Here is a 42,943-nt window from a genome sequence, read left to right as displayed (position 1 = left end):
CAGCGCCGATGGTACTGCACTCGTGGGGGTGTGGGAGAGTAGGACGCCGCCGAACTTTTGTTGGGGTTGTGGCCCGCACCGTGTGGTGCGGGCCATGACTCGTTTGTGGGGTTTGTTGGGTGTGTGGGGGGCCTTGTGGCCCCCCTTTTTTTGTTGGTGTGGGGCTTGTCCTCTAGGGCGGGTGGGGGCTGTCCCGAGAACGTGGGGCCAGGGTGCTGGCGGGAGCGTTCTCTGAGGGTCGGCCTCGGGCGCTGAAGGGCTGTGTGGTTGCCGGCCTGGGTGTGGAGAGCCAGTCGAGCCTGATCCGAGGCCGTGGAGTTTCGAGGCGCGGAGACGGCGAGGCCGGGTGAGACATCCGGTCGCGTGTGTTCCGGGACCCCGCGGTCGAAGCGGGTTGAACAGCCAGGTGAATGCCGGCTCGGAGAGGTCCCAGGGCTGCGAGAGCGCGAGCCCGGCGCACGCTGTCGGCGCGGAGGACGAGGCTCCCCGGTGCGGTGGCGCCCGGCGTGCGGGCCGGCCCGGACGCCACCGCGGGCGGACTGACGTGCCGGTGTGGTCCCGGCCCTGGGGGTACACCGGTCCACCTCGTGCTCACGCCAGCCAGGCGCGTGTCCGTACGAACTCCGGCCCCTGCTTCCGGTGTCCGTGCGGCGCGCCGTCCACCCGGCGGCTGTCGTCGGGGAGCTTGACGCTCGGGTGGACGTCATTCATGTTGCCCGGGGATGACGGGGCCGCGCATCGTGCGATCGTCCAAGTCCCGATGGTCGCCGGTCGTAGCCCGGAGGGGTGAGAAACGCGCCGGTCGACCGATTCGTGCTGTTCAGCCCGGGTCTCGATACCCGGATGGGCGCGAGACGACCGGCGCGGGCCGTTCGGCTCGCGACCTGATGGACCAGACCACTGCCTCCGGTCGGCAGGTGGTTCGGCGGCCGGAGGAAAGCGCTTACGGGGAAGCTGACGATACCTGTCCTGACTCCGCCGTGACTGCTGGTTTTCTGCCTCGGTCAACGATTCGGGAAGTGGCCGTGCCGGCCTTCCCCTGCGGCGAACCGGGCGGCGCCCGGGCCCGCGTCCGCGGCGAGGGAACGCAGCCCGTGCCGGAACTCCGCGGCCATGGCCCGGTCCTCCGGCTCCCCCTCCTGGTCGAGCAGGGAGAGCCGGTCGTGACGCAGGCAGGTCTGGGGGAACGCGGCGAGCCGCCGGGCGAGCTGGTGCGCCTCCGCCCTCGCCCGGCCGGTCGGGACGACGCGGTTCACCAGGCCGATCCGCAGCGCCTCCTCGGCGTCGACCGGTCGGCCGGTCAGCACCAGGTCCATGGCGTGGCTCAGGCCGACCAGCCGGGGGAGGCGGACGGTCCCGCCGTCGATCAGCGGCACGCCCCAGCGGCGGCAGAAGACGCCGAGCACGGCGTCGGCCTCGGCGATCCGCAGGTCGCACCACAACGCCAGTTCGAGCCCGCCGGCCACCGCGTGGCCGCTGATCGCGGCGATCACCGGTTTGCCGAGCCGGAGCCGGGTGGGTCCCATCGGGCCGTCGCCGTCGGGTGCCACGCGGTTCCCGCGCTCGGTGCCGACCGCCTTCAGGTCCGCGCCGGAGCAGAACGTCCCGCCCTCGCCCCACAACACCGCCACGGCGGCCTCGGGATCGGCGTCGAACTCCCGGAACGCCTCGGCGAGGGCGTGGGCGGTCGGCCCGTCGACGGCGTTGCGGACTTCGGGCCGCGCGAGCACCACGGTCGTGACGGGGCCGTCGCGCTCCACCCGGACGGCGGGCCGGGCAGCGGGGTCGCCCACGAGCCTCACCCCACCTTCGGCGTCGCGCGTTCCAGGATGGCCGCGGTGTTCACCGTGGCGGACAGGGCGCCGAAGGCGAGGCCGCCCTCGTCGCCCAGCCGCGACGCGCAGAACGCGTCCGCCACGGCGGGGTGCCCGTGCCGCACCAGGAGACTTCCCTGGAGTGCCAGGGCCATCCGCTCGACCAGGCGGCGCGCGCCCGCCGCCACGGTGTCGCCGTCCGTCGCGGGCAGGGTGGCGAGCTCCCGCCGCAGCCGCCCCACAGCGGCGTCCAGGCGGGGGTCACCGCCGGCCGCGGCGTCCAGCTCGGCCAGGAACGCCCCCACGGACCCGGGCTCCCGCGCCATGGCGCGCAGGACGTCGAGCGCGGCCACGTTGCCCGAGCCCTCCCAGATCGACACCAGCGGCGCCTCCCGGTACAGCCGGGGGAGGCCGGAGTCCTCGACGTACCCGTTGCCGCCCAGGCACTCCAGCGCCTCGGCCGCGTGCGGGGCCGCGCGCTTGCACACCCAGTACTTGCTCACGGCCAGCGCCAGTCGGCGGAACGCGGCCTCGTGCTCGTCGCCGGCCACCGCGCGGTCCGTGGCCCCGGCCAGGCGCAGCGCCGTGGTGGTGGCGGCCTCCGACTCGACGGCCAGGTCGGCCAGGACGCTGCGCATCAGGGGCGCGTCGGCCAGTCGTCGGCCGAACGCCGACCGGTGGGCGGCGTGGTGCGCGGCGTGGGCGACGCCGAGGCGCATGCCCGCCGCCGCCCCGAGCACGCAGTCGAGCCGGGTGGTGTTGACCATCTCGATGATGGTCCGCACGCCCCGCCCCTCCTCGCCGACCAGCCAGCCGGCAGCCTCCTCGTACTCGACCTCGGCGGAGGCGTTCGAGCGGTTGCCCAGTTTGTCCTTGAGCCGCTGGAAGCGCAGCCGGTTGCGGGAGCCGTCCGGCAGCACCCGGGGCAGCAGGAAGCAGGACAGGCCGCCGGGGGCCTGGGCGAGCGTGAGGAACAGGTCCGACATCGGCGCCGAGGTGAACCACTTGTGGCCGGTGAGCCGGTAGCCACCGTCGCCGGCGGGGACGGCGCGGGTGGTGTTGGCGCGCACGTCCGAGCCGCCCTGCTTCTCGGTCATGGACATGCCGGCGACGAGTCCGCGCTTCGCCTCCGGCGGTCGGGTCCCCGGTTCGTAGTGCGGGGCGGCGAGCAGCGGCTCGAAGCGCTCGGCGAGGTCGGGTGCGCGCCGCAGGGCGGGCACCGAGGCGTAGGTCATCGAGATCGGGCACCCGTGGCCGGCCTCGACCTGGCTCCAGACGAGGAAGGCCGCCGCGCGGGCGGTGTGCGCGCCGGGCTCGGCGGACCGCCAGGGGGCGGCGTGCAGGCCGTGCCGGACCGCGACGCCCATCAGCTCGTGCCACGCGGGGTGGAACTCCACCTCGTCCACCCGGTGGCCGTATCGGTCGTGCGTGTGCAGCACCGGGGTGTGGGTGTTGGCCAGGCGGCCCCACTCCTGGGCCTGTTCGCCGCCGGCGAGGCGCCCCAGCTCGCGCAGGCGGCCCTCGGACCACCCGGCGCCCTCCCTGCGCAGCGCCTCCAGCAACGCCGGGTCGTCGGCGACGTCGTGGTCCACCAGGGGCGGAACCTGGTTGACGACCTCGTGCGTGGCGCGCATGGCTCCTCCAACGGCTCGTCGGCGGTGGCAACCACCGTACGGAGGTGATCAACCCCGACGGTTGGTCAACACCGACGGGCGTTCCGCCGTGCCGCCGTTCCGCCGTGCCGCGCGGACCCGCCGGTCAGGCGTCGCCGTAGACGGGGATCGCCGCGCCGCTGATCGGCGTGGCGTCCGGTCCGCACAGGAAGGCCACGACCCGGGCGATCGCCTCCGGGGCGACGGCCTTCGCGACCGCCGAGCGCGGCATCCACTCCCGGTTCGCCGGGGTGTCGATGACGGACGGGAGCACGCAGTTGACCCGGACCCGTTGGGGGCGCAGCTCGTGGGCGAGCACCTGGGTGACGCGCAGGACGGCGGCCTTGGCCGCGGCGTAGGCCACGGGGGCGGCGCCCTCGACCGCGGCCCGCGCGGCGACGGTGACGATCGAGCCTCCCCCGACCGCCACCATCCGGGGCGCTGCGGCCTGGAGGCACCAGAGGCCGGTGACCAGGTTCGTGTCCATCATGGTCGTGACGTCGCCGAGGTGGAGGTCGGGCAGTCGGGCGGAGGCGAACCCGCCGGCCACCGCCACCAGCGCGGCGGTCGGCCCCAGGGCGTCGATCCGCTCCCACGCGCCGTGCACGGCGTCGCGGTCGGTCAGGTCGAGGCTGACGCCCAACACCACGTCGTCGGAGTGCGCCAGCTCGTCGAAGCGGTGGCCGGCGCGGTCGAGCCCGACCACCCGGTGGCCGCGCCCGGTGAACTCTCTCGCCACCGCCCGGCCCAGGGCGCCCGCCGCCCCGGTCACCACGACGACCCCGTCCCCGGCGTCCGCCGCGCTCCTCGTGCCCTCCGTGCCCGATGCGGACATGGCGCTCGATGCGGACATGGCACCTCCACTCCCGCGCGTTCGCCCGATCGTCGCAGGCCGGCGAGCCGCGGGGCGGTCGTCGCCACCCGGCCGGGTGGGCTGGCCACCTCCGGATGTCACCCGCCGGGGCAGTGCCGGGCAGGGCGGGTGTGACCCGCGGTTTCCCGGGTGACCGCCCACGTGGGTCCTTCTTCCCAGTGAGGCGGCGGCCGTTCTCCGCGCGGGGTGCGAGGGCCTTTCGTGACGCATTGCGTCCACTGTCATTCCTTCGGGTGGTTATTCCCGCACGGTCAGGTTTCGGGTCCTGCTTCGGAACCGGGGGGCCGTCTATAAACGGGGCGTCAGATCGATCACGTCGGCGATCTCGTGGAGATCACGGGAGAGCGCCGTCGGCGGGTGACGGCGTGCACAGCGCCCCGTCAGGCCCAGCGCGCGCGGGAGGGTGGCCGGCTGCTTGACAGCCGGTCCGCGGCCCTGGCGCGGCCGGCGGGAACAGCGGAGGGCCGCATGGAGAGGATCCGACATCAGGCGGGCGACGGGCCGGCGGCGATCCCGGTCGACGCCCTGCCGGCGTTGGACGGCGAGTTGGTGGTGGACACGGCCAGCCGCGCCGCCCTGGCCGACGACTTCGGGCACACCGCGCACCGGCTCCCGCTGGCCGTGCTCCGACCGGCTTCGGTGGCCGACGTGGCGGCGATGCTGCGGTTCGCCGCCGCGCACGGCCTCCGCGCCACGCCCCGGGGTCAAGGGCACGCGACGGGCGGTCAGGCGCAGGTCAGCGACGGTGTGGTCATCGACATGCGCACGCTCGACACGGTGCACAAGGTGTTGCCGGACCGGGTCGTGGTGGACGCCGGCGCCCGCTGGAGCGATGTGCTCGTGGCGACCGTGCCGTCCGGCCTGACCCCGCCGGTGCTCACCGACTGCGTCGAGCTGACCGTGGGCGGAACGCTCGCCGTCGGCGGCGTCGGCGGCACCTCGCACCTGCACGGCCTCCAGACCGACAACGTGCTGGAGCTGGAGGTCGTGACGGGCGACGGGCGGGTGCGGACCTGTTCCCCGAACTACGACCGACCCCTGTTCGAGGCCGCGTTGGCCGGGCTCGGCCAGTGCGTGGTGATCGTGCGCGCGACCCTGCGCCTGGTCTCCGCGCAGTCCTCGGTGCGGCGCCACCGCCTCCACTACGGCGACCCGCGCCGGCTCCTCGCCGCCCAACGCCGCCTCGTGACCCACCACCGGTTCGACCACGTGACGGGCCACGCGCGCCCCGACGAGCACGGCGGGTGGGCGTACGTGCTGGAGGTCGGCCGCTTCCACACGCCCCCGGCGACGGCCGAGGACGAGACGGCGCTCGCCGACATCGCGCCGTGGGACGGCGAGGTCGAGACCAAGGACCTGCCCTACCTGGACTTCGTGTCGGGGACGGGCCGCGACGGCGACGAGCCGCCGGCGGCGGGGGAGTGGACTCGGGCGCACCCCTGGCTGGGCGCGTTCCTGCCCGACCTCTCGGCCGGGGAGGCCGTCGCCGACGTCATGGCGACGCTGACGGGGGAGGAGGTGGGTGAGGGCGGCCGCGTGGTGGTGCACCCGACCACGACGGACCGGTTCAACACACCCCTGTTCCGGGTTCCGGGCGGGCCGGTCGTCGTCCACGTCGCCCTGCTCCGCGCGGCCCCGCCCGACGACCCGGCCGCGATGGCCCGGATCACCTCGGCCAGCCGCGCCTTCTCCGAGCGGGTGCGGGCGGCGGGCGGCGCGGTCCACCCCACCGGGACGCCCCCGCTCACCAGGGACGACTGGCAGGCGCACTTCGGGCCGGTGTGGCCGCGGTTCGCCGCCGCCAAGGGGCGCTACGACCCGCACCACGTGCTCACCCCGGGACAGCGGATCTTCCTGTCCTGACCGACCTCCGGCCGCACTCCGCCACCCGTCGCCGAGAGCGCTCGCTCTGAGAGCGACGTCACCAGGCCCGAGGAGTAGACCTCAAGGAAGGTCGACGTCCTACGTTCGGTCCCGACGCGCTGCCGATCACGGGGAAGCAGCGCCCAGGCTTCCTGGCCGCACCGGGACTCCCGTCGCGTGCCCGGCACGCCGCGGGGAAAGGACGTGACGATGAGAGCAGCGGTCTTCTCGACCCCGGGGCCGCCGGAGGTGCTCCAGGTGGCCGAGGTCGACGACCCGCAGGCCGGGCCGGGCGAGGTCCGGGTCCGGGTGCGCGCCGCCGGCGTGCAGCCGGTCGACGCGGGGGTGCGCACCGGCTTCGTGCTGCCCGGGACGGTTCCGAGCTACCCGCAGGCGCCGGGCAACGAGTTCGCCGGCGTGGTCGACCAGGTCGGCGAGGGCGTCACCGCGTTCTCCGTGGGTGACGAGGTGCTCGGGTACCGGTTGCTGTCCTGCTACGCCGAACTGGTCGTGGCGCCCGCCGACCAGATCGTCGCCAAGCCCGCGGACATGCCGTGGGAGGTGGCCGGCGGGCTCTCCGGCCCCGGTCAGACCGCCTACACCGCGCTGCGCGCGATCGGCGTCGGCCAGGGGGACACCGTGGTGGTCCACGGCGCCGCCGGCGGGGTCGGCACCATCGCGGTGCAGCTCGCCAGGGCCTGGGGCGCCACCGTGATCGGCACGGCGAGCGAGCGCAACCACGACTACCTCCGGGCGCTCGGCGCGATCCCGGTGAGCTACGGGGACGGCCTGGTGGACCGGGTGCGGGCGGTCGCGCCGAACGGCGTGGACGCCGCGTTGGACGGCGCCGGCGCGGAGGCCGCGCGGGCCTCGGTCGAGCTGGTGGCCGACCGGAGCCGGATCGGCACGATCGTCGCCTTCGACGTCGCCGAGGAGCTGGGGGTGCGGGCGATCCGCAGCCAGCGCAGCGCCGCCCGGCTCGCCGAGCTGGTCGAGCTGTACGAGAACGGGCAGCTGCGCGTCCACGTGCGCCGGACGTACCCGCTGGACCAGGCGGCGGACGCGCACCGCGAGATCGAGAAGGGGCACGGCCGGGGCAAGGTCGTGCTGGTGGTCGGCCGATGAGCGAGGGGGGAACGCGCATGCTGGTGGAGGTCTGGTCGGACATCCTGTGCCCGTGGTGCTACCTGGGGAAGCGCCGGCTTGAGACGGCGCTGGCCCGGTTCGAGCACCGCGACGCGGTCGAGGTGGTGTGGCGGAGCTTCGAGCTCCGGGCCGACGAGCCGACGGTGCCGGGCCGGTCGCTGCTGGACGTGATGGCCGGCTACGGCATGGACCGGGACGCGACGCTGGCGAAGTTCGCGCACATCGGGCAGCTCGGGGCGGCCGAGGGGTTGACGATCAGGCTGAGGACCGCCTGGCCGGTGAACACCTTCGACGCGCACCGGCTGACGCACTGGGCGGCGACCCACGGGCTGCGGAGTGAGCTGAAGGAACGCCTGTTCCGCGCCTACCACGAGGAGAACCGGGTCCTCTCCGAGCACGACACGCTGGCCGAGCTCGCGGGCGAGGTGGGACTCGACGTCGACCAGGCGCGGGAGGTCCTCGCCGGCGCCGCGTACGGCGAGGACGTGCGCGCGGACGAGCGGCGGGCCCAGGAGGTCGGGGTGAGCGCCGTGCCGACCTTCCTCGTCGACGGCCGGCGGGTCAGGTCCGGCGCGTTGACGTCCGACGCCCTGCTGAGCCTGCTGAAGGCGTCCTGGGCGGAGCGGGAGACGCAGCCCGCCTGATCCTCGACTGGCGGGTGGGGGACGGGCGCATCTCGTCCCCCACCCGGTCGTCACCGGCGCGCGCGGGCGCGTTCGGCGCGCCACTGGTCGAGCACCAGGTCGGCGAGGTCGGAGCAGAGCGGCGTCCAGCCGAGCGCCCTGAGCCGGGTCGTGTCGGCCCGCAGCTCCGGGACCTCGGCCGGGTGCGGCGGGTGGTGGACGGCGTGCACGGCGCGCCCGCTGGTCTCGCCCACCCTCGTGACGATCTCGCTCACGCTCGCCGGGGTGGCACCCACGTTGAACACCTGGTGGACGCCGGGCTCGCACGCGTCCAGCGCGCACGCGACGGCCTGGGCGACGTCGGCGACGTGCACGAAGTCGCGCACCGCGGAGCCGTCGCCGAACACGTCGAGGTGGGGGATGCGACCGGCCGCGACGGCGCAGGCGCGGGTGATGACCCGGGTGTCGTCCGGGTCGCCGTGCTCCCCGCACGCCCCCGCCACGTTGAAGATTCGCAGCGTCGCCGCGCCCAGTCGGCCCGTCGCGGCCTGCCAGCCGACCACCTGCTCCGCGGCCAGCTTGGACGCCGCGTAGGGGTTGCGGGGGTCGGGCGTGGCGTCCTCGTCGACCGGCTGTCGGCGGGGCGCTCCGTACACGGTGGCGGTGGACGCGAGGACCAGCCGCGCGCGGGGCCGCCGGTCGAGTGCCTTCAGCAGGGCGACCGTGCCGCCCACGTTGACCTCGAAGTACCGCGCCGGCTGGTCCACCGCCTCCCGCACCCGGCACAGCCCGGCCAGGTGGACGACGGCCTCCACGCCCGTCAACGCGTCCGCCACCGCGACGGGGTCCAGCACGTCGCCGTGCCGCCACTCCACGTCGGGAACCGGGGGTGGCGGGGTGGTGTGGGCCAGACCCACCACCTGGTGCCCCGTGTGCGCCAGGTGTCGGACGACCGCGCGGCCGAGGTAACCGGTGGCCCCGGTGACGAGAACGCGCATACCGGTCATCCCAGCAGAACCGCCCACGCCGTGCCCAGCTGGACGCCGTGCTCGGTCAGGCGCTGTTCTCAATCAGAAGCGGTGCCCGGTCAGGAACCCCGCCCGGCTAGACGCCGAGGTCGAGCGCGAGCTGGGCGCGGTGTGCCGGAACCCCTGGCGCCGCGGCGCCCCGGCACCGCTGGTGCTCGCAGGTCACCTGCTCGCTCGTCGGGTGCAGGTCCCCGCCGACTCCCGGCCCGCCCCAGCCCTGGCCGCAGGCCGGCCCGGGCAGCGACAGCCCGCCGAGCCACGGGTAGGCCCGCACGGCGTGGACCACGCGGCTGCGTCGGATCCGCAGGTTGTGCCCGGCGAACCGGGACGCGGAGTCCCTGGCGATCCGGCCCAGGGCGGCCAGCGTCGGGTCGGGCTCCGCCAGCGCGTCACGTTCGGTCACTCCCGCATCGTGCCTGACCGGTCCGACGCCGCGGGCGGCGCGGCCGCGCGTCGCCGCTCACAGCGGGGACACCGCCGCGCCCTCCGGACCCGTGCCGACCGGGATGGTGGCGACGACCGTGTTGGTGGCCTGGTCGATGAGCGAGATCGTGTTGTCCAGCGCGTTGGTGACGAAGACGAAGCTGCCGTCCGGCGCGGCGGCCACGCCCTCGGGCTGGTTGCCGACCGGGATGGTCGCGATCACCTGGTTCGTGGACGGCTCGATCACCGAGACCGTGTTCCCGCCGGCGTTGGCCACGTAGACCAGCCCGTTCGGGGCGAAGGCCACCCCCATCGGCGCGGCGCCCACCGGGATGGTGGCGATGGGCTGGAGCGTCGGGATGTCGATCACGGTCACCGTGTTCGCGCCGGTGTTCGCGACGTACGCGCGGTTGCCGTCGGGCGAGATGGCGATACCCGAGGGGAACCGGCCGACCGGGATCGTCGCGATGGGCTGGAGCGTGGCCGTGTCGATCACGGTCACCGTGTTCGACCCGTTGTTGGTGACGAAGACCTTGGAGAAGTCGGGGGTGACCGCGGGGGTGTGCGGGAACCGCCCCACCGGGATCGTCGCGATGACCTGGTTGGTCTTGGGGTCGATGACGGACACCGTGCCGTCCCCGAAGTTGGGCACGAACACGCGATTGGGGGTGGCGACGACCCCGAAGGGGTGGGAGCCGACGGGGATGGTCGCCACGACCTGGTTGGTCACCAGGTCGATCACCGAGACCGTGTTGGTCAACTCGTTCGTGACGTAGACGAACCGGCCACCGGGCAGGAAGGCCACCCCCACCGGGACGCCGGGGATCGGGATCGTCTGGATGACCCGGTTGAGCCGGGTGTCGAACACGGTCACGTCGCCCGACCCGCTGTTGGCCACGATGAGCGGGACCCGGGGAGGGAAGAGGTCCTCGGCGTTGTCAGCCGAGGTGGTGTCAGCCGAGGTGGTGTCAGCCGGCCGCACCGTGGCCGACTGCCGCACCTCGGCCGGCTGCGCCGTCCCCGGTCCGGCCAGCGAGAACAGCACCGCGAGGAGCAACGACAGCCCGACCCACCGGCGGCGTCGGGGGTGGGCGGAGGTGGTGACACGACGGGTCGTCCTCGTACGCGCCTTCATGAGGCGACTCCTTCTCTTGTCCTGCCGATCCGCGGGAGCAGGTCGGGCTTCCAGGGCGGCGCGGTGACGCCCGGCGTCGAACGGCATCGCCGCGGACCGTCAGATCGGCTGTTCGGCGCTGGTGGAAGGCGGTGCCGACCGTGCCCCTCGCCTGCGTTCCGCACGCGGGTTCGCGACCTCTCCCCGTGGGCGCGGGCGCGCGGCGCCCCGGCACCGTCGGCCAGCGGTGCGGCGGGACCCCGGCCGGTGCCGCGACCCGTCGCCGCTCCCCGACGGGGAACGCCGTCCGGGCCACGCCGGCTCGCCGGAACGCGCGTCGCGGACCGGAGGGGCTGCGCAGTCCCCGCCGCCCGACTCGTCCACGGCGCACGGCACGTCCGTCACGGCCTTCCTGCCGCCTCCCCGGCGTTGGTGCGATCGGGAAGGAGCGGCTCGGAACCCACCATGCGCAACGTCAGCCACACCCGCATCTCGACTCCCCCTGCCGAGCAACGCCCGGCAGGGGGAGCAGGACACCGGAACCACGAAGGTCAATTGCCAACGAGAAAGTGAAGGCACCCCGGGAGCGCGGCCGGGGTCTGCCCCCGCGCAGCAGGTGGAACCCGCCGCGCACGCCTGGAGAGCCAGGTCGGGGCGTGGGACACGGCACTGGGCGCGCGCGGCGTCACCCCTGTCCAGACGCCAGGCCGTGCTCCACGGCGGAAGAACCCGGACGGCGCTCCAGCTCTGCCGGGACGAGTGATGACGAGCGGCCGGCGGAGCCGCGACACGGCTCGTCGCACGGAGGTCGCACGACATGCGGAAGGGGTGTGGACGGTAGCCCGTCCACACCCCTTCTGACCTGTGCCCCCGGCAGGACTCGAACCTGCGACACCCGATTTCACGTTGTTACAGGTTGATCTGGGCAGGTGCCGATGGAGCCGGGTGAACTTGCTTGACGGGCGAAGGGCCCTGGCCGCCCCTTGTCCAAGCCCGGACCTGCGTGCCCCTCGACCACACCGTGTCGGAGGTCGAGTCGGTCGAGAGCCCGGCGTTGGCTAAAGCAGCAGCGCAGCGATCGGTGCCCCCTGTGCGGCAACCCGGCCGGAGGTAATCAGCCGACCGGGGCATCAAGGTGCGGCTGAGCGACAAACGAGGCCAGGCGGCTCTACGGCGTGGTGGCCAACGCCGTGTAACTGGCGTGAGGTGAGCGCGAAGGGTGAGAAGACCCGGAAGCAGCAGGAGCTCCCCCCGGGGTCTCTTGCCCTGTGGGAACTCGGTTACGGCGCTTCGTCGACGGGCGGGTCTTCGCGGCCCCAGCCTTGATGTTTGTCCTGGTAGATCACTCTGATGCCCGCGGAGTGGACGTAGGCCAGCAAGTCGGGTCGGGGCCGGGACGGCACCAGGATTGCGTGGGTTTTCGCGTCGGCGAAGCGGCCGTAATCCAGCAACTGCCCGACCGCCATCCGCAACTGTTCGCGAGTGACGGTGCTCTTGGCCTCGATCAACTCGCGGGTGGTTTCCACCCACAGGTCCGAGTAGAGCGGCTGGGACTCCCCGGGGGGAACAACACGGAGGCGGCTGACCGTGTGCCCTTCACGGAGCAGGTGTTGCTTGTAACGGGTGACCAGGGCGGATTCCCGTCGTTCCAGTTCGTAGGGCTCACGGTCGGGGCTGACGAAGGAGCGTTCGGTGTGGTGTTCCTCGACCGGCACCGTCTCCACTCGCGGCTGGGAGGTGGGGCTGAACGGCAGGTTCGGCAACGCGACCGGGACGCGGGTGAGGGGGCGGAGTTTGAACACCACCACCTGGCGCAGGGTGGTGGGGTCGCCGGTCTCGTGGGCGTCGGTGAAGTAGTGCTCGACCAGTTCGAACTCGCCGAGGTAGGTCACGGTGGGACCGTTGGCGAGGAAGCCTTCGAGGGTTCGGCCATCGACGGCGTGGTTGAGGATGGCTTTGTTGCCTTGGGTGAGTTGCTGGTCGCCGCGTTGACCTTCCCCGACGTAGTGGAAGAGGCCGTTGGTGTCCCAGCCGTCGTAGTAGCCGTGTTGTTGGCCGATGGCGGGGTTGGTGAAGAAGAGGACGACGTTGGTGCGGCTGGAGGGACCGATGCCGCCTTGTTGGCGGCCTCCGTAGCGGGCGTGGACCTCGCGGCGGGGGAGCCGTTCTCCGGGAGTCAGTCCGGGTAGCACTGGTTTACCCCTCTCTTTTAGCCCTCTTGTTGAGCCTAAATGGTGATCTTGGAAGGGGCTAGAGGTTTAGGCACCATGCCGGGACGCGGATGACAGGCGTAGAGGGGATCCCGCCTCCGCAGGGAACGCACCACGAGGTTCCCGGCGTCGGCGGGACGAGGAGAGACGGTTTGTGCCGACGCCCCGACCACGCATGGTTCGCCACGGAGGTCGGGGCATCGTCAGGGAGTCGGCCTTGTGCTGACGAGCAGGTGACAACACGGCGCCGATCGCAAGGGGTTGTCTGCAAGGATCGTCGCTGCTCGCAACCCCAGTCGGGTACGTTGTCCGCGGGTTCTCAGCTTCCGTAGCCCTCCGGCTGCTGGTATCGGGGGACCTGACGGGGAAGGGGCCACAGGACGCTCGTCACGCCGGCTTGCTTGAGCAGTCGGGTGACCCAGTCCCGGTCAGCCCCCACCACTTCCGCGATGGCGACCACCAGCGGCGGGTGGAGCAGACCGGCGGTCAACGTGTTTCGAACCGGCTCCACGGGGAAGCCCACCTCTTCGGCGAGCCTCGCGTGATTGGTGGAGGGATCGTGCTGGTACCAGCAGATCCACAGGTAGAGAGCCAGCGTGCGCCGTACTGGTGAGGCCGTGACACGGAGGCGGAGCACGTGCTGGCCCGTCTGCGCCAACAGGCCACTGAGGCTCTTGGTGTCGGCCTCCTCGCCGAGGACTCGCCCGACCACGGTCTGGACAGGGTCCATCAGCTGTATCGCCGTGCTGGTCTGGCGGACTTCTCGGTTGGCGATAGCCAGGGACATGGCGATGAACCGCACCAGGTCGTCGTTCCGCTTCTGGAGGCGTACCTGGCGACGGTTCTCACATGTCACCATCCGCGTCAGGACTTCCTTGTCGAGCCTGGCCTGCTGCTCGTCGTGCTGGGCGGCCTGGAGTTCCTCTTGAGCGAGTCCGAGGTCGCGGGTGAGGACGCGGTTGGCCCGGATCGCGGTGCCCAGGTTTCCTTGGTAGAGGGCGTTGTCGGCTTGGCTGCGCGCGAGGTCGGCTTCGAGCTTGGCGCAGCGAACGACCAACTCGGCGGTGATCTCCAGGCGGTCGTCGTCCAGCACCGGCAGGGTCGGCGTGGGCAGGACGTCACCCCGGAAGTCCACTGGGGAATCGCCGTGAGCAGCGGCCCACAGGCTGGCCAGGGCCGCTAGTTCCCCCTCGATGTCCTCTTCGCAGCAGCAGCGGACGATGACTTCCACGTAGTGCCATTCGGGGCCGCGGGGGTGGCGCCGGCTGCCCAGCCGGGCCGAGAGGCGCTTGACGGCCTGGGTGACGTGGCGTGCCCGATCGACTGGCCGGGCCGACCTGATGTCGGCGGGCATGCCGAGCTGGCGGTGCAGGCCCAGCGTGATGGCGTGATCAACCAGCGCCCGGAGTGTCCCGGCGTGACCAAACCGGGCGTGTAGGTGCTGCTGGAGGCGCGTGACCAGGACGATCGTGGCGTCGCTGCAGCCGGTCTCACGCATCCGCTGCACGGTGCGCAGGCGTCGACCTCCTCTGTTGGGCCTGTCCATGTCGGCCTGGTTGTCGGCATCCACGTGCAATGCCGGTGTCCCTTCGCATCCGGCGCCGACAGTCGGGGTTGTCGGCGAACGTTGGGCGGGCCGTGGCCAGATAAGCGCGGCCACGGCTGACTGGATGGGCGCTCACGTGGGGCGTTGATCCCCGGAGCGGGGTGTGGAGTGCAGCCGTCGTCGAGACGGATGGATCAGCGCGCCGCTCGCAGGTATCTCAGCCTGTTGGGCCGGATGGCCCCGTGCGAGGAGCGTGCATCCCTCTCGTTCTCGACCGGAAGGAACTCGTTCATGTCCCTTTGGGCCTGGGTATGGACCGCCGTGCTGTCGGTCTTGGTCCTCATCGCCGTGCTCGGCGCCGACTTGCGTGTCCACCGGTGGACTGGTGCCTGCGGGAGGGAACGGCTGCTTCGTACGCGGCGCCGTCGGGGCGGTCGACACCGCCGGCCTCGCGGCGTCCGCCCACCCATGCCACCCCCGGACGTGGACGCGTAGGACCGCGTCCCCCGGAATTCGTGAGCATGCAGGTTGACACGGCATGGCACGTGGAGTTGATCAGCATAACAAATTCCAATCTTCACTTGTCTGGGTAGGCGCCAGCTGCGGACTCGGGTCTCACATCACTGCCGCGTCGGCGCGCACCGTGAGCGGAGGACCGCCCCCTCCCCTCGTCACGGGGAGGGGGAGCGACCACTCACGCTGGTCGGTTGTGCAGCTGGGATCAACCGTTCGGTAATCGCTGATCGGTGTGGCCCCAACGTCGAACGGTTATACCGGATAGTCGGCGGGGTCAGCCCCTTGGGTGCTAGCAGGTGGGGTCGATTACCCGGCGCGGTTACTCGCAGTGTGTGGAAATCGCCGGAAGGGGCGCTCTGAAGTATGGGCAGATGCGCTCGCGGGAGAAACGAAGGTGCCTGGCGTGAGGTGCTGACCAGGTGCTTCGCCTGGGTGACCCCTGGGGCCGTGTTCGCGATTCATTACACCGGTTGGGTGATGGTTGGTGTCAGCGTCGCTCAGGAGAGCTTCGAGGTCCTCCTGAGATGTCAGGAAGTGAAGCTGATATCCGATGGGTAGGCGACGCTTGCGAAAAATCACCTGTTTCAGTGAAAAACGGGGGGTGAGGGGAATTTCCCGTAGCGTCCCGCAACGCTGTTACGTAGAGTGCGCAGAGGGTGAGTTCGAGTGGTGCGCACGGACGTAAAGCCAACCGTACGGGTGAATCTGGAGGTTGGGTGAACACCGCAGCGTGACGTGACGACTGAGGCTCGCGTAGCGGCGTGAGCTGGTCAGCCAGCGTGCCGGAAGCTGCTGCTCAAAGCTGACGCGTCTTCGGGGCGCTGTCCTCTCGGCCCAGCCCCCGCTGTCCGCCGTGCGCTTCCGGCAGAACGCATCGGTCTTGTGGCTGAGTGACGCTCAGCCAGTCCTGCGGCCAGCGCGGAAGAAGTGCCTCCTGCACGTGCAGGGGCTGAGGACCGGCTACGGATGCAGAAGGACATCGAAGCCCACCCCCGCGTGCGCGGGGACAACCATCCGCACCCAAAGCTCACTGCAACCGATCGACCGGCACATCCCCGCGAGGGCGGGGACCGGAGGAAGACTATCCGCGGGATCTGAAGCCGCTGCGCACCCCCGCGTGCGTGGGGACCATCCCGTGCTGGATCAAGGGATCGGACAGGGGGTCGCGCCAGGACGATCCATCGTCATCGTGGTCCCAGTTGTCGTGATGGCCACCTCGGTACCGCCGCGGTACCGAGTCCGTCCTGGCGGTGGGCCACGAAGTGGGAGGAGAGCAAGGGGGGCTCCACCAGCATGTGACGAGCAAGCGGGATCGTGACATCGCGGCCGAGATGAACCGTTAGGCGCTGGCAGACAGCTGCGAAGAAGCCCGTGAGGCGGGGCGCGGCGAGTCTCGTCGCACGGAGGTCGCACGACATGCGGAAGGGGTGTGGACGGTAGCCCGTCCACACCCCTTCTGGCCTGTGCCCCCGGCAGGACTCGAACCTGCGACACCCGATTTAGGAGATCGGTGCTCTATCCCCTGAGCTACGAGGGCGGGTGGTCACCGAGGGACAGCGTAGCGGGCCGCCGGAGGGGAGGGGGCATCCGGGGCGTGTCGTCCGTCGCTACTCCGGTCGAGGGACACTCGCGGTGTGCCGAGACCTGTGGTGAGCGCCGACAGCTGCGCTGTGCTGTCCGCCGGGCTCGACGAGCCGATGGCGGGCACCGCCCCGACGGCGTCGGCGTGGCTGTGCCTGGAGCAGCCCGGCCCGTGGGGGGACAAGGCGCTCGTGCGGAGCCACCTCGACCCGGCGGTGGGCGCGGAGCTGCAGCGCCGGGGGGACGAGGTGGGCGTGCGGGTCGTGCTGGTCCGCCGGCCCGGGCAGCACGCCGACAGCGGTCCGCCCGCGCCGCGCCGGGTGTTCCTGGCCCACACGCGGCCCGGGGCGAGCTGGCTGGCGCGGGCGGACGTGTCGGACCCGAAGGAGCTGCTGGACCTGGACTTCGCGGCGTTGGCCGCGGGGGAGCGGCCGCAGCTCGGCGAGCTCCACACCGGCCCGGTGCTGCTCGTCTGCACGAACGGCCGCCGCGACCGGTGCTGCGCGCTGCTGGGTCGTCCCCTGGTCGGCGACCTGGCCGAGCGCCACCCGGGGCAGGTGTGGGAGAGCACCCACACGGGCGGGCACCGGCTCGCGCCGGCCGCGGTGGCGCTGCCCACGGGCTACGCCTACGGCCGGTTGGACGTCGAGTCCGCCGAGGACGTGCTGCACGCCACCGCCGGGGGCGAGGTGGCGGCCGTGGGGTGCCGGGGCCGTTCGACGTGGTCGAAGTTCGGTCAGGCCGCCGAGCTGGCGGTGCGCGGCCGGACCGGCGAGCGCGACGCCGACGCGCTCGTGGTCGAGCGGGAGTGGGCCGACGGCCAGGAGCACGTCGTCCGGGTCGCGCACCGGGACGGCCGAGGGTGGGAGGCGCGGCTCGTGGAGCGCGTCCAGGAGCCGGCCAGGCCGACGAGCTGTGGCAAGGCGCCCGTCACGCCCGTGGCGGTCGAGGTGGCGTCCCTCGTCCCCGCGTGATCCCGACACCTACCCCGACACCGACGCTGGCGCCCCGCTCCGGGCGCCGCCGGCGTCGGCCCCCTGGCTGAGCCCGGGTGCCCCGTCCGTCGGAGCCGTCGACGGATTGGTGACACAGAGCCAGAGGCGTCGCCCTGAGCGGTGAGACAGTGATCACCATGTTCGGTGTGAAACAGGACTGAAACAACTGTGCGCGGAGTTATACCCGGCGGTTATGGCCGTTCGGGGGAAGAGCACTACACCATGGAGTGAAATCGTGGTGAGATGTGGCGAGCTGCGTAGTCCTGCACCCACAAGGGCTCTACTGAGCACGCCACGCCGCCGGGGAGGCGTTCGTGATCAAAGTTCTGCTGGCCGACGACGAGGACCTCGTCCGCTCCGGCCTGAGAATGATCTTGCGCAGCGCCGGTGACATCGAGGTCGTCGCCGAGTGCGACGACGGATCGATGGTGGTCGACCTGGTCCGTCGGCACCGCCCGCACGTGGTGCTGCTCGACATCCGCATGCGGGAGGCGGACGGGTTGGCCGCGTTGCGCCGGTTGCGCGAGCTGGCCGACCCACCGCAGGTCGCCATGTTGACCACCTTCGACGTCGACGAGTACGTCAGCGAGGCGCTCCGGCTGGGCGCGAGCGGCTTCCTGCTGAAGGACACCGAGCCGGCCCAGCTCGTCCGCGCGGTGCGCGACCTGGCCAGGGGCGGAGCGGTGCTGGACCCGGGCGTCGCCTCCCGCGTGCTGGCCGCGCTCGCCGACGAGGAGCGGGTGGCCGAGCCGGCGCGGCGGCTGCTGTCCGGCCTGTCCTCCCGCGAGCGCGAGGTGCTCGCGCTGATCGGGCAGGGCATGTCCAACGCCGAGATCGGCGCGGCGCTGCACCTGTCCGAGGCGACGGTCAAGGGCTACGTCTCCGCGGTGCTCGGCAAGATCGGCGCGGTGAACCGGGTGCAGGCGGCCCTGGTCGCGTACCGAGGGGGGCTGATCGCCTAGCGACGCGGGAGGAGCCTCGGGCCGCGCGAAGACGGGAAGGCGGGCCGAGATCAGCCGAGGCCGGCGTGCTCGGTGGCGGGCGAGGCGTCCGCGGTGGTGTCGGGGGAGTCGCCCAGCGGCGGGTGCACCTCGACCCGGTTCCGGCCGTGGCGCTTGGCCCGGTACAACGCGATGTCGGCGGCGGCGAAGAGCTGGTCCAGCTTGGCCGGGCCGGCCGCCACGCCGATGCTCACGGTGGGCCGCCGGGTGTTGCCCAGCATCATCGTCCAGTCGTGGTCGTCGACGGCCGCCCTGATCCGCTCCGCCACCACGGGCCCCGCGTCCTGCCGGTCCTCGCTGGCGTCGACCAGCAGCACCACGAACTCGTCGCCGGCCCACCGGGCGACCAGGTCGTCGGACCGGCACTCGCGGCGCAGCAACTGGGCGATCTCGCGCAGGGCGGCGTCGCCGGCCGCGTGCCCCGCGTCGTCGTTGACGCCCTTGAACCAGTCCACGTCGACCAGCACCAACCACGGCAGCCGGCCCCTCGCCGCGGTGCGCTCCAGCAGGTGCGGCGCCGCCCGCTCCAACCCGAGCCGGTTGGCCAGCCCGGTGAGCGGGTCCCTGGCCGCGGCCTCCTGCGCCGCCACGGCCAGCCGCTGCGCCTGCACGGCCACCCGGCGCTGCTCCAACGCCTGGGCCAGGCCCTCCTGCAGGGTCTCCACCGCCTTGCGGCCGGCGCTGACCGTGCGCCGCAGCGCCGTCGCCTCGCCCACGTGGTCGCCGAGCTCGTCGCAGATGTCGGCCAGGTCCTGCGAGAAGCGGCGCAGCAGCGCCGCGTCGTTGATCCGCTCCGCCTCGGCCACCGCGCGGCTGCCCAACGTGCGGGCCTCGGGCAGCGCGCCCTGGGCCCGGCGCACCGTGGCCAGCACCCAGTTGCCCACCGCCAGGCCCCAGCGGTCCTCGGCCCGCCGGGCCAGCGCCATGGCCTCCCTGGCGACGCGCTCGGCGTGGTCCAGCTCCCCGACGCCGGCCAGCGAACGTCCGTAGGCGCCCAGCAGCGCGCGGTGCACGTAGCCCTCGTCGACCAGGCCGAGCCCCTCCTCCAGCAGCGACCGGGCGTCGGCGAACAGCCGGCGCGCCGCGGTGGGCGCGGCGTCCAGGGCGCGGAAGTTCAGCGTGCCGCCCAGCCGTTGCAGGCAGTGCGCGAGGGTGTGCGGGTGGCCGGCGTCCCGCGCCACCCGCACCGACAGCCGCATCATGTCCTGCGCGGCGCGCCGGTGGCCGATGCTCTCCAGCAGGTAGCCGAGCATCCCGATGGTCTGCGCCGCGGCGGTGCCCTCGGGCCGCGCGGTGTCGAACTCGGTCCAGCCCTCGGCGGCCAGCTCCAGCGCGAGCGGGATCCGGCCGAGCCGCCAGGCCACCACGGCGCGGTGCACCAGCACGGTGGCGCGGCGCCAGCGCTCGCCCCCGCCGCTGGGAACCCGGGCGACCACCTCGTCGAACAGCATGTTCGCCTCGGGCACGCGGCCGGAGTCCAGCAACAGGCGCACCTCGCGGTCCTCCCGCGGGATGTGGCCCGTCATCAGAGGCTCGTCGTGCTCCACTGCGTCCTCGAGATCCCCTAGCCCGACGCGTGCCCCCGGGTGGCCCTCGTCGCCGGGCGCGCGGCTTGGCGACAGGCTACCGGGACGGTCGCTGCCCGTACCGCTCATAGTGCACAACGTCATCGAGGGGCATTCGCTTCCGCCACCCGTGCCGCTCCAGGTCGGGGGTCTGGTGGAGCTGCCGGACCGGGCCCAGACACAGCCAGGCGACCGGCCGCACCCGGGACGGGATGGTCAGCAGCCGGCGCAGGAAGTCCTCGCGGTAGAAGCTGACCCAGCCCACGCCCAGTCCCTCCGCGGTGGCCGCCAGCCACAGGTTCTGGATGGCCAGGCACACCGAGTACAGGCCGGCGTCGGCGATGGCGTGCCGGCCGAGCACGGCGGGGGAGCCCCGGTCGGGGTCGTAGGTGACCACCACGCCGAGGCTGGACTCCAGGATGCCCTCGATCTTGATCCGGGCGAACGTCCCGGCCTGGGTCGCGTCGAGCTGGGCGGCGAACACCGACCGCTCGGCCTGCACGTGCTCGCGGAAGGCCCGGCGGGTGGCCTCGTCCCTGACCACCAGGAAGTCCCACGGCTGCGACAGCCCCACGCTCGGGGCGGCGTGCGCCGCGGTGAGGATCCGGCGCAGCACCTCGGTGGGCACCTCGCCGCCGGTGAACTCCGCGCGCACGTCGCGTCGGCGGTGCAGCACCTCGTAGAAGGCGCTGAAGGCGCTGAAGGCGCTGGCGGCGTCGCTGTCGCCGGGTCCGAACGCGCTGGGAACGCCGTTCGCGTCCAGCTCGGCGGGTGTCGGCGGGACGCTCTGGTGGTGGGGTTGGGCCGGCATCACCCGTTCGATCCTGCCGCAGGCCGCGCGGCGGGCGGCAGACCCCCGGGGCCGACCCCGTCAACAGGGCGTCAAACCTGCCCGAACGGTCGTCAAGACCGCGGTATGACCCGCGGTTCGGGCGCCGCCCGACGGGACGCTGTCCCCCATGGTCCGCGAGAGAACGGCGCTGCCGAGGCTGGCCGGGGGCTACGGGTCCGCGCTGGGCTTCGGCGTCGGCGTGCTGACGACGACGGCCGCCGTCGCCGCGGGCGCGGCCGGCGCGCCCCTGCTCGGGCTGACGGCGCTGGCGGTCGCGGTGTTCGCGGTCTCCGCCGTGACCACCCTGCCCGGCGCGGTGCTCACCGCCGCCCAGTGCTGGGGGCTGCACGCGGGGTTCGTGCTCGGTCGGGCCGGCGCGATCGCGGTCGACGGCCCGGCGGCGCGGGCGGCCGCGGTGTTGCTCGCGGCCGCCCTGCTGGGCACCGGGCTCGGTCGGTTGTGGAACGGGCTCGCGCCAGCGCGGCCGGCACCGCCGGCGCCGGGCTCCCGGTTTCCCGAGCGGCTCCCGGCCCCGAGGACGGCGTCACCCCCGGGGCCGGTCGCCGCTGCCGCGGCTCCCCTCGTTCCGGACGCGGTCGTCCCGGTCAGCGGTGAACCCGGGACGGGTACGGCAACAACGCCATCTCCCGCGCGTTCCTGATCGCGGTGGCGACGGCGCGCTGCTGCTGGGGCGTGAGCCCGGTGACGCGCCGCGAGCGGATCTTGCCTCGGTCGGAGACGAACGTGCGGAGCAGCCCGACGTCCTTCCAGTCCAGTTCGGTCACGCCCTCGCGCTGGAGCGGGTTCGGCTTCCGCCGCGGCGTGCGTGGTGGCCTCATGTCCCTCCTCACCAGCTCGACTTCGTGACGCCGGGCAGCTCGCCGCGGTGCGCCATCTCCCGGAGGCGCAGCCGGGAGAGCCCGAAGGCGCGGTAGTAGCCGCGCGGGCGGCCGTCGACGGCGTCGCGGTTGCGCAGCCGGGTGGGGCTCGCGTCGCGCGGCAGTCGGCCCAGCGCCCGTTGGGCGGCCTCCCGCTCGTCGGCGCTCGACCGCGGCGACCGGACGATCTCCTTCAGCTCGGCCCTGCGCTCCGCGTGCCGGGCGACCACCGCGCGGCGCTGGCGGTCCTTCGCGATCTTCGACTTCTTCGCCACGGCTCAGCGCTCCTCTCGGAACTCGACGTGCCGCCGCGCCACCGGGTCGTACTTGCGCAGGCGGAGCCGGTCGGGGTCGTTGCGCCGGTTCTTGCGGGTCACGTACGTGTAGCCGGTGCCGGCGGTGGACCGGAGCTTGATCACCGGACGGATCTCGGAGCGGGCCATCAGATGCGCTCCCCCCGCCGGCGCAGGTCGGCGACGACGGCCTCGACGCCCCGCCGGTCGACGGTCCTGACGCCCTTGACGGACACCCGCAGCACCACCCAGCGGTTCTCGCTGGGCAGCCAGTAGCGACGTCGCTGGATGTTCGGCAGCCACCGGCGCGTGGTGCGCGTGTGGGAGTGCGACACCCGCTTGCCGAAGCCCGGCCGGCGGCCGGTGACCTGGCAGCGCTGGGACACGGTCCCTCCTCTACTGAAACTGACGATCATTTTCACAAATGTCGGTGAGGAGGGTAGCGTGCGTCCGGCAGAAGATGGAAATCGTTCTCAACAAGGGGGTGTCGTGTCGGACGAGCGCACACCGGTCGTGCTGCTGGCCGGGCTGGCCGGGGCGGTCCTGGACGAGGTGGCGGGCGCCTTCCTCCGGCTGCCGGGCACGGCCGTCGTCCACCACGACCTGCGGGAGGTCGCCCAGGGCGTCGTCCGGCGGCGCGTCCGGTGGGGAGCGCCCACGCCGGCGGCCTCCGGTCCGCGCGCGGACCACGGCGCGGCCGGGCCAGCCGCCCGAGCGGGCCTTCCGGTCGACCAGTGGCACGTGCTGGAGCTGGCGCACGGCTGCGTGTCCTGCACGCTGCGCGAGGACCTGTTGCCGCTGACCCACCGCCTGAGCCGGACTCCCGGCGTCGACCGGATCGTGCTGCACCTCGACCCGGCGCTGGAGCCGGAGGCCCTGTGCTGGGCGTTGCGACACGTGGTCGTCGACGGCGAGACGGTGCTGGAGCGCGCCCGCGTCGAGGCCGTGGTCACCGTCGTGGACGTCGGGACCTGGCTGGCCGACGCCACCGGCGACGAGACCCTGGCCGAGCGCGGCCTGCTCGCGAGCGCCGACGACGACCGCACCGTCGCCCAGGTGTGCGTGGGCCAGGTCGAGTTCGCCGACGTCCTCGTGCTGGCCGGCGCCGCGCCCGACGCGTGGGCCGCGGAGCGCGTCGCCGCCGTGCTGGACCGGCTCGCGCCCGGCGCGCCCCGCGTCCCGCTCGCGCGGCTCGACCTGGCCGCGCTGCTGGCGCGCGTCCCCCGCGACGCGCGGCGCGGTGAGCTCGCCGACGCCCACGCCCCGCTGCTCAGGGGACAGCCCCCGCTGGACCCGGACTGCGGCGTGTCCACCGTGGTGTTCACCGAACGCCGTCCGTTCCACCCCCAGCGCCTGCACGAGGCCGTGGACGTGCTCCTCGACGGGGTCGTGCGGGCCAGGGGGCGGGTGTGGGTGGCCAGCCAGCCCGACGTGGCGCTGTGGCTGGAGTCGGCCGGTGGGGGCCTGCGGGTCGGGCACGCCGGGCCGTGGCTCGCCGCGCTGGAGGCCGCCGGCGGACCCGACCCCTGGGCGGGCGTCGACCCGCAGCGGCGGGCGATGGCCGCGTTGCGCTGGGACCCCTACTACGGCGACCGCGACCAGGAGGTCGTCGTCATCGCCCACCACGCCGACCCCGGCGAGATCGACGCCGTGCTGCGGCACGCGCTGCTCACCGACGCCGAGCTGGCCGAGGGCGAGGAGGCGTGGCGGAGCTGGCCCGACCCGTTCGGCGAGTGGCACAGCGATCCCTGCGAGGACGTCGACCGGGACAGCGATGGCGACGGCGACCGGGAAGGCGTCGGCGTCGACCCGGGCCGGGACACGGCCCCCTGGAACACGGCCCCCACGAACACGGCCGCCAAGAAGGCGGACCCCAGGAAGACGGACCCCAGGAAGACGGAGGAGAAGTGAAGGCAGGAATCCACCCCGACTACCACCCGGTGGTCTTCCAGGACGCGTCGACGGGCACGGCCTTCCTCACCCGCTCGACCGCCGTGTCGAACAGGACGGTGGAGTGGAGCGACGGCAACACCTACCCGTTGGTCGTCGTCGACATCACCAGCGAGTCGCACCCGTTCTGGACGGGCGCGAAGCGGGTCATGGACACCGCCGGCCGGGTGGAGAGGTTCCACCGCCGCTACGGGAAGCGCGGTGACCGCTGATGGCCGTGCCCAAGCGGCGGACCTCGCGCAGCAACACCCGCCACCGCCGGTCGCGGTGGAAGGCGGCCGCGCCGGACCTGGTGCCGGTCGTCGTCTCCGGTCGGCGGGTGGTGGTGCCCCGACGACTGGCGCGCGCCGTGGAGCGGGGGCTGGTCCCGCCGGCTCCGGCCTGAGGCCTGAGTGCGCCGGAAGGGGAAGGCCTCCGGCGCCTTCCCGCCCCTTCCCCGGAGGGCGCCGGCGGAGCGCGGCCGGTGACGCCGACCCTGCACGGGCGTCACAGTCGCGTCCCGGGCTCCCCGCGCTCCGCTCGCGCGGGGAGCCCCGGCGGTCGTCCACGACAGGCCGCACCTGGCGGGGGACGTGCGGCGACGTCCCCCGCGAGGGCCTGTCCCGGCCTCCCGTCCGCTGTTACAGTCCGGCAGCGAGTCGAGACGGGAGTGTCACATGATCAAGTATGTCGCCCTGTACCGGAAGCCCGCCGACGCCGCCGGGTTCGACGAGCGGTACTTCGGCGAGCACGTGCCCCTGGTCACCGCGACCCCCGGCCTGGTCCGGTGCGAGGTGGCCAAGGTCGCCAGGGTGTTCGTGCCCGGCTTCCTCGGCGACACCGAGCCCTACCTGATGGCCGAGCTGTACTTCGAGAGCAAGGACGCGATGAAGGCCGCGTTCGCCACCGACGAGTGGAAGTCCTCCGGGGCGAACCTCGCCGAGATCGGCGGCATGGAGCTGGTGGCCATGTTCTCCGCCGAGGTCGTGGAGGACAACGCGTGACGGCGGCACCGGTCCCGCTCGGCGGGGTGGCCGCATGACCGCTCCCGCCACCGCCGCGGTGATCGGCGGCGGCACGATGGGCGCCGGCATCGCCCACGTCCTCCTGGCCGCCGGCGCGCGGGTCACCCTCGCCGAGGCCGGCCAGGAGCGGGCGGCCGCGGCGCGCGAGGCCGTCGCCGCGTCCCTGGGCAGGGCCGCCGGCCGCGGCCGGCTCGACGCCACTCCGGAGGACCTGCTCGCCCGACTGTCCACTGTGGACGGCGCTGCGGCGCTGCCGGCCGCGGCCGAGCTGGTCGTCGAGGCGGTCCCGGAGACCGTCGACCTCAAGCGCGCCGTGCTCGCCGACGCCGCGTCGGCCTGCCCGGACGCCGTGCTGGCCTCCAACACCTCCTCGCTGTCCATCGCCGAGATCGCCGCCGGCCCCGCGGCCGACCGGGTGCTGGGCATGCACTTCTTCAACCCCGTCCCGGCGCAGGAGCTCGTCGAGCTGGTCGTGCACGACACGCTCGACCCCGCCGTCGTGGAGCGGACGCGGGGCTGGGCCGAGGCGCTGGGCAAGACCGTGATCGTGGTGCGGGACAGCCCCGGCTTCGCGACCTCTCGGCTCGGCGTCGCCGTGGGTCTGGAGGCCATCCGCATGCTGGAGGAGGGGGTGGCCTCGGCCGAGGACATCGACACCGGGATGCGGCTGGGCTACCGGTGGCCGATGGGTCCGCTGCGGCTGACCGACCTGGTCGGCCTGGACGTCCGGCTGGCCATCGCCGAGCACCTGGCCCGCGAGCTGGGTCCGCGGTTCACCCCGCCGGCGCTGCTGCGCGACAAGGTGGCCAGGGGGGAGCTGGGCCGCAAGAGCGGGCGCGGCTTCTTCGACTGGGCTGGTTGAACTGGGCCGATTGAGCTGGGCTGGTTGAACTGGGTCGACTGAACTGGGTCGACTGAACTGGGCCGGCTGAGGCCGGAGCGCCCGCCGGCCGGCGTTCCGCCGAGCCGGCCGAGCCGCCTTGCGCCGTCCGGCGGTGCCCGCAGACTGGGGTGGGTGGGAACGCGGCCGTGACCGGGTGCCGCCCGGTCACGGCCGCCTCGACCGGGCACGGGGAAACGCCCGTGAGCCAACGCGCCAACGGGTTGGGGAGCCATGGCGGGACCGGACGCGACGCCGACCTCGTGGGAGTCCGCCGAGGTCGTGGCCGACTACGTGGTGCTCTACGACCTGGTTCGCTGGGTGCTCGGCTACCCGTTCGCGTTCCGCGCCGCCGGGCTGGGCCGGCCGGACGTGCGCACGGTGCTGGACTTCGGCTGCGGCCCCGGCCTCGTCGCGGACCGGATGGCGCGGCGGTTCGGCGTGCGGGTGCACGCCGTCGACGCCTCCCCTGAGATGGTCGACCTCGCGGCGGCGACCGGGAACCCCCTGGTCGAGGCGCGCCGGGTCGTGGCCAACCGGATGCCGTTCCTGGCCGACGGGTCGGTCGACGCGGCGATCTCCTGTTTCGTGTTCGTCTGCGTCCCGGCGCGTGCGGACCTGCGCGCGATCCTCGGCGAGATCCACCGGGTCCTGCGGCCAGGGGGCCGGTTCACCCTGCTCACGCCGAACCCCGACGAGACCGGCCTCGTCCGGCACAGCGCTCGGTTCGGCGAGCCCCACACCCACTACGCCTCGGGCGACCCGGTGCCGGTCTCGCTCCGCAAGCACGACGGGTGGATGGACATCGTGGACACGCACTGGTCCACGGCGACCTTCCGCGAGCTGTTCGAGGAGGCCGGGTTCCGGATCGTCGCCGAGGAGCGGCCGCTGGCGGCCGACGCGCGGGACGTGGTCGACGCGGAACTGGTCGAGAACGCGCCGTGGGTCGACGAGCACCGCGTCGGCCCGTTCCTCCTGTTGACCGGTGCGCGGTGACGCCCGTTCCACCTGTCGAGAACGCTCGTTCTAGCCGCTAAGCTGCGCGTTCGTGTTGCTGCTGGTGCTGGAGCTGGCGGGTACCGCCGTGTTCGCCGCCTCCGGCGCGCTGGCGGCGGTCCGCGCGCGGCTGGACGTCTTCGGGGTCGTCGTCCTCGGCATGACCACCGCCCTGGGCGGCGGGGTCATCCGGGACGTCCTGCTCGACGTCAGTCCCCCCACCACCCTGCGGGACTGGCGGTACCTCCTGGTGCCGGCGATCACCTCGCTCGCCGTGTTCTGGTACCACCCCCAGGTCGCCCGCCTGCGCCGCGCCGTGCTGCTCGCCGACGCCGCCGGACTGGGCCTGTTCACCACCGCCGGCACGACCACCGCGCTGGCGCTGGGCGCCCCCGTCTACACCGCGTGCCTGATCGGCATGACCACCGGCATCGGCGGCGGCGCGCTGCGCGACGTGCTGCTCCGGGAGATCCCGATGGTGCTCCGCAAGGAGATCTACGCGCTCGCCGCGCTGGCCGGGGCCGCGGTCGTCGCCCTCGGCGACCGGCTCCAGTTGCCCGCCGGGCCGGTCAGCGTGGTCGGCTCCGCGCTGGTGATCACCATCCGGGTGCTGGCGCTGTGGCGGCGGTGGCACGCGCCGGTCGCCCGCGGCCTGGACGGCTAGCGCTCCGCCCGCGGGGGCTCGGCCGTCTGGCGCCGGCCTTCCGAGCGTCGGCAGCCCAGCCGCCGGCTGCCCGGGCGGCCACCCGCCCGGGACCCCGGGAGGTGATCTCACGCCGCCTTCACATCCCCTTCTCAGCTCGGTCTCAGGCGTCCGGGTCAGACTGACCGCATGCGGATCCTCGTGGTCGACGACGACCGGGCCGTGCGCGAGTCGCTGCGGCGCTCGCTGCAGTTCAACGGCTACCAGGTCGAGCTGGCCGGCGACGGGCTGGAGGCGTTGGACGCGGTCGGCCGGCACCGGCCGGACGCGATGGTGCTCGACGTGATGATGCCCAGGGTGGACGGCCTGGAGGTGTGCCGCCGGCTCAGGGGCACCGGCGACGACCTGCCCATCCTGGTGCTCACGGCGCGGGACGCGGTCTCCGACCGGGTCGCCGGCCTGGACGCCGGCGCCGACGACTACCTGCCCAAGCCGTTCGCGCTGGAGGAGCTGCTGGCCCGGCTGCGCGCGCTGCTGCGCAGGGCGAGCACGGCCGGCCCCGACGACGCCACCCCGCCCGCGCTGCGCTTCGCCGACCTGGAGCTGGACCCCGGCACCCGGGAGGTGCGCCGCGGCGACCGGCCCATCAGCCTGACCCGCACCGAGTTCGCGCTCCTCGAACTGCTCCTCGCCCACCCCCGCCAGGTGCTCACCCGCGGCCGCATCCTGGAGGACGTCTGGGGCTACGACTTCCCGACCTCGGGCAACGCGCTGGAGGTCTACGTCGGCTACCTGCGCCGCAAGACCGAGGCCGGCGGCGAGCACCGCCTGATCCACACCGTGCGCGGGGTCGGCTACGTGCTGCGGGAGACGCCCCCGTGACCTTCCCCGGCACGGCCGAGTCCGGTCACGGCGTGCCCGGCGCCCCGCCGCGCGCGCCCCGGCCCCGGCGGATCTCCCTGCGCACCCGCATCACGCTGCTCGCCGCGATCTGCGTGGGCGGCGCGGTCGCGCTCGTGTCGCTGGCCGCGTTCCTGACCGTGCGCAACAGCGTCTACGGGCAGCTCGACGAGAGCCTCAGCAAGCGCGCCAACGACGCGGCGCACACGACCCTCGTGCAGGCCGAGCAACTGCGCGCGGTCCCTGCCGCGTTGTTCGGGGTGTCCGACGTCGCGGTCGGCCTGCTCCAGGAGGGCGGGCGCCGCCTCATCTACGCCACCGGCGCGGAGGCGCCCCCCGTCGGCGACGCCGAGATCGCGGCCGCGCGCACCGGCGAGCCCAGCCAGCCCCGCACCGACAGCCGGACCGACACCAGGGTGGTCGCCGTGCCGGTGGGGCAGGGCTCCGCGCTGGTCATGGCCCAGCCGCTGGGCGACGCGCGCAAGACCCTCGAACGGCTGAGCGTGGTGTTCGTGGTGGTCGGCGGGTCGGGCATCCTGCTCGCTGCGGCGGCCGGCACCGCGGTGGCCACCGCCGGCCTGCGCCCGGTGCAGCGCCTCACCGCCGCCACCGAGCGGGTCGCCCGCACCGGCATGCTGGAGCCGATCCCGATCGCCGGCGACGACGAGCTGGCCCGGCTGACCCACAGCTTCAACTCGATGCTCGGCGCGCTGGCCGAGTCCCAGGAGCGGCAACGCCGGCTCGTCGCCGACGCCGGCCACGAGCTGCGCACCCCGCTGACCTCGCTGCGCACCAACGTCGAGCTGCTCATCTCCTCCGAGCGGGCGGGCGCGCCGCAGCGGCTGTCCGCGCAGGACCGCCAGGAGATCTACGACGACGTGCGGGCCCAGCTCACCGAGCTGTCCACGCTGGTCGGCGACCTGGTGGAGCTGGCGCGGGAGGACGCGCCGCAGGTGGTGCACGAGCCGGTCGAGCTGGTCGAGGTCGTCGAGCGCGCGTTGGACCGCGCGCGCCGCCGTGCCGCCACCTCCGGCATCACCTTCGATGTCCGGCTCCAGCCGTGGAACCTGCTCGGCGACTCCAGCGCCCTGGAGCGCGCCGTGCTCAACCTGCTGGACAACGCGGCCAAGTGGAGCCCGCCGGAGGGCGTGGTCCGGGTCGAGCTGCGGCAGCTCGGCGACGGCACGGCCCTGCTGGAGGTGGCCGACGCCGGGCCCGGCATCAACGAGGCCGACCTGCCGCACGTCTTCGACCGGTTCTACCGGTCGAAGGAGGCCAGGACGCTGCCCGGCTCGGGGCTGGGCCTGGCGATCGTCAAGCAGGTCGCCGAGCGGCACGGGGGCGCCGCCGCCGTCGGCCGCGCCCCGGAGGGCGGAGCGCTGCTGTCGCTGCGCCTGCCCGGCCGTCCCGCGTGATCCTCAACGCACTCCAACAAAAACGCTCACCCGGACGGGTGTCCTGACCGGACCGGGCAGTGTGCCTCCCACCTGGGATTCCGGTCGGGTTTTCGGTCGGGTTCTCCCGTGTTGGGTTGTGTTGACTCTGTCCGGTCCGGTCCGGCACGCTGGAACCAGCGGTCGGCGAACGGAGGGACGGGCGTGCTGGCGGGTCAGCGGCAGACGATGATCCTGGACGAGGTGCGGCGCACCGGCGCGGTGCGGGTGAGCGACCTCGTCGCCCGGCTCGGCGTGTCGGACATGACCATCCGTCGCGACCTGGACGCGCTGGCGCGTCGCGGGCTGGTCGACAAGGTCTACGGCGGCGCCACCGCCGTCGGCGGGCGCAGCATCGACGAGCCGGGCTTCGAGGCCAAGTCGATGCGACAGCTCCCGGAGAAGACCGCGATCGCCGAGGCGGCCGCGGCGCTGGTCCGGCCGGGCACCGCGATCGGCCTCTCCGCCGGCACCACCACCTGGACCCTGGCCAGGCACCTCGACGACGTGCCCGACCTGACCGTGGTGACCAACTCCGTGCGGGTGGCCGACGCGTTGCAGAGCGCCGGGCGCGCCGACCGCACGGTGGTGCTCACCGGCGGCGTGCGGACCCCGTCCGACGCCCTGGTCGGACCGGTCGCCGTGCAGGCCCTGCGCTCGCTGCACCTGGACGTGGTGTTCCTCGGCGTGCACGGCATGTCCCCGCGCGCCGGGTTCACCACGCCCAACCTCAACGAGAGCGAGACCAACCGCGCCCTGGTCGAGGCCGCCACCCGCGTCGTGGTCGTCGCCGACCACACCAAGTGGGGCGTGGTGGGCATCTCCACCATCGCCGGCCTGGACGAGGCCGACGTGCTGGTGACCGACGACGGCCTGCCCGAGGCGGCCGCCGGCGAGCTGCGCGAGCGCGTCGGCGAGCTGGTGACGGCCGGTCGGCCGGCCGCGGCGGCCGCGGCGGCGGAGGTGGGGGCGTGAGGCGGACCGCGCGCCGACTCGCCGACGGCAGGGAGATCGTCTACTTCGACGACGACCCGCAGGCCCCGCCCCGCGACGCGGTGGACACCAGGGACCTCCCCGCCCAGCGGCCCCGGTCGGAGATCCGGCTCGACCCGCTGACCGGGGAGTGGGTGGCGATGGCCGCCCACCGCCAGACCCGCACCTACAAGCCGCCCGCCGACCTCTGCCCGCTGTGCCCGAGCACCCCGGGCCGGCCCACCGAGATCCCCGAGCCGGACTACGAGGTCGCGGTCTTCGAGAACCGCTTCCCGTCCTTCGCCCAGGGCGTGCCGGAGCCCGGGGACCCCGTGCTGGGCGACCTGGCGCCCCGCCGCGCCGCCGTCGGCCGGTGCGAGGTCGTGTGCTTCACCTCCGACCACGACTCGGCCTTCGTCGAGCTGAGCCCGCGCCGCGCGCGCACGGTGGTGGACGCCTGGGCTGACCGCACCGCCGCCCTCGGCCGGCTCCCCGGTGTCGAGCAGGTCTTCTGCTTCGAGAACCGGGGCGAGGAGATCGGGGTGACGCTGCACCACCCCCACGGCCAGATCTACGCCTATCCGTTCGTCACCCCGCGCACCGAGCGCATGCTGCGCGTCGCCGCCGAGCACCACGAGCGGACCGGGCGGCACATCCTCGGCGACGTGCTCGCCGCGGAACGCGCCCACGGCGAGCGCGTGGTGGCCACGTCCGACCACTGGACCGCCTACGTGCCCGCCGCGGCCCGCTGGCCGGTCGAGGTGCACCTCGTGCCCCACCGGCAGGCGCCCGACCTGCCCGCGCTGACCGACGCGGAGCGCGACGACCTCGCCGAGCTCCACCTGGCCGTGCTGCGGCGGCTGGACGGCCTCTACGCACGCCCGCTGCCCTACATCGCCGCGTGGCACCAGGCCCCGGTCCGCACCGGGAGGGAGCTGTCCTGGCTGCACCTCCAGGTGTTCTCCGTCCTGCGCACCGCGGACAAGCTGAAGTACCTCGCCGGCTCCGAGTCCGGCATGGGCGTCTGGATCAACGACGTCACCCCCGAGCAGATCGCCGAACGGCTCCGCGCCGCCGGCTGAGGAGACAGGCGGTGGGGCCGGGCGGCCGAGGACACGCGGTGGCCGGGCGGGGACCGGGTGGGGACGATCACTGAGGAAGATCAGAGTCATCGCACAAGTGATGCCCAGCGTCATCTCAGCGTGCTCTCAGCTGCGCGGCGCACAGTAGAGCCATGACCGAGCAGAACCCGGGCGCTCCCGGCGGGCAGCCGGAGCGGCCCGCCCAGCCCGCCGAAGGCGCCCCGCAGCCGCCGTCGGCCGAGGCCGGCCAGCAGCCGGCCGGTTCGCCGTGGCCCACGCCCGCCCCAGCGCCGCCGGCCGCCGAGCAGCCGCCGTCGGTGTGGGCGCGGGAGCAGCCCCCCGCTGGGTCACCCACGACTCCCACCACCGGGACCGAACAACCCCACCCGGTCGGGCTGGCCGCGCCGCACCAGGCCGGCCAGTCCGGCCAGCTCGGGGACCAGCCCGGCGCCGGCCAGTACCCGTGGCAGCCCATCGGGCCGCAGGGCACCCACGTCGGCGGAGCTGTCCCGCCGGCGGGTGCCACCCCGGCGGCGGGCGTCGGCCCGACCGATCCGGCGCCCGGCCACGGCGCGCCCCACCAGGGCGGCGTGTTCCTCCCACCCCCCGGCCAGCCAGCCCGGCCCAGCCGGGCCGGCAAGCTCGTCGGCGCCGCCCTGCTGGCCCTGGCGCTGGCCACCGGCGCCGGCGTCGGCGGCGGCTGGGTCGGCTACGAGTTGGCCAAGGACCGGTACCACGGGCCGAGCGCACTGGAGGCGGCCCCGCCGGCGGCCCGCTCGGCGAACTCCGCGCCGGCGGGGTCGGTCGAGCAGGTGGCGCAGAAGCTGCTGCCCAGCGTGGTCGAACTCCAGGTGCAGGGCCGCACCCAGTCCGGCACCGGCTCGGGCTTCGTGATCAGCGGCGACGGCTACGTCCTCACCAACAACCACGTGGTGGAGGCCGCGGCGAACGGCGGCCGGATCGGCGTGGTCTTCCAGGACGGGCGCACCCTGCCCGCCCAGATCGTGGGCCGGGCGCCCACCTACGACCTGGCGGTGGTCAAGGTCGAGGGCGCGTCCAGACTGCCCCAGGTCGAGCTCGGCCGCTCCGACGACCTCCAGGTCGGCCAGGAGGTCGTGGCCATCGGCGCGCCGTTCCAGCTCGCCGGCACGGTGACCAGCGGCATCATCAGCGCGATGAACCGGCCGGTCTCGCCGGGCGACGGGCAGAGCGACGTGCGGCTGGTGCTCAACGCCATCCAGACCGACGCCGCGATCAACCCCGGCAACTCCGGCGGCCCGCTGGTCGATCGGCAGGGACGGGTGATCGGCATCAACTCGGTGATCTACAGCCCGAAGAGCGGGTCCGGCGGGCAGGCCGGCTCGGTCGGCCTGGGCTTCGCCATCCCGATCGACCAGGCCAAGCGGGTGGCCAAGGAGCTGACCGAGCAGGGCAGGGCCACCCAACCGGTGCTGGGGGTCTCGACCAAGACCGCCCGCGCGGGCGGCGCGGAGATCGCCGAGGTCGTGTCCGGCAGCGGCGCCGAGCAGGCCGGCCTCAAGGCCGGCGACGTGATCACCAAGGTCGACGCGCGGCGCATCTCCGGCAGCGAGGAGCTGGTGGCGACGGTCCGGTCGTACGCGCCCGGAACCAAGGTCAAGGTGACCCTGCGGGCCGACGGCGGCGGGGAACGCACCGCCGAGGTCACCCTGGGGTCCCAGCCGGCGAGCGAGTGACGACGTCCCGTCCCGCACTGCCCGGGGGGACGGGTGAGTCGGGGCCACGTCGGGTGCGACCTCCCCTCGAACACCCGGCGTGGCCCCGCGAACCGTTGGCGTCGCCGTGCCGCCCCATCGGGGTGGGCGTCACGGCGACGCCGATGTTCTTCTCCAGGCTCTTCTCGGGACCCTTCTCTCGGGTCCCTTCGCCGAGGTGGAACCACCCGGGAACCCCATGCCGGCTCCGGCTCCGCACAGCCCGCTCCGGGCGTCCAGAAAAGCCGTGCCCCGCAAGGCTTTCCGCCCCACCTGAGGTCAGCCCCCACCCGCCCTGGGGGGCGAGCCCTGCTCCAGCCTATCGGCCCCCACCCCGCCGCAAAACCGCATCACCGCGCCCTGTGGACAACCAGAGCGCCTGTGGACAACTCCCGCCGAACACGGCAAAACGACTTGCCCCACACCGCTTTCTCTGACAGGCCACCACAGAACGAGCCGCCCTCACTCAGACGCGCGAACCGCCCCGCCCCGATCACCCCGCGCCACGGCGGTGCCGTCACCGCCCCTCGACCGACTGACCAACCTCCACGAACGGCCAGCCCGAAGCCTCAACCCGAGACACCACCGCCACGGACAACGACAGCAGCCCCGGCTTTGGCCGCGCGACCCCGCGTCACGGGAAACCCGACCCGGACGAGAGGTTCGCGGAGCTCGCTCGGCAACGTCGACGCCGCGGCGGCGATCTCCATCCGCACCTGGTCACCCGCCCGCCTCGCGTGCCGCACGGCGATCCGCACCGCGCGCGCCGCGACGTCGTTGACCTCCCCGCCGAACACGACCGGCAACGCGGCCAGCGCGTCGTCCCCGTCCGGCCGGTACGCCGCTCTGTCCAACCAGGACAGTGCACTTCGGACGATCCTCTTCTCCCGTCGGAACAGCAACGCCTCCAGCGCCTCGCGCAACTCCAGCCCGCTGAGCCAGCCGCCCTCGGCGGCCCGGCGCAGCTCCTCGGCCGCGAGCTCTGCCACCGGCCCCGCCGCGCCGGGCAGCAGCCGCAGGAACGACACCACGTGGTCGGCCGCCTCGTCGGCCGTGGGCGCGAGCTCCCGGTACAGCAGCGTGAAGAAGCGCAGGTGCCGCGCCTCCCCACCCCGCAGGAAGCGGGACAGGCACCCGGCGAGCAGCATCGGCCGGGGCAGGCGGCCGGCCGCGACGAGCCGCGCGATCCGGTGCGCCTGCCGTGGCGCGTTCACCGTCAGCGCCGCGCCCACCCCCTCGGCCACGAAGATCCGCGGCGCCATCACCGGCAGGAACGGGTCGGCGCGGAGGCGGCCCCAGTCGGCCCGGTCCACCGCCTCGCACCACGCGACCACCAGCGGGTCGTGCCGTGGTGGTTCGACGCCGCCGGCACGCAGCAGGGTGGCCGCGACCTCCCACGTGCCCCGCTGCGGTCGGAAGGCGTCGGCGTAGTGCGTCGCGAGATCCGCCAACCACGGAGTGGGTCGATCGTGCAGCACGTGCGACAGGTAGGCGACGTGTTCGCTGTTCGGTGTCCAGAACCGGAGGATCTCCCGGTGCGCCAACCACTTCGCAGCAGTGCCGGCGCGGATGGCACACCCGGCGCCCGCCAACCACAACGATGGCGCGTGCCGGGGGTCCACCCGCCCATGCGGGCAAAGCCGACGGACCTCGCGCAGGAACGTCGGAAGCCAACGCCCCGCGGCGCGCCTTTCGGCGGGAGCGAGCGAACGGACAACGCGCGCCACACCAGCGACATCGCCTCCTTCGATGAGCGTGCGGAGCTCGTCGAGGGCGTTCACGCGCTCACCGTCCGCTGCCCAGGACAGGCGGAAAGGTGGTGAACGCGTAGGCCGTCAGGAACGACATCGACGACAGCATGGCCTCCCGAGAACTGGCCGCGGAAGGACCGGAAAGATTCTTCGGGACTTCGCGAGAAACAGGGGGATGCCGAACCCTGTCCCTTGCCTGTGCGTCGATTCGCGCGCGTCGTCGTCGTTCCTCGCGAACGATCGGGGTGCGGACGGGACAGGAGCCCGTCCGCGCACATCATCCAACGCGCCCCGCCGCGGTGAGCCTGGCGGCTGGCGCCGTCGAGCTGCCCGTGGCCCTCGCGCGCCCGGCCCCGAGAGGTCAATCCCGATGTGCGCACGTGGTGACCATACGAAAACGTTTGAAGGCCGATAACCCTCTTTGTGCGGTGACGGAATTCGTCACCGACTCGTGGTTCGAGGTGACCGTCCACTGGGGACGTCCAGGTAGGCGACCGCCCCGAGAACTCCTGGGCTGTGACCTGACGAAGTCGCCTGCCGGCAACGCGCTGACATGACCGGGTGGAACGCCGTTGAGCAGTTCGTTTCGCCGAAATCGGCCCTCGTGGGTTCATCAAGTGGAACCTGGCGGCCACATCCCGGACCACCCTCGGCATGCTGGGGACATGGCGGACGCTCGGACAGACCCGGACGAGGATCCCGGCACCGAACCCACCCGGCCGCGCCGGAGGCAGGCTCGCGGGCACCGCCGCATGGCCCAGATCCTGGACGCCGCCGCCGAGGTGCTGGCCGAGCAGGGCTACGAGAGCACCACGACGAACGCCGTCGCCGCCAGGGCGGGCGTCTCCCCGAGCACGGTCTACCAGTTCTTCGCGAACAAGGAGTCCATCGCCGAGGCGCTGGTCGCCCGCTACCTGGCCGCCCTGCGCGCCGCGTACGAGGAGGCGTTCCCGCCCGAGCTGGCCCACCTCCCGCTGGCCGAGCTCGTCGACCGCATGGTGGACCCGATCCTGCGGCTCCACCTCACGCACCCCGGCCTGCGGCCGCTGTTCGCCAGGACCGACATGCCCGAGCGGCTGCTGGCCTCCACCCAACCCCTGCACCAGGCCGTCCGCGAGCGGGTCGACAGCGTGTTCGCGGCCCGCGCCCCGGAACTGCCCGCGGACCGGCGACGGCGTTGCACGGAGGTCAGCGTCCAGCTCTTCCGCGGCCTTCTCCCCCTCGTCCAGGCGGCCGAGGGCGCCGACCGGCTCGCGTTCATCGACGAGCTCAAGGACGTGCTCCGCCGCTACCTCATGCCGGTCGTCGGCAACCCCGCGCGGGACTGAGGCCCGCCCGGGCCGTGCTGTTCTCCCTGGAGCGTTCACGCTCAGTCGGTGCCCCTCGGGCCGGCCGACCACACCTCCTGCCGCCGGACAGCCGGGAAATTCCGCACATCGGTGTCGACACGCCGGAATTCCCGGGGCCGGATCGTCGGGGCGCGGCGCGTCGCCGATCCGGAGTCCGTTTCCCCAGAAAGGAATTGCCCTCACGTTCTCGTCCCGTTCACGCCGCCGACAGATTCGACCCCGTGACGGGGCCACGACGCCGCCAGCCGCACCGGCTAACGTGACCGGCATGGAACGCACGCAGCGACTCGGCCGGGCTCTCGTCGTGATCGTGGACGACCGGATCGCGCAGGGCGAGCACGACGACAGCACCGGTCCCCTGGTGACCGAGCTGCTGGAGGAGGCCGGATTCATCGTCGACGGCACCGTGGCCGTGGCCGGGGAGACCGTCGACATCCGCAACGCCCTCAACACCGCCGTCATCGGTGGCGTCGACCTGGTGGTGACCGTGGGCGGCACCGGCGTCTCACCCCGCGACGTGACCCCGGACGCCACCGCGGGCGTCCTGGACCGCCCCATCCCGGGCATCGCCGAGGCCCTGCGGGCCTCCGGCCTCGCGGCGGGCGCGACCGACGCCGGCATCTCCCGCGGCCTCGTCGGCGTGTCCGGCAGCACCCTGGTGGTCAACCTGGCGTCCTCGCGGGCCGCGGTCCGCGACGGCATGGCGACGCTCACCCCGCTGGTCCAACACGTCATCGAGCAGCTTTCCGGGCTCGAGAGCGCCTGACCCGCGCGGGGGCGGCACGGCCACGTCGGGTCGTGCCCGTCCGACCGCGGCGTCTTCCGTGGTGGTCGAGCAGTCGCCCGGAAGACGCCGCGAAAAGGCGCCTCAGCCCGTCCCGTGGAGGCGTTCGAGGGCCGGAGCACTCGCGCGCCCTCTCCGCCGGCTCCTCGCGTGGGCGCCGGCCCCGCTGTCATGCGGGACCATGGGGGAGTGACAGGCAAGACCTCAGACCACGACGAGCGGCCCCGTCCGGTCGACCACGACTGGCTCCGCAGAGTCTTCGGCGACGTGCTCCCGGAGACCACCCGCGACGAGCGCGACCCGGAGGCCCCGCGCCGCGACACCGACACCTGGTACCGCGAGAACCGGCCCCCGCACCACGACCGCTGACCCCGGCGCCCTGCCCAGCCCGAGCTCACAAGATCGACTCACCTCTCGCGGGTGGGGCCCCTCCCCCCACCCCCTCCCCGCCCCGCTCCCCCTTCGTGTTGGCCCCTGGCCCCCGGCCGTGTTGGTCCGACCCCCGCTCCGCGTGGAGTGCGGTGGTGGTTGGTGGAGTTGTCGTCAGTCGATGGTGTTGCCGCGCGGCGCGTTGTCGGTGCTCGCCGTGGTCCGCCCCTGGGCCCGCAGGAGGTCGCGGATCTCGGTGAGCAACTCGATGTCGGTCGGCTCGGCCGGGCCGGGCTCCTGGCCGCGACGCCGGCGTTCCTGGAGCTTGTTCATCGGCAGGACGAGCAGGAAGTAGACCACCGCGGCCACGATCACGAAGTTGATCGCGGCGTTGATGACCCCGCCGAGGTCCAGGAACGTCGAGTCGTTGCCGGGCAGGATGTTGAAGCCCAGGCCCCGGGCCGCGTCGCTGCCACCGACAGTGTTGATCAGCGGTTTGATGACGCCGTTGGTGAACGCCGTGACGATCGCCGTGAACGCGGTGCCGACGACGACAGCGACCGCGAGGTCGATGACGTTGCCGCGCATCAGGAAGTCCTTGAAACCCTTCAACACGAGCTGTGCCTCCTGGCGGAGTAGTAGCCGGTGGTTCCTTCGGTCGAGACAGGACCTCAGCGCAGAGTAACGGCGACCCCCTGCGAGAGTGACGCTGCGGTTACCCGGGTCGCCTCCTCCCGCGCCACGCCGACCACCACCAGGCGGCCCGGGTTGGCGGGCGTGCCGCTGGCTGGTCGGACCGCCACCACCACGGCGTCCGCGGCCAGGACGGCCGGCCCCGCCCGGTCGGGCGCCAGGGAGACCACGTCGACCCGGCTGCCCGGGCGCAGCAGGTCGGCCACGTCCGGGTCGGCCAGCCGCACGGGCACGGCGGCGGCCGCGCCGCGTCGGGTGACGAGCTCGGTGAACTCCGGGCCGGCCAGCCGCACGTCCGTGAGCGGCTCACCCGCGCGGGCCGCCCCGGCCAGGACTCTGCCGACGGCCTGGGCGGGTTCCTGGAGCGCGTGGGCCGGAGCGCTGTCGGCCGCCGCCCGCCGCTGTGCCACGTCGGCTGGCTGGATCAACGCGCCCGGGGCGATGTCCCTGGCCGCCACCAGGACCGGCCCGGTGTCGGGTGGTCGGCCGGGCGGTGGGTGGAGCGCGAGCACCAGGGCCAGCAGGGTCAGCGCGCCCGCGAGCGCGCGGCGGAGCAGGACCGGGCGTCCCCAGCCGCCGTGGAGCAGGCCGCGGACGCGGTCGCGCAGCGGAGGGGAGAGGGGGTGGGGGAGTGCGCGGGTCGGGCGGTTCTCCCTGGTCATGGCGGGCTCCCTGCGGTCGGTGCCGGTTCGTCGGCTCGACGTTAGGGCGCGGGGCGCGACCGGGAAACGACAAGCGCCCCGGCTGTGGACAAACCGGGGCGCCTGTGGATAAGTCGCGTTATTCGCTTGACAACGACCTCAGGACGCGGCCGACGCGGAGGTGCTGCTCGACGTCGTGCCGGAGGACGAGCCGTTCGACGAGCTGGAGCTGGTCGAGGTCGTCGACGAGGAGCCGGACGTCGACGAGGCCGACGACGTCGAGGTCGTCGACGAGGACTTGCCGGAGCTCGACGAGCGGTTGTCGGTACGGTAGAAGCCGCTGCCCTTGAACACGATGCCCACGGCGTTGAACAGCTTGCGCAGCTTGCCGGAGCACTCCGGGCATTCGGTGAGCGCGGCGTCGGTGAACGACTGCACCGCCTCGAACCGGTGGTCGCACTGCGTGCAGGCGTAGGCGTAGGTCGGCACTGTTACCCTCCGCGGCTTCCCGATCTGGCACTCGCCAGGCGAGAGTGCCAGACCGATGATGCGTCAACGAGAGCCTGGACGCAAACACGTCCTGGTCACACCCGGGTGGGTGACAGTTGGCGCATTGTCGCTGACCGCGGTCGTGACGCTGGCGCGCTCGTCGTGGCGCCCGACGCGCGCGCCCGGCGAAATTTGATCAACTTCACCCCGGCGGAGCGAGCGGCACGAGCCCGCGCGCGGGCGTGAGCACCGCCCCCACGCGCACGTCGTGCGGCTCCGCCGGCAGCTCGGCGACGACCTCGCCGTCCCGCACGACGGCGACCAGCAGCGTCCCCGGTCGGGTGAGCGGCAACGAGCGGTCGTAGTACCCGCCCCCACGCCCGAGGCGGACACCGCGCGCGTCGACCGCCAGCGCCGGCACGAACACGACCTCCGCCTCCGCCGCCGCGTCCGGCCCCAGCCGCGGTCCCGTCGGCTCGAGCAGCCCGAACGCGCCCCGGGCCAGCGACCCCTCCCCCCGGTACTCGGCCCACTCCAGTGCTGAGGGCCCCACCCGCGGAGCGGGCACGACGGGCAGCAACACCCGCCACCCGGCCCAGCGCAGGGCGTCCAACATCGCCGACGACCCCGGCTCGGTGCCCACCGGCACGTAGGCGCACGCGGTGCCGCGCTGGCCGCTCGCCCAGCGGCCGACCGCGTCGGCCAACGCCGTCGCCTCGGCCGCGTGGGTCGCGGCGGAGGCCGCCCGTCGTTCCGCGAGCACCCTCGCCCGCCACGCCGCCTTGTCGAGCTGGTCGAACCCGCGCTCTACCACGGGACGTGAGCGTACGGTGGCGGATGGCTCAGCTCCCTTATCCGATCGCCGTTAGGCTCGCTCACCATGAGCTCGACGAGCACGTTCCGCACCGCGATCGTCCCCGCCGCGGGCCTGGGTACCCGATTCCTGCCCACCACGAAGACCGTGCCGAAGGAACTGCTCCCGGTCGTCGACACACCCGGGATCGAGCTGGTCGCCGCCGAGGCCGCCGAGGCCGGAGCCGCCCGTCTCGTCATCGTCACCTCCCCCGACAAGCGCGCCGTGGTCGACCACTTCCGCCCCCGTCCCGACCTGGAGGCCACGCTCGAGGAGCGCGGCAAGACCGCCCTGCTCGACAAGGTGCGCCGCGCCCCCGGCCTGATCGACGTCGACGTCGCCATCCAGGACCAGGCGCTGGGCCTCGGCCACGCCGTCGGCTGCGCCGAGTCCTCCCTGGACGGTCAGGACGAGGCCGTCGCCGTGCTGCTGCCCGACGACCTGGTGCTGCCCACCGGCGCCCTCCGGGCGATGGCCAGGGTGCGCGAGGAGTTCGGCGGCAGCGTCCTGCTCGCGCTCGACCTGCCGCGGGAGGAGGTCTCCGCCTACGGCGTGTTCGACGTCGAGCCCACCGGCGAGCAGGATGTGCTGCGGGTCAAGGGCATGGTGGAGAAACCCCGCCCCGAGGAGGCGCCCTCCACCTACGCCGCCGCCGGTCGGTACCTGCTCGACCGCGCGGTCTTCGACGCGCTCCGCAGGATCACCCCGGGCGCGGGCGGCGAGCTCCAGCTCACCGACGCGATCGCGTTGCTGATCGAGGAGGGGCACCCGGTCCACGTCCTGGTCCACCGCGGTTCCCGGCACGATCTGGGCAACCCGGGCGGGTTCCTCCGCGCGGCGGTCGACTTCGCGCTGGAGAACCCGGAGTACGGCCCGGGGCTGCGCGAGTGGCTGCGCGAGCGGGTCACCGAGGTGTGACGCGCCCGGCGGCCGACGGCCGGCGAGCGCCGGAAGGGGGGAGTGCGAGGTGTCGGGAGTTGAGGTCACAGCGATGAGGTCCGTCGAGGAGCAGCTCCACCGGGTGCTGGCGGCCGCGGTGCGCCCGGCGCCGGTCCGGGTGGCGATCTCCGAGGCACAGGGCCTGCTCTGCGCCGAGGAGGTGGTCGCCGAGACCGCGCTGCCCGGCTTCGACCAGGCCGCCGTCGACGGCTACGCGGTGCGCAGCGTCGACGTGCAGGCCGCGGCCGAGGAGCCGGTCGTGCTCCCGGTCGTCGGCGAGATCCCCGCCGGCTCCCGACAACCGCACCGGCTGCAACCGGGGCAGGCCGTCCGGGTGGTCACCGGCGCGCCGCTGCCCACCCTCGCCGACGCCGTCGTCCCGCTCGGGTACACCGACGAACACCCGGCCAAGGTCACCGTCAACCGACCGGTGCCCTCGGCCGGGTTCGTCCGCAAGGCCGGGGAGGACGTGCAGACCGGCGACGTGGCCGTGCGGTCCGGCTCCCCGATCGGATCGGCCCAGGTCGGCCTGCTGGCCGCGGTCGGCAGGAGCAAGGTGCTGGTCCACCCGCAGCCGAGGGTGTCGGTCATCTCGGTGGGCGACGAGCTGGTCGACATCGACCGCGACCCCGGCCCCGGGCAGATCTTCGACGTCAACTCCTACGCCCTGACGGCGGCGGCCAGGGACGCCGGCGCCGAGGCGACCAGGGTCGGCATCGCCAGCACGGATCCGCGCCGGCTGCGCGAGATCGTCGAGGGGCGGTTGCTGATCTCCGAGGTCGTGGTGATCGCCGGCGGGGTCGGCGGCTCGGCCGGCGACGAGGTGCGGGCCGCCCTCGCCGACCTCGGCGAACTCGACGTCACCCGGGTCGCGATGCACCCCGGCTCGGTGCAGGGCTTCGGCCGGCTCGGCCCGGACGCGGTCCCCACCTTCCTGCTGCCGAGCAACCCGATCAGCGCGCTCGTCGTGTTCGAGGTGCTGGTCCGGCCGTTGATCAGGACGGCGCTGGGCAAGCGCACCCCGACCCGGCGCAGCGTGCGCGCCCGGCTGCTGGCGCCGGTCACCTCGACGAAGGGTCGCCGCGGCTACCTGCGCGGCCAGTTGCTGCGCGACACCGAGACCGGCGAGTACCTGGTGCAGCCGCTGGGCACCGCCGGCGCGCACCTCCTCGCCTCGCTGGCCGAGGCCAACTGCCTCGTCGTGATCGACGAGGACGTCACCGACGTGGCCGAGGGGGACGAGGTCGAGGTCAGCTTCCTGGCCCAGCGGGGCTGAGCCGCGGTGCGCCCGGCCGACGGCGGGACCGTGGAGCTCGCCGCCGGGACCAGGCACCCGGGCTGGCCCGCCCGGCTCGGGCCGCTCCTGGTGCCCGCGGGGGCCGTCGAGCTGCGCCCGCCGCGACTGTTCGACGGGGCCGCCTGGAGCCGGGTCCGCCTGCGCGACCGGGCCCACCTGGAGCGGTGGGAGCCGACCGTCGCCGCCGCGTGGGAGGACCGCAACGCGGTGCTGGCGTGGCCCGGCCAGTGG

43 protein-coding genes and 1 tRNA gene (1 of these 44 running past the window's edge) are annotated in these 42,943 nt (G+C 73.6%); 24 read left to right on the top strand and 20 right to left on the bottom strand.

What is annotated here, in order from left to right; translation table 11 throughout:
• Nucleotides 1–1,004: 1,004 nt before the first annotated feature.
• The 3 genes from BUE43_RS26695 to BUE43_RS26685 all read right to left on the bottom strand — a co-directional run bounded on the left by BUE43_RS26695 (nt 1,005) and on the right by BUE43_RS26685 (nt 4,319).
• Nucleotides 1,005–1,793, bottom strand: coding sequence for a crotonase/enoyl-CoA hydratase family protein (locus tag BUE43_RS26695; protein ID WP_073488531.1), 789 nt, complete (start codon nt 1,791–1,793; stop codon nt 1,005–1,007).
• Between the two features lie 5 nt (nt 1,794–1,798).
• Nucleotides 1,799–3,448, bottom strand: a complete 1,650-nt coding sequence (locus BUE43_RS26690) for an acyl-CoA dehydrogenase family protein (protein ID WP_073488480.1) — start codon at nt 3,446–3,448, stop codon at nt 1,799–1,801.
• A gap of 124 nt (nt 3,449–3,572) precedes the next feature.
• Complete coding sequence (locus BUE43_RS26685; RefSeq protein ID WP_234995942.1) at nt 3,573–4,319, bottom strand: SDR family NAD(P)-dependent oxidoreductase; 747 nt, start codon at nt 4,317–4,319, stop codon at nt 3,573–3,575.
• A 489-nt stretch (nt 4,320–4,808) separates the two neighbouring features.
• Here BUE43_RS26685 and BUE43_RS26680 point away from each other — a divergent pair, with 489 nt between their 5' ends.
• From BUE43_RS26680 to BUE43_RS26670, 3 genes are all read left to right on the top strand, one after another.
• Complete coding sequence (locus BUE43_RS26680) at nt 4,809–6,203, top strand: FAD-binding protein (protein ID WP_073488474.1); 1,395 nt, start codon at nt 4,809–4,811, stop codon at nt 6,201–6,203.
• Nucleotides 6,204–6,413: 210 nt separating this feature from the next.
• Nucleotides 6,414–7,328, top strand: a complete 915-nt coding sequence (locus BUE43_RS26675; RefSeq protein ID WP_073488471.1) for an NADP-dependent oxidoreductase — start codon at nt 6,414–6,416, stop codon at nt 7,326–7,328.
• The gene (locus tag BUE43_RS26670; RefSeq protein WP_073488468.1) at nt 7,325–7,993 is read left to right on the top strand and encodes a DsbA family oxidoreductase; all 669 of its coding nucleotides are present in this window, start codon (nt 7,325–7,327) and stop codon (nt 7,991–7,993) included. Before BUE43_RS26675 ends, BUE43_RS26670 begins: the two co-directional genes overlap by 4 nt.
• 50 nt (nt 7,994–8,043) lie before the next feature.
• Here BUE43_RS26670 and BUE43_RS26665 read toward each other — a convergent pair whose 3' ends face one another.
• The 6 genes from BUE43_RS26665 to BUE43_RS26640 all read right to left on the bottom strand — a co-directional run bounded on the left by BUE43_RS26665 (nt 8,044) and on the right by BUE43_RS26640 (nt 16,346).
• Entirely contained in the window at nt 8,044–8,970 is a 927-nt protein-coding gene (locus BUE43_RS26665) for an NAD-dependent epimerase/dehydratase family protein (RefSeq protein WP_073488465.1), read from the bottom strand.
• 106 nt (nt 8,971–9,076) lie between these two features.
• Nucleotides 9,077–9,403: a hypothetical protein gene (locus BUE43_RS26660; protein ID WP_234995941.1), complete on the bottom strand. Its 327-nt coding sequence runs from the start codon at nt 9,401–9,403 to the stop codon at nt 9,077–9,079.
• A 57-nt stretch (nt 9,404–9,460) separates the two neighbouring features.
• Nucleotides 9,461–10,558, bottom strand: coding sequence for a YVTN family beta-propeller repeat protein (locus BUE43_RS26655; protein ID WP_083960189.1), 1,098 nt, complete (start codon nt 10,556–10,558; stop codon nt 9,461–9,463).
• Between the two features lie 1,259 nt (nt 10,559–11,817).
• Nucleotides 11,818–12,729 carry an SRA domain-containing endonuclease gene (locus tag BUE43_RS26650; RefSeq protein ID WP_073488462.1) on the bottom strand — a complete coding sequence of 304 codons (912 nt, stop codon included), beginning with the start codon at nt 12,727–12,729 and terminating at the stop codon, nt 11,818–11,820.
• Between the two features lie 337 nt (nt 12,730–13,066).
• Nucleotides 13,067–14,317: a hypothetical protein gene (locus BUE43_RS26645; protein WP_143174399.1), complete on the bottom strand. Its 1,251-nt coding sequence runs from the start codon at nt 14,315–14,317 to the stop codon at nt 13,067–13,069.
• A gap of 1,956 nt (nt 14,318–16,273) precedes the next feature.
• Nucleotides 16,274–16,346, bottom strand: a tRNA-Arg gene (locus BUE43_RS26640).
• Between the two features lie 97 nt (nt 16,347–16,443).
• Between BUE43_RS26640 and BUE43_RS26635 the strand changes: the two genes are divergently transcribed.
• Nucleotides 16,444–17,364, top strand: a complete 921-nt coding sequence (locus BUE43_RS26635) for a sucrase ferredoxin (RefSeq protein ID WP_234995940.1) — start codon at nt 16,444–16,446, stop codon at nt 17,362–17,364.
• Between the two features lie 335 nt (nt 17,365–17,699).
• Entirely contained in the window at nt 17,700–18,347 is a 648-nt protein-coding gene (locus BUE43_RS26630; protein ID WP_073488456.1) for a response regulator, read from the top strand.
• Nucleotides 18,348–18,397: 50 nt separating this feature from the next.
• Here the strand turns inward: BUE43_RS26630 and BUE43_RS26625 are convergent, their stop codons facing one another.
• Together BUE43_RS26625 and bluB are read right to left on the bottom strand one after the other, a co-directional pair.
• On the bottom strand, nt 18,398–19,912 hold the full coding sequence (locus tag BUE43_RS26625) for a GGDEF domain-containing protein (RefSeq protein ID WP_073488523.1): 1,515 nt from the start codon (nt 19,910–19,912) through the stop codon (nt 18,398–18,400).
• A 97-nt stretch (nt 19,913–20,009) separates the two neighbouring features.
• Nucleotides 20,010–20,762 (bottom strand): 5,6-dimethylbenzimidazole synthase, encoded by a 753-nt coding sequence (gene bluB / locus BUE43_RS26620; RefSeq protein ID WP_083960197.1) that lies wholly within the window; start codon nt 20,760–20,762, stop codon nt 20,010–20,012.
• A 148-nt stretch (nt 20,763–20,910) separates the two neighbouring features.
• Here bluB and BUE43_RS26615 point away from each other — a divergent pair, with 148 nt between their 5' ends.
• Nucleotides 20,911–21,444, top strand: coding sequence for a hypothetical protein (locus BUE43_RS26615; protein ID WP_073488453.1), 534 nt, complete (start codon nt 20,911–20,913; stop codon nt 21,442–21,444).
• On the opposite strand, the gene rpsR is transcribed toward BUE43_RS26615, so the two are convergent.
• From rpsR to rpmB, 4 genes are read right to left on the bottom strand one after another with little or no spacing between them, the layout of a single operon-like run.
• On the bottom strand, nt 21,389–21,622 hold the full coding sequence (rpsR, locus tag BUE43_RS26610; RefSeq protein WP_073488450.1) for a 30S ribosomal protein S18: 234 nt from the start codon (nt 21,620–21,622) through the stop codon (nt 21,389–21,391). The genes BUE43_RS26615 and rpsR overlap by 56 nt on opposite strands.
• An 8-nt stretch (nt 21,623–21,630) precedes the next feature.
• Nucleotides 21,631–21,936, bottom strand: a complete 306-nt coding sequence (rpsN, locus tag BUE43_RS26605) for a 30S ribosomal protein S14 (RefSeq protein WP_073488446.1) — start codon at nt 21,934–21,936, stop codon at nt 21,631–21,633.
• Between the two features lie 3 nt (nt 21,937–21,939).
• On the bottom strand, nt 21,940–22,104 hold the full coding sequence (gene rpmG, locus BUE43_RS26600) for a 50S ribosomal protein L33 (protein WP_073488442.1): 165 nt from the start codon (nt 22,102–22,104) through the stop codon (nt 21,940–21,942).
• Nucleotides 22,104–22,340, bottom strand: a complete 237-nt coding sequence (gene rpmB / locus BUE43_RS26595; protein WP_073488439.1) for a 50S ribosomal protein L28 — start codon at nt 22,338–22,340, stop codon at nt 22,104–22,106. The genes rpmG and rpmB overlap by 1 nt, the downstream gene beginning before the upstream one ends.
• A 103-nt stretch (nt 22,341–22,443) precedes the next feature.
• Between rpmB and mrf the strand changes: the two genes are divergently transcribed.
• The 12 genes from mrf (at nt 22,444) to BUE43_RS26535 (ending at nt 33,529) form a co-directional block, all read left to right on the top strand.
• Nucleotides 22,444–23,865, top strand: a complete 1,422-nt coding sequence (gene mrf, locus BUE43_RS26590) for a ribosome hibernation factor-recruiting GTPase MRF (protein ID WP_073488436.1) — start codon at nt 22,444–22,446, stop codon at nt 23,863–23,865.
• The gene (locus tag BUE43_RS26585) at nt 23,862–24,116 is read left to right on the top strand and encodes a type B 50S ribosomal protein L31 (protein ID WP_073488434.1); all 255 of its coding nucleotides are present in this window, start codon (nt 23,862–23,864) and stop codon (nt 24,114–24,116) included. Before mrf ends, BUE43_RS26585 begins: the two co-directional genes overlap by 4 nt.
• Nucleotides 24,116–24,289, top strand: coding sequence for a 50S ribosomal protein L32 (rpmF, locus tag BUE43_RS26580; RefSeq protein WP_073488431.1), 174 nt, complete (start codon nt 24,116–24,118; stop codon nt 24,287–24,289). The genes BUE43_RS26585 and rpmF overlap by 1 nt, the downstream gene beginning before the upstream one ends.
• 271 nt (nt 24,290–24,560) lie before the next feature.
• On the top strand, nt 24,561–24,887 hold the full coding sequence (locus BUE43_RS26575; RefSeq protein ID WP_073488429.1) for an EthD family reductase: 327 nt from the start codon (nt 24,561–24,563) through the stop codon (nt 24,885–24,887).
• Nucleotides 24,888–24,921: 34 nt separating this feature from the next.
• A complete protein-coding gene (locus tag BUE43_RS26570; protein ID WP_073488427.1) occupies nt 24,922–25,770 on the top strand; it encodes a 3-hydroxyacyl-CoA dehydrogenase family protein in 849 nt (282 codons plus the stop codon).
• 252 nt (nt 25,771–26,022) lie between these two features.
• Nucleotides 26,023–26,784 carry a class I SAM-dependent methyltransferase gene (locus BUE43_RS26565; RefSeq protein WP_073488426.1) on the top strand — a complete coding sequence of 254 codons (762 nt, stop codon included), beginning with the start codon at nt 26,023–26,025 and terminating at the stop codon, nt 26,782–26,784.
• Between the two features lie 52 nt (nt 26,785–26,836).
• The gene (locus BUE43_RS26560) at nt 26,837–27,448 is read left to right on the top strand and encodes a trimeric intracellular cation channel family protein (RefSeq protein WP_073488424.1); all 612 of its coding nucleotides are present in this window, start codon (nt 26,837–26,839) and stop codon (nt 27,446–27,448) included.
• Nucleotides 27,449–27,616: 168 nt separating this feature from the next.
• Entirely contained in the window at nt 27,617–28,309 is a 693-nt protein-coding gene (locus tag BUE43_RS26555; protein WP_073488422.1) for a response regulator transcription factor, read from the top strand.
• Complete coding sequence (locus tag BUE43_RS26550) at nt 28,306–29,742, top strand: sensor histidine kinase (protein WP_083960187.1); 1,437 nt, start codon at nt 28,306–28,308, stop codon at nt 29,740–29,742. The genes BUE43_RS26555 and BUE43_RS26550 overlap by 4 nt, the downstream gene beginning before the upstream one ends.
• Before the next feature lie 183 nt (nt 29,743–29,925).
• Nucleotides 29,926–30,735, top strand: coding sequence for a DeoR/GlpR family DNA-binding transcription regulator (locus BUE43_RS26545; protein ID WP_073488420.1), 810 nt, complete (start codon nt 29,926–29,928; stop codon nt 30,733–30,735).
• Nucleotides 30,732–31,814, top strand: a complete 1,083-nt coding sequence (gene galT, locus BUE43_RS26540) for a galactose-1-phosphate uridylyltransferase (RefSeq protein WP_073488417.1) — start codon at nt 30,732–30,734, stop codon at nt 31,812–31,814. The genes BUE43_RS26545 and galT overlap by 4 nt, the downstream gene beginning before the upstream one ends.
• Before the next feature lie 152 nt (nt 31,815–31,966).
• Nucleotides 31,967–33,529, top strand: a complete 1,563-nt coding sequence (locus BUE43_RS26535; protein WP_073488413.1) for a trypsin-like peptidase domain-containing protein — start codon at nt 31,967–31,969, stop codon at nt 33,527–33,529.
• Between the two features lie 587 nt (nt 33,530–34,116).
• Here BUE43_RS26535 and BUE43_RS26530 read toward each other — a convergent pair.
• A complete protein-coding gene (locus tag BUE43_RS26530) occupies nt 34,117–35,169 on the bottom strand; it encodes a DUF6493 family protein (RefSeq protein ID WP_073488410.1) in 1,053 nt (350 codons plus the stop codon).
• 881 nt (nt 35,170–36,050) lie between these two features.
• On the opposite strand from BUE43_RS26530, the gene BUE43_RS26520 reads away from it, so the two are divergent.
• From BUE43_RS26520 to BUE43_RS26510, 3 genes are all read left to right on the top strand, one after another.
• Entirely contained in the window at nt 36,051–36,626 is a 576-nt protein-coding gene (locus BUE43_RS26520) for a TetR/AcrR family transcriptional regulator (RefSeq protein WP_083960186.1), read from the top strand.
• Between the two features lie 289 nt (nt 36,627–36,915).
• Nucleotides 36,916–37,413 carry a MogA/MoaB family molybdenum cofactor biosynthesis protein gene (locus BUE43_RS26515; RefSeq protein ID WP_073488517.1) on the top strand — a complete coding sequence of 166 codons (498 nt, stop codon included), beginning with the start codon at nt 36,916–36,918 and terminating at the stop codon, nt 37,411–37,413.
• Between the two features lie 189 nt (nt 37,414–37,602).
• Nucleotides 37,603–37,800, top strand: coding sequence for a hypothetical protein (locus BUE43_RS26510; RefSeq protein WP_073488515.1), 198 nt, complete (start codon nt 37,603–37,605; stop codon nt 37,798–37,800).
• A gap of 174 nt (nt 37,801–37,974) precedes the next feature.
• Here the strand turns inward: BUE43_RS26510 and mscL are convergent, their stop codons facing one another.
• The 4 genes from mscL to BUE43_RS26490 all read right to left on the bottom strand — a co-directional run bounded on the left by mscL (nt 37,975) and on the right by BUE43_RS26490 (nt 40,437).
• Nucleotides 37,975–38,415 (bottom strand): large-conductance mechanosensitive channel protein MscL, encoded by a 441-nt coding sequence (mscL, locus tag BUE43_RS26505; RefSeq protein WP_073488401.1) that lies wholly within the window; start codon nt 38,413–38,415, stop codon nt 37,975–37,977.
• Nucleotides 38,416–38,471: 56 nt separating this feature from the next.
• Nucleotides 38,472–39,155, bottom strand: coding sequence for an SAF domain-containing protein (locus tag BUE43_RS35680; protein WP_073488397.1), 684 nt, complete (start codon nt 39,153–39,155; stop codon nt 38,472–38,474).
• Between the two features lie 138 nt (nt 39,156–39,293).
• Nucleotides 39,294–39,623 (bottom strand): FmdB family zinc ribbon protein, encoded by a 330-nt coding sequence (locus BUE43_RS26495; protein WP_083960185.1) that lies wholly within the window; start codon nt 39,621–39,623, stop codon nt 39,294–39,296.
• Nucleotides 39,624–39,825: 202 nt separating this feature from the next.
• Entirely contained in the window at nt 39,826–40,437 is a 612-nt protein-coding gene (locus tag BUE43_RS26490; protein WP_073488390.1) for a 5-formyltetrahydrofolate cyclo-ligase, read from the bottom strand.
• Nucleotides 40,438–40,503: 66 nt separating this feature from the next.
• Here BUE43_RS26490 and BUE43_RS26485 point away from each other — a divergent pair, with 66 nt between their 5' ends.
• From BUE43_RS26485 to BUE43_RS26475, 3 genes are all read left to right on the top strand, one after another.
• Nucleotides 40,504–41,394 carry a UTP--glucose-1-phosphate uridylyltransferase gene (locus tag BUE43_RS26485; RefSeq protein WP_073488387.1) on the top strand — a complete coding sequence of 297 codons (891 nt, stop codon included), beginning with the start codon at nt 40,504–40,506 and terminating at the stop codon, nt 41,392–41,394.
• Nucleotides 41,395–41,467: 73 nt separating this feature from the next.
• Nucleotides 41,468–42,691: a molybdotransferase-like divisome protein Glp gene (glp, locus tag BUE43_RS26480; RefSeq protein WP_073488384.1), complete on the top strand. Its 1,224-nt coding sequence runs from the start codon at nt 41,468–41,470 to the stop codon at nt 42,689–42,691.
• A 6-nt stretch (nt 42,692–42,697) separates the two neighbouring features.
• Nucleotides 42,698–42,943, top strand: partial view of a GNAT family N-acetyltransferase gene (locus BUE43_RS26475; protein WP_083960184.1) — the start only. Its footprint extends 429 nt past the window's final position; 246 of the gene's 675 nt are visible here — the first part of the coding sequence; the start codon lies at nt 42,698–42,700; its stop codon lies beyond the right edge, outside the window.

Origin of the sequence: Streptoalloteichus hindustanus, assembly GCF_900129375.1 — a bacterium.
In the GTDB taxonomy this organism is placed as follows: domain Bacteria; phylum Actinomycetota; class Actinomycetes; order Mycobacteriales; family Pseudonocardiaceae; genus Streptoalloteichus; species Streptoalloteichus hindustanus.
The sequence above is the reverse complement of the archived record's forward strand: the minus strand, read 5'-3'. Positions and strand labels throughout refer to the sequence as shown.

Bases quoted from the DNA above. Each gene is read 5' to 3' on its own strand.
- rpmF (WP_073488431.1), top strand. From the start codon at position 24,116: ATGGCCGTGCCCAAGCGGCGGACCTCGCGCAGCAACACCCGCCACCGC.
- BUE43_RS26535 (WP_073488413.1), top strand. From the start codon at position 31,967: ATGACCGAGCAGAACCCGGGCGCTCCCGGCGGGCAGCCGGAGCGGCCC.
- BUE43_RS26485 (WP_073488387.1), top strand. From the start codon at position 40,504: ATGAGCTCGACGAGCACGTTCCGCACCGCGATCGTCCCCGCCGCGGGC.
- rpsR (WP_073488450.1), bottom strand. From the start codon at position 21,622: ATGAGGCCACCACGCACGCCGCGGCGGAAGCCGAACCCGCTCCAGCGC.
- glp (WP_073488384.1), top strand. From the start codon at position 41,468: ATGAGGTCCGTCGAGGAGCAGCTCCACCGGGTGCTGGCGGCCGCGGTG.
- BUE43_RS26515 (WP_073488517.1), top strand. From the start codon at position 36,916: ATGGAACGCACGCAGCGACTCGGCCGGGCTCTCGTCGTGATCGTGGAC.
- BUE43_RS26510 (WP_073488515.1), top strand. From the start codon at position 37,603: ATGCGGGACCATGGGGGAGTGACAGGCAAGACCTCAGACCACGACGAG.
- BUE43_RS26670 (WP_073488468.1), top strand. From the start codon at position 7,325: ATGAGCGAGGGGGGAACGCGCATGCTGGTGGAGGTCTGGTCGGACATC.
- BUE43_RS26655 (WP_083960189.1), bottom strand. From the start codon at position 10,558: ATGAAGGCGCGTACGAGGACGACCCGTCGTGTCACCACCTCCGCCCAC.
- BUE43_RS26680 (WP_073488474.1), top strand. From the start codon at position 4,809: ATGGAGAGGATCCGACATCAGGCGGGCGACGGGCCGGCGGCGATCCCG.
- BUE43_RS26575 (WP_073488429.1), top strand. From the start codon at position 24,561: ATGATCAAGTATGTCGCCCTGTACCGGAAGCCCGCCGACGCCGCCGGG.
- BUE43_RS26685 (WP_234995942.1), bottom strand. From the start codon at position 4,319: ATGTCCGCATCGAGCGCCATGTCCGCATCGGGCACGGAGGGCACGAGG.
- BUE43_RS26555 (WP_073488422.1), top strand. From the start codon at position 27,617: ATGCGGATCCTCGTGGTCGACGACGACCGGGCCGTGCGCGAGTCGCTG.
- BUE43_RS26690 (WP_073488480.1), bottom strand. From the start codon at position 3,448: ATGCGCGCCACGCACGAGGTCGTCAACCAGGTTCCGCCCCTGGTGGAC.
- BUE43_RS26570 (WP_073488427.1), top strand. From the start codon at position 24,922: ATGACCGCTCCCGCCACCGCCGCGGTGATCGGCGGCGGCACGATGGGC.
- bluB (WP_083960197.1), bottom strand. From the start codon at position 20,762: ATGCCGGCCCAACCCCACCACCAGAGCGTCCCGCCGACACCCGCCGAG.
- BUE43_RS35680 (WP_073488397.1), bottom strand. From the start codon at position 39,155: ATGACCAGGGAGAACCGCCCGACCCGCGCACTCCCCCACCCCCTCTCC.
- BUE43_RS26565 (WP_073488426.1), top strand. From the start codon at position 26,023: ATGGCGGGACCGGACGCGACGCCGACCTCGTGGGAGTCCGCCGAGGTC.
- BUE43_RS26675 (WP_073488471.1), top strand. From the start codon at position 6,414: ATGAGAGCAGCGGTCTTCTCGACCCCGGGGCCGCCGGAGGTGCTCCAG.
- BUE43_RS26615 (WP_073488453.1), top strand. From the start codon at position 20,911: ATGGTCCGCGAGAGAACGGCGCTGCCGAGGCTGGCCGGGGGCTACGGG.
- BUE43_RS26625 (WP_073488523.1), bottom strand. From the start codon at position 19,912: ATGACGGGCCACATCCCGCGGGAGGACCGCGAGGTGCGCCTGTTGCTG.
- rpmG (WP_073488442.1), bottom strand. From the start codon at position 22,104: ATGGCCCGCTCCGAGATCCGTCCGGTGATCAAGCTCCGGTCCACCGCC.
- BUE43_RS26520 (WP_083960186.1), top strand. From the start codon at position 36,051: ATGGCCCAGATCCTGGACGCCGCCGCCGAGGTGCTGGCCGAGCAGGGC.
- BUE43_RS26665 (WP_073488465.1), bottom strand. From the start codon at position 8,970: ATGCGCGTTCTCGTCACCGGGGCCACCGGTTACCTCGGCCGCGCGGTC.